This is a genomic window from Paenibacillus sp. M-152 (assembly GCF_003856555.1).
GTDB lineage: Bacteria > Bacillota > Bacilli > Paenibacillales > Paenibacillaceae > Paenibacillus > Paenibacillus polymyxa_C.
The window spans coordinates 345,172-402,842 of the sequence record NZ_CP034141.1; the positions used below are offsets into that span (position 1 = coordinate 345,172).

40 protein-coding genes (1 of these 40 running past the window's edge) are annotated in these 57,671 nt (G+C 45.5%); 16 read left to right on the plus strand and 24 right to left on the minus strand.

Annotation, left to right across the window (positions count from 1 at the left end; translation table 11 throughout):
* The 4 genes from EGM68_RS01575 to EGM68_RS01590 all read left to right on the plus strand — a co-directional run.
* Positions 1 to 613, plus strand: partial view of a TFIIB-type zinc ribbon-containing protein gene (locus tag EGM68_RS01575; RefSeq protein ID WP_025677120.1) — the 3' portion only. The gene continues 422 nt to the left of window position 1, outside the view; 613 of the gene's 1,035 nt are visible here — the last part of the coding sequence; its start codon lies beyond the left edge, outside the window; its stop codon occupies positions 611 to 613.
* The gene (locus tag EGM68_RS01580; protein WP_129548540.1) at positions 610 to 1,404 is read left to right on the plus strand and encodes a TPM domain-containing protein; all 795 of its coding nucleotides are present in this window, start codon (positions 610 to 612) and stop codon (positions 1,402 to 1,404) included. The genes EGM68_RS01575 and EGM68_RS01580 overlap by 4 nt, the downstream gene beginning before the upstream one ends.
* Positions 1,405 to 1,425: 21 nt before the next feature.
* Positions 1,426 to 2,418 (plus strand): SPFH domain-containing protein, encoded by a 993-nt coding sequence (locus EGM68_RS01585; protein WP_025677118.1) that lies wholly within the window; start codon positions 1,426 to 1,428, stop codon positions 2,416 to 2,418.
* Positions 2,419 to 2,678: 260 nt separating this feature from the next.
* Positions 2,679 to 6,419 (plus strand): alpha-L-arabinofuranosidase C-terminal domain-containing protein, encoded by a 3,741-nt coding sequence (locus tag EGM68_RS01590; RefSeq protein WP_129548541.1) that lies wholly within the window; start codon positions 2,679 to 2,681, stop codon positions 6,417 to 6,419.
* Between the two features lie 79 nt (positions 6,420 to 6,498).
* Here the strand turns inward: EGM68_RS01590 and EGM68_RS01595 are convergent, their stop codons facing one another.
* Positions 6,499 to 7,896 carry a phytase gene (locus EGM68_RS01595; protein WP_090737388.1) on the minus strand — a complete coding sequence of 466 codons (1,398 nt, stop codon included), beginning with the start codon at positions 7,894 to 7,896 and terminating at the stop codon, positions 6,499 to 6,501.
* Positions 7,897 to 7,995: 99 nt separating this feature from the next.
* Positions 7,996 to 8,871, minus strand: coding sequence for a helix-turn-helix transcriptional regulator (locus tag EGM68_RS01600; RefSeq protein WP_064962695.1), 876 nt, complete (start codon positions 8,869 to 8,871; stop codon positions 7,996 to 7,998).
* 193 nt (positions 8,872 to 9,064) lie between these two features.
* Between EGM68_RS01600 and EGM68_RS01605 the strand changes: the two genes are divergently transcribed.
* The 3 genes from EGM68_RS01605 (at position 9,065) to EGM68_RS01615 (ending at position 14,074) form a co-directional block, all read left to right on the plus strand.
* Positions 9,065 to 11,008, plus strand: a complete 1,944-nt coding sequence (locus EGM68_RS01605) for a glycoside hydrolase family 127 protein (protein WP_129548542.1) — start codon at positions 9,065 to 9,067, stop codon at positions 11,006 to 11,008.
* A 27-nt stretch (positions 11,009 to 11,035) separates the two neighbouring features.
* Entirely contained in the window at positions 11,036 to 12,406 is a 1,371-nt protein-coding gene (locus EGM68_RS01610) for a glycoside-pentoside-hexuronide (GPH):cation symporter (RefSeq protein ID WP_025675835.1), read from the plus strand.
* A gap of 276 nt (positions 12,407 to 12,682) precedes the next feature.
* Positions 12,683 to 14,074: an MATE family efflux transporter gene (locus EGM68_RS01615; RefSeq protein WP_025675836.1), complete on the plus strand. Its 1,392-nt coding sequence runs from the start codon at positions 12,683 to 12,685 to the stop codon at positions 14,072 to 14,074.
* An 86-nt stretch (positions 14,075 to 14,160) separates the two neighbouring features.
* Here EGM68_RS01615 and EGM68_RS01620 read toward each other — a convergent pair whose 3' ends face one another.
* Positions 14,161 to 15,150, minus strand: a complete 990-nt coding sequence (locus EGM68_RS01620) for a zinc-binding dehydrogenase (protein WP_129548543.1) — start codon at positions 15,148 to 15,150, stop codon at positions 14,161 to 14,163.
* A gap of 134 nt (positions 15,151 to 15,284) precedes the next feature.
* Here EGM68_RS01620 and EGM68_RS01625 point away from each other — a divergent pair, with 134 nt between their 5' ends.
* Together EGM68_RS01625 and EGM68_RS01630 are read left to right on the plus strand one after the other, a co-directional pair.
* Positions 15,285 to 16,157 carry a LysR family transcriptional regulator gene (locus tag EGM68_RS01625; protein WP_129548544.1) on the plus strand — a complete coding sequence of 291 codons (873 nt, stop codon included), beginning with the start codon at positions 15,285 to 15,287 and terminating at the stop codon, positions 16,155 to 16,157.
* Positions 16,135 to 17,283, plus strand: coding sequence for an RDD family protein (locus EGM68_RS01630; protein ID WP_129548545.1), 1,149 nt, complete (start codon positions 16,135 to 16,137; stop codon positions 17,281 to 17,283). The genes EGM68_RS01625 and EGM68_RS01630 overlap by 23 nt, the downstream gene beginning before the upstream one ends.
* Positions 17,284 to 17,400: 117 nt before the next feature.
* Here EGM68_RS01630 and EGM68_RS01635 read toward each other — a convergent pair whose 3' ends face one another.
* Positions 17,401 to 19,656, minus strand: a complete 2,256-nt coding sequence (locus tag EGM68_RS01635) for a glycoside hydrolase family 127 protein (RefSeq protein WP_129548546.1) — start codon at positions 19,654 to 19,656, stop codon at positions 17,401 to 17,403.
* Between the two features lie 130 nt (positions 19,657 to 19,786).
* Here EGM68_RS01635 and EGM68_RS01640 point away from each other — a divergent pair, with 130 nt between their 5' ends.
* From EGM68_RS01640 to EGM68_RS01655, 4 genes are all read left to right on the plus strand, one after another.
* Positions 19,787 to 20,680, plus strand: coding sequence for an AraC family transcriptional regulator (locus EGM68_RS01640; RefSeq protein WP_040102363.1), 894 nt, complete (start codon positions 19,787 to 19,789; stop codon positions 20,678 to 20,680).
* A gap of 115 nt (positions 20,681 to 20,795) precedes the next feature.
* Positions 20,796 to 21,734 (plus strand): YwqG family protein, encoded by a 939-nt coding sequence (locus EGM68_RS01645; RefSeq protein ID WP_129548547.1) that lies wholly within the window; start codon positions 20,796 to 20,798, stop codon positions 21,732 to 21,734.
* 237 nt (positions 21,735 to 21,971) lie between these two features.
* Positions 21,972 to 22,490 (plus strand): RNA polymerase sigma factor, encoded by a 519-nt coding sequence (locus EGM68_RS01650; RefSeq protein WP_013368911.1) that lies wholly within the window; start codon positions 21,972 to 21,974, stop codon positions 22,488 to 22,490.
* Positions 22,474 to 24,090 carry a DUF4179 domain-containing protein gene (locus EGM68_RS01655; protein ID WP_129548548.1) on the plus strand — a complete coding sequence of 539 codons (1,617 nt, stop codon included), beginning with the start codon at positions 22,474 to 22,476 and terminating at the stop codon, positions 24,088 to 24,090. Before EGM68_RS01650 ends, EGM68_RS01655 begins: the two co-directional genes overlap by 17 nt.
* Before the next feature lie 171 nt (positions 24,091 to 24,261).
* Here EGM68_RS01655 and lacZ read toward each other — a convergent pair whose 3' ends face one another.
* The 8 genes from lacZ to EGM68_RS01695 all read right to left on the minus strand — a co-directional run bounded on the left by lacZ (position 24,262) and on the right by EGM68_RS01695 (position 35,644).
* The gene (gene lacZ, locus EGM68_RS01660; RefSeq protein ID WP_129548549.1) at positions 24,262 to 27,306 is read right to left on the minus strand and encodes a beta-galactosidase, LacZ type; all 3,045 of its coding nucleotides are present in this window, start codon (positions 27,304 to 27,306) and stop codon (positions 24,262 to 24,264) included.
* Positions 27,307 to 27,357: 51 nt separating this feature from the next.
* On the minus strand, positions 27,358 to 28,182 hold the full coding sequence (locus EGM68_RS01665; protein ID WP_025675844.1) for a carbohydrate ABC transporter permease: 825 nt from the start codon (positions 28,180 to 28,182) through the stop codon (positions 27,358 to 27,360).
* Positions 28,179 to 29,075, minus strand: coding sequence for a carbohydrate ABC transporter permease (locus tag EGM68_RS01670; RefSeq protein WP_013368915.1), 897 nt, complete (start codon positions 29,073 to 29,075; stop codon positions 28,179 to 28,181). Before EGM68_RS01670 ends, EGM68_RS01665 begins: the two co-directional genes overlap by 4 nt.
* 101 nt (positions 29,076 to 29,176) lie before the next feature.
* Positions 29,177 to 30,466, minus strand: coding sequence for an ABC transporter substrate-binding protein (locus EGM68_RS01675; protein WP_129548550.1), 1,290 nt, complete (start codon positions 30,464 to 30,466; stop codon positions 29,177 to 29,179).
* A 290-nt stretch (positions 30,467 to 30,756) separates the two neighbouring features.
* Positions 30,757 to 32,571 carry a cache domain-containing sensor histidine kinase gene (locus tag EGM68_RS01680; protein WP_129548551.1) on the minus strand — a complete coding sequence of 605 codons (1,815 nt, stop codon included), beginning with the start codon at positions 32,569 to 32,571 and terminating at the stop codon, positions 30,757 to 30,759.
* A 39-nt stretch (positions 32,572 to 32,610) separates the two neighbouring features.
* A complete protein-coding gene (locus EGM68_RS01685) occupies positions 32,611 to 34,176 on the minus strand; it encodes a response regulator transcription factor (RefSeq protein WP_013368918.1) in 1,566 nt (521 codons plus the stop codon).
* Positions 34,177 to 34,411: 235 nt separating this feature from the next.
* Positions 34,412 to 35,047, minus strand: a complete 636-nt coding sequence (udk, locus tag EGM68_RS01690; protein ID WP_013368919.1) for a uridine kinase — start codon at positions 35,045 to 35,047, stop codon at positions 34,412 to 34,414.
* A 75-nt stretch (positions 35,048 to 35,122) separates the two neighbouring features.
* Positions 35,123 to 35,644, minus strand: coding sequence for a ClbS/DfsB family four-helix bundle protein (locus EGM68_RS01695; protein ID WP_025675847.1), 522 nt, complete (start codon positions 35,642 to 35,644; stop codon positions 35,123 to 35,125).
* Positions 35,645 to 35,984: 340 nt separating this feature from the next.
* On the opposite strand from EGM68_RS01695, the gene EGM68_RS01700 reads away from it, so the two are divergent.
* Positions 35,985 to 38,078, plus strand: coding sequence for a pectate lyase family protein (locus EGM68_RS01700; protein WP_129548552.1), 2,094 nt, complete (start codon positions 35,985 to 35,987; stop codon positions 38,076 to 38,078).
* Between the two features lie 81 nt (positions 38,079 to 38,159).
* On the opposite strand, the gene EGM68_RS01705 is transcribed toward EGM68_RS01700, so the two are convergent.
* From EGM68_RS01705 to EGM68_RS01750, 10 genes are all read right to left on the minus strand, one after another.
* Positions 38,160 to 39,304, minus strand: a protein-coding gene (locus EGM68_RS01705; RefSeq protein WP_090735917.1) for an IS3 family transposase whose coding sequence is annotated in 2 segments (ribosomal slippage) — positions 38,160 to 39,031 and positions 39,031 to 39,304 — 1,146 coding nt in all. Because the reading frame shifts where the segments join, the coding sequence is not laid out codon by codon here.
* Positions 39,305 to 39,460: 156 nt separating this feature from the next.
* Positions 39,461 to 39,805, minus strand: a complete 345-nt coding sequence (locus EGM68_RS01710) for a hypothetical protein (protein WP_129548553.1) — start codon at positions 39,803 to 39,805, stop codon at positions 39,461 to 39,463.
* 147 nt (positions 39,806 to 39,952) lie between these two features.
* A complete protein-coding gene (locus EGM68_RS01715; RefSeq protein WP_129548554.1) occupies positions 39,953 to 42,916 on the minus strand; it encodes a DEAD/DEAH box helicase in 2,964 nt (987 codons plus the stop codon).
* Positions 42,913 to 44,568: an SWIM zinc finger family protein gene (locus EGM68_RS01720; protein WP_129548555.1), complete on the minus strand. Its 1,656-nt coding sequence runs from the start codon at positions 44,566 to 44,568 to the stop codon at positions 42,913 to 42,915. The genes EGM68_RS01715 and EGM68_RS01720 overlap by 4 nt, the downstream gene beginning before the upstream one ends.
* Positions 44,569 to 44,761: 193 nt before the next feature.
* The gene (locus tag EGM68_RS01725) at positions 44,762 to 45,880 is read right to left on the minus strand and encodes a GerAB/ArcD/ProY family transporter (protein WP_129548556.1); all 1,119 of its coding nucleotides are present in this window, start codon (positions 45,878 to 45,880) and stop codon (positions 44,762 to 44,764) included.
* Positions 45,881 to 47,035 carry a Ger(x)C family spore germination protein gene (locus EGM68_RS01730; protein WP_129548557.1) on the minus strand — a complete coding sequence of 385 codons (1,155 nt, stop codon included), beginning with the start codon at positions 47,033 to 47,035 and terminating at the stop codon, positions 45,881 to 45,883.
* Positions 47,036 to 47,039: 4 nt separating this feature from the next.
* Entirely contained in the window at positions 47,040 to 48,518 is a 1,479-nt protein-coding gene (locus EGM68_RS01735) for a spore germination protein (RefSeq protein ID WP_013368931.1), read from the minus strand.
* 164 nt (positions 48,519 to 48,682) lie between these two features.
* On the minus strand, positions 48,683 to 49,348 hold the full coding sequence (gene pgmB, locus EGM68_RS01740) for a beta-phosphoglucomutase (RefSeq protein ID WP_014599390.1): 666 nt from the start codon (positions 49,346 to 49,348) through the stop codon (positions 48,683 to 48,685).
* 24 nt (positions 49,349 to 49,372) lie between these two features.
* On the minus strand, positions 49,373 to 51,655 hold the full coding sequence (locus EGM68_RS01745; protein WP_129548558.1) for a glycoside hydrolase family 65 protein: 2,283 nt from the start codon (positions 51,653 to 51,655) through the stop codon (positions 49,373 to 49,375).
* Between the two features lie 154 nt (positions 51,656 to 51,809).
* Positions 51,810 to 52,817 (minus strand): LacI family DNA-binding transcriptional regulator, encoded by a 1,008-nt coding sequence (locus tag EGM68_RS01750; RefSeq protein WP_013368935.1) that lies wholly within the window; start codon positions 52,815 to 52,817, stop codon positions 51,810 to 51,812.
* Positions 52,818 to 53,061: 244 nt separating this feature from the next.
* Here EGM68_RS01750 and EGM68_RS01755 point away from each other — a divergent pair, with 244 nt between their 5' ends.
* Positions 53,062 to 54,726 (plus strand): PTS transporter subunit IIBC, encoded by a 1,665-nt coding sequence (locus tag EGM68_RS01755; RefSeq protein WP_025674323.1) that lies wholly within the window; start codon positions 53,062 to 53,064, stop codon positions 54,724 to 54,726.
* A 5-nt stretch (positions 54,727 to 54,731) separates the two neighbouring features.
* A complete protein-coding gene (locus EGM68_RS01760) occupies positions 54,732 to 55,553 on the plus strand; it encodes an endonuclease/exonuclease/phosphatase family protein (RefSeq protein WP_129548559.1) in 822 nt (273 codons plus the stop codon).
* A gap of 25 nt (positions 55,554 to 55,578) precedes the next feature.
* Here EGM68_RS01760 and EGM68_RS01765 read toward each other — a convergent pair whose 3' ends face one another.
* Positions 55,579 to 56,778 (minus strand): MFS transporter, encoded by a 1,200-nt coding sequence (locus tag EGM68_RS01765; RefSeq protein ID WP_129548560.1) that lies wholly within the window; start codon positions 56,776 to 56,778, stop codon positions 55,579 to 55,581.
* Positions 56,779 to 56,968: 190 nt separating this feature from the next.
* Positions 56,969 to 57,466, minus strand: a complete 498-nt coding sequence (locus EGM68_RS01770) for a DinB family protein (RefSeq protein WP_129548561.1) — start codon at positions 57,464 to 57,466, stop codon at positions 56,969 to 56,971.
* Between the last annotated feature and the right edge of the window lie 205 nt (positions 57,467 to 57,671).

Here is a 57,671-nt window from a genome sequence, read left to right on the forward strand (position 1 = left end):
CTGGTTATATGAATTACATAATCATATTGAGGTTCAAGGTGAGGGTACCCAAGTGAGAACCTATACAAGCGGAGATTACGAATATACAGAAACGAAGCATTTTGATGTATATCGGAAAATCCGTTTAAATTATGTGAAGGTTCCGATTGATGCTGCGGAGAAAATGAATGACGAGCTGATGGATAAATTGGAGCCTTTTCCCTATGATCAACTCAAGCCTTTTAAAACGCCATATCTAGCGGGTTATATTGCGGAAAAGTATAGTTATAACGAAGAAGAGCTTTTCCCGCGAGTAAAAGACAAAGTGAAGGAATATATTGATGCTTATATTCAGTCTACGGTGTCAGAGTATACGTCCGTGAGTTACACGGAAAAGCAAATTGATACTACATTAAAACAAGCGGATTATGTCCTGCTCCCGGTATGGGTCATACACTATGACTACAATCAATTGGAGCATACGTTTGCGATGAACGGTCAGACGGGCAAGGTAGTTGGTAAACCTCCGATTAGCAAGTTCAAAGTGACAGCTTGGTTTGCAGGCATTTTCGGCATAACTCTCTTTTCATTAAGGTTAATCACTTGGCTAATCATGGGAGGAGAATTCTATTGAAAAAATATAGAGCCATTGTGGCTGTTTTGTTGTTCTTTGCCGCTTTTCTAGCGGTTCCTATGGAAATGAAGGGCGAAGCAGCAACGACAAAAATGAAGCCATTGATTTTTGATGAGGCGGGGCTGCTTAATCAGGAAGAGTATGATGTGTTGAACACTATGGCTAACCAATACGGAGCCGAAAGAGAAACAGACATTATTGTTTATACGACCAACAACCCCGACAATATGGATGTTATGAAAATGACGCAGGATTTTTATGATGACCATGGCCCGGGGTATGACAGATCCCATGGGAATGCAGTCATTTTAACGATGGATATGAGGAATAGAGAGGTTTATTTAGCTGGCTTTTACAAAGCAGAACGATATCTGGATGACGACAGGCTTACTAAAATCCGGCATGAGATTACCCCGGATCTGACGAACGGTAACTATGGGCTTGCATTTCAGAAGTATATTCTGGGCGCGCACAAATATTTGGCCATCCGCCCAGGCGTGAATCCGGACAGCATATTTTTCAAAGGCTGGCTTCATTTGGCGGTTGCGCTGGGATTGGCGTCGATTATTGTAGGTAAGATGGTTTCGAGTTCCGGCGGTCGGGTTACGGTAAATCGGCAGACCTACGAGGATGCAAGCACGTCAGGGGTTCTGGCACATCAAGATCTGTACACTCACACAACGACAACGAAGCGGAAGATTGAAAAGAGCAGTAGCAGCAGCTCATCAGGCGGAGGAGGCGGAACCACCAGCGGCGGTCATTCGCATAGCGGCAGCAGAGGATCATTTTAATGGAAGGGATGGATACAGCACATGGGGTTCTTCAGGAATCAATTTGCAAATGTTGTTGAATGGGAAGAATTTAGGGATGATATGATTTTTTGGAAGTGGAGCAATCGTGAAATTAAAAAAGGCAGTAAATTAATCATTCGCTCCGGCCAGGACGCCATTTTTGTAAATAACGGCAAGATCGAGGGCATTTTTGAGAATGAAGGGTCATATAACATGGACTCGGATATTATTCCATTTCTATCGACATTAAAAGGATTTAAATTCGGCTTTAACAGTGGCATGCGGGTGGAGGTCTTATTCGTTAATACGAAGGAGTTTACGGTCAAATGGGGAACACAAAACCCGGTTTTGATCCCTACTCCCCAACTGCCAGGCGGGATGCCGATTCGTGCCAACGGCACATTTAATTTTAAAGTAAACGATTATGTTACGCTTATTGATAAGATTGCCGGGGTAAAGGACAGTTATCTTGTTGAGGATGTGAAAATAAGGATTACTTCGGTGTTGGATCAGTTATTGATGAAGTGGATCAGCCGAGAAGGCAAGGATATGTTTAATCTACAGGCAAATGCTTCTGATATTTCGAAGGGCATTCAGGAAGATCTGGATATGCAAGTGATGGACAACGGTATGACGATTACAGGGTTTCATGTGATGAGCTTCAATTATCCTCAAGAAATCCAGGATATGATTACAAAGACAGCTTCTCATGAAATGATCGGTAATCTACAAAAGTACCAACAAGTGACGATGACCGACGGTATGGCATCGGGGAATGTAAAAGGCGGCGGTGCTGCTTCAGATATGGCGAGTATGATGATGGGCATGAATATAGCGAATGAAATGATGAAAAACTTGAACCCAAGCCAGAAGCCCCCGGCTGAGACTCAGCCTGCATCCGATGCTCCCACTCCTTCGGGTGACGGTAAAAGACCTAATTTTTGTCCGAATTGTGGCACAAAAAACGAGGGAGCTAACTTTTGTCCGAATTGTGGACAGAAATTGAACGGGTAGCCATAGCTAACCGCTGAACTGTTTCCTTTCAGGAAATTGCCGACTGGCTAAGTAATTCTATAAACCAAACAGCAGTTGTTGCAGAGTATTCTCTGTGATAACTGCTTTTTTAATATAGATTGTTCAAGCATTTTCTTTATAAATCCGATTTGTTGGATTGAAAAAGGTACAGAGGATAAGGTACTATAGCTATATAGTACGTATTTATATTAACTAATTAGGTGTTACATTAATAAACTATAGGTATAGGAGCCATAAAGATGACCAAATTCCAAGATCAAATCATTGCGCGGTACAAGTTTGATGATGCAGAGAATGTCGGCAAGGATAGCTCTGGACAAGGTAATGACGGGATTGCTTCAGGCACAGCAGCACCTACGATCTCCCATACTACCGGAAGAGCGGCTTTGGCACTTGAAGGAGGACCCAACGGAACATCTTATATTCAGCTACCTTCTGATCTGTTTAAAGATGTAAGCGATAACACTGGTGTTACAGTGACGGCTTGGGTAAACTTCGGCAGATTCACGGATATGTGGGAACGTGTTTTTGACTTTGGTAAATCCCACACGGGTCCTTATATGTTTATGACACGGAATCTGCGTGGAACTCTTTTCACTGAGGCTGACTTATCCGTAGACCCAGGAAGAGGTTTTGTCAGAGATGAATGGATGCACATAGCCCTGTCTGTAATCGGCACGGAAGGGGGCACATTAAGTAGTGCGGGACCGGTGGTATATGTCAATGGTGAAGTGGCAGCAGACGGTTCCATCAGCCAAACCTCCAGCGGCAACTATGCCAAGCTGCGCAAATGGTTCGAAACGTTTGCAGATTCGACCAACTATAGCAACAATTTTATCGGTCGTTCCCAACATGCAGCGGATGTAGACTTTGCTGGCTTGGTTTCGGATTTCCGAATTTATAAAGCAGGCTTGACGGCGGATGAAGTCATTGAGGTCATGTGCGATTCATTGACAGATGAGGAGATTGTGAAGCTTGCCCGCGATAAGTATTTATCATTTCCGACGACAATTATAACCAAAGACATATCTCTACCAACGGTTCTGATGGGTGGAAGAGTAGAAGTGACCTGGAAATCCAGCCAACCTAGCATACTCTCTGACAATGGACAGGTTCAGGCGATTACTTCCGCAGAGGGGGTCACCGTTACGGCTCTCTTGACCAGAGGTTCAAGCCGGATTGAAGAAAGCTTTGAAGTATCCGTTCTCCCAGAACAATTGCCTCCATACACGCTGACCATTCATGGGAATAAAGAAGTTGTGGATGTCAGCGAAGTGATGTACGGCTTATTCTATGAGGATATCAATAACGCCGCAGATGGCGGGATATATGCAGAACTTGTACAAAATCGCTCATTCGAATCCTTCGAGTTTGATACGTATTCCCATGCTTCGGGTGAATGTGGATGCTCTACAGGACGGAATCGCAATCCGCTGTTCGCCTGGTCTGGTGATACGGACAAGATGACTCCACAACATAGCGGTGGATTGAATGAGTTTTTGGGCGCAAAGGATAAGGATGTGAACTCTTATTATGTGACGGTAGCGTATGGGGCAACGATCCGGAACAAAGGCTTCTCCGATTCTAACCAGAATTGTGCCATGTCCATCCAAGAGGGTGCCAAGTATGAGTTCACCATCTGGGCAAAGGCTGATTCGACGGGTACCATCACACTGCAACTTCAAGACTCGAAGGAAAAGGACATCAGTGATTCGGTAACCGTACAGGTGGAAGGTGGCAGCACGTGGAAAAAATACGGGGTCGACTCCAAGCTGGTGCTGACAGGTACAGCTACGGTGCTGGGACAGCTGGCACTTACATTTGAAGGGGACATTTCCATTGATATGGTTTCCTTATTCCCACAAGATGTATGGGGAGCAGGAGAGGAAGAGCAATCCCCGTCGGCACACGCCAACTATCAGGGTAATCCGAACTACCGATTGAGAAAAGATCTGGTGAACGCACTGGTTGGCATGCATCCGAAGTTTTTGCGTTTTCCAGGTGGTTGTATTTCCGAAGGATCGTTTATATGGGAAAATGTATACGACTGGAAGGAATCCATTGGGGATATCGAGCTGCGCAAGGAAAACTTTAATGTATGGGGCTATATGATGACCATGGGTCTTGGTTATATGGAATACTTCCAGTTGGCAGAAGACCTCAATGCAGCTCCGCTCCCGGTTATGGCCTGTGGTGTGCTTTGCCAAGCCCGCTCGGATTATGCTCATCCGGCTGGAGGTGCACTAAGAGAATACTATATCAAGAATTTTACGGATCTGATCGACTTTGCGATCAGCGTTGATTTTGAACATAATGAATGGGCCGCCATGCGTAAAAAAATGGGCCACGAAGCACCGTTCGATTTGCGTTATCTGGGCGTGGGCAACGAAAACTGGGGTACAGAGTTCTTCGCCAACTTTGAGGTGTTCAAGACATCAATTGATGAGTACATGGAGAAAAATTATCCGGGATATGAACTGCATATCATCTCCACGGTTGGCGCTCAAGCAGACGACGATGCTTATCAGCAGGGCTGGAAGTTCCTGAGCGGTAATATGAAGGGCTCAGCCAAGGTTGCTTTTGCAGACGGTAACCAGGTGACGGAAGAGACTGTAACCTGGTATGAAAAGCAAAAAGACTATATGGACACCATTGCCGATGAACACTATTACCGTTCTAATGAGTATCTGTTGAATAATGTGGACCGCTATAATTACTACTATAGAGCTTATAACGCGGATGGCAGTGTCAACTGGAAAGAAACGTCGAAGGTTTTTGTTGGGGAATATGCCTCGACAGATAAAAATACATTGGCAGGCGCAGTAGCAGAAGCAGCAGTGATGACGGGCTTCGAAAATAATGCCGATGTCGTCCGGTTGGCTGCCTATGCGCCGCTGTTTAACAAAGTCCTGACGGACGGAACTTACAGATGGACACCGGATTGTATCTGGTTCGATGACGAAACCGTGTGGTTTACACCAAACTATTATGTGCAGCAAATGTATGCCCAATATTTGGGCGATAAAGTATTGGCCACTTCGTTCTCTACTTACAAAAATGGCAAGCCGATCGACCTCATTCCTCAGGGTGGAATCGAAATCGCGACAGGCAACGCCGAGGTTGTAGTTAAGCATGTGACCGTTACCTCCAATAAGGATGGCAGTGTACTGCTGGATCAAGATTTTACTAAGGAATTGAATTCATTATGGAAAGTTATTCCTGGTTCTGTAGGATCTACGTTGGAGGAAGGCAAGGGACTTGTCCTCAAAGCTCAGGATAGCGGTCTGAATGGCTTGTACATCTTGAACGACAGTTGGAACAACTACAAGGTAGAGGTGGTTGCTTCCCGCCTTTCCGGCACGGACGGTTTTTATGTGGGTGCAGGCCTCACGGATATTACCACTGAGAAAAAGAACGTCATCGAATACGCGATTGGCTATGGCGGCAATGCTACCGGCGTGAAGGTTTACAAGCAAGGTATAGAAGGCTATACCATGGGTGACTACTCTTCCAGTACAGCGGCGGGCAATCTGAGAGCGGCGAGCTATGAAGAGTTGGCCGACAACACCGACTACACCATCACGATGAACTATGGGGGAGAAACGGGCAACAACCTGATTTGCTCCTACACCGACGGCAAAACTACCAGTAAAGTGCTGGACTACAAGTTGGAGGCTTACAACAGAGACGTGTTTAATTCGGTGACCCAAGATGCTGAACATGTATATGTGAAGCTTGTGAATGCCGATAACGTAGATAAGGCAACACAGCTGAATCTGGAAGATTTGAATGTTGAATCCAGTGCCAAGCTGATTACACTAACCGGCGATTCCTCGCTTGTTCATGTACCTAACGTGAATAAGAAAAATGATGAAAAGGTAGTGCCTACCGAACAGCAGGTCACACTTCATACGGATTCTGTCCTCTTACAATTACCGGCTAACTCGGTAAATGTATTGGTACTGGATCTTAAAGCGTAAACAATTAAAACCCGCTCATTGAGCGGGTTTTTCTATGGATCAAGTCAGAATGTTGTTGATTTTATTTCCCTGACGGGCATTACTTCGTGCTTCTGTTCACCAGTTCACGCGGATTGGTGCCATCGTCTATCGTTAGCGGGGTAACCGCACCTGTAGCAATTCGCTCCCAAGGTACCATTTTAAAGTTCTGATTTAACTTCTTGCCGTTTTGGAGATTTTCGTCATCTTGTGCAACGAAGATACCATGGGGGAAATTCTCGCCTAATCCGTAACCCAGAACATCAATACCGTCTGTGACAGACGTACCATCTACGGTAGGGCTGTCGCCGATTGTGAAGTTGCTTATATACGCATTGTCGCCTTGTCGTTCATAGATCGCATAGCTGCTGTTGCCTTGGCTGGAGGCCATGAGATACCCCTTGCCATCTTTGCCGTAATACAATGTGAGTCCCTCTATGTCATCGTGAAGTCTACGTCCATCTGCAATATCAACACGTCGCAGCGGCTTGGATGAACCGTCTGGCTCGGCACTATATTTCCAAATGGCGTAATCCTCTTCAGCAATGTAGAGCGTACCATATTCATCATCAGCGACCATGCCCTCGGATTGCGTAGCCAGCTTAAATTGGCGGACAAGCTTGCCGGCAATTTTACCGTTTCCATTGTCAGTCAGCTCATATTGCTCAAATTCACCCTCTTTGCCCAAAACGAGCGCATAAAACTTATCTGTCTTGAGGCTATGGTACAAACTGAATCCATATACTTCTTTCATGGTTGCTTTAATAGGTTTGTCAACCACATTGGTCAACGTTCCTGATACACCATCAATGGTAAAGATATCGATTGTGTTGTTGGTTCGATTGGTTGCACCTGCAATATCGACTTTTTTACCGCCCAATGTGAAACCGTAACGAAGATCCACGTTGTTCATTTTTCCGACTTTCATGTTTTGCAGTTGCTTGCCATCCAGGTCATAGACTAAAATTCCGCCGCCCTTATTGGTAGCTAAAATTCTGCTTTTATCCGGATCAACCGGACTAAGCCAGATTGCAGGGTCGTCAGCTGCATCTTCTCCATCCTCCACGGCTTCTGTTTCGACAGAGGGGAGCACTTTATAGGTGGGGACTGCGTCCTTGGGATCTGTATATTTGCTGTTCTCTGCTTCAAGCGTAGTAATCACTTTTGTAGGAAGATATACATTTCCATTGATCATCTTAATTTCTCGGTCTGCTTTTCCGCTTTGGCCAGCTAGACGATATTGCTTCTCACCGACTGTAAAGGTTCCGACAATGCCATTTTTCAGCTTGATCAATACTGAATGGTCATCACTATCCCATGTAATGGTTGCCCCCATTTTATCTGCTTGTGTTCGTAGTGATGCGTACCCGGATGGCTGAGTGTCTGCCGCATGGGTCAGTTCTGGTGATACCAGAATCCCTGTTAACATGGTTAATAATGCTAGTTTATTTACCTTCATATGTATGCCCCTTTTCTGAAGCGAAAATGATATAACCGACTCAGTATAAAGTGACAATATCAAAAGAATACAATCAAAATGTAAAAGAGACGTAAACATTCAATTGGCTGGTTTCCAGTATTGTTGTCTGTAATTTTTCGGTGACATTCCAAATCTCTCTTTGAAACACTTTGAAAAATAGCTGGCTTGAGAAAATCCTGTTTCCTCCGTAATTTGCTGGATGGACCAGTCGGTTTGCAGCAAAAGACTGCGTCCCTGATCCAGACGATAGTCCATCAAATATTCAAGTGGTGTGCGCTGGAAGGTGGCCTTCATGCATCTGGCAAGATAGTTTTGATGTACGTGAAAATGTGCCTCCAGGTCTTTATTCGTGATGGCATTTCTGTAGTTTTGTTTTAAGAATATTTCGATTTGTTCAGCTAACTTGGAGGAACTGCTTTTGTAATTCTCATCATATTCCAAACTCTGAAAAATATTCACAAATGTTTGTTGAGTCTCCCATAGAGCCAGCTTTCGAGTTTTTAAAGTAGAGGCTAGTAAATAGTCCAATTTGGAGAACAGCTCATGGGGATTAATTAGTTTTTGATATTTGGGTAGATGGATGGTGGTATGTTCTGAGTGAAAATGCAGCTCAGGAATGGGGGTGCTAGGGATAATAAGATTCGGCGAGGATTGGGCGCACCACATACTATTAGTTTGAAAATGAAACCAGTAAAAGGAGGTTTGTTCTGTACATGCCTCTATGGGGAAATGGTGCTTATCCGGCTCAAGAATAAGTGCATGATTTTCAGTTATCTTCCACGACTCATCCTCCTCACCGATGTGCAGTAGTCCTTCTTTAATAATAATTACGTCAAAATATCCCAAGTTATAGCGATTCGGATGCCAGTCCCCTTTTTGGTATGTAGTAAAATTCCCCTCAATGAAATAAGGCAATGGAGGGACAAGGAAAGATAGAAAGTCTGTTTTGCTCATGGAAGTCAGCTCCTTTGTGTGTGAAATCGTATAAGTTTTAGTTAAAGATCGCGATTTTTTTTATAAATTCAGGTTGATAAAATAAGGACTGTAGCAAGGGGAGTTCAGGTTAGCTTGTTCGATATTATCATTACTTTATCCTTATTTTTTCAAAAATGAAAGCGTTCTATTTTCAGGAAGGGATGTTTATCCAATGAAAACGGCAAAACCAGTGAAGCATGTCATCGTCGATGATTCATTTTGGAAAAAGTATAAGCAGGTTGTGGCGGAAGAGGTTATTCCTTATCAGTGGAAAGCATTAAATGATGAATTACCAGATACAGAACCCAGCCATGCGATTGAGAACTTTAGAATTGCGGCCGGGGAATCTAGTGGAGAGTATTATGGAACCGTTTTCCAAGATAGTGATCTTGCCAAATGGTTGGAGACGGTTGCTTTTAGTTTAAGGGATCATCCAAATTCTGCGCTTGAAGAGCGGGCTGATGAAGTCATTGATCTATTGGGAAGAGCACAAGCTGAGGATGGATATCTGAATACGTACTATTTGCTGAAGGAACCTGACAATCGTTGGACAAACTTAAGGGACAATCATGAGCTGTATTGTGCGGGACACTTTATAGAAGCGGCTGTTGCTTATTACGAAACGACGGGTAAGACGAAATTCCTCAACATTATGGAGAAATACGTAGACCTGATTCAGCAGATATTTGGTACAGAAGAAGGGAAGCGGAAAGGCTATCCGGGGCATGAAGAAATTGAGTTGGCCTTGATCAAATTATACGACGTAACGGCTAAGGATCAATACCTCAAATTAGCGCAATATTTTATCGAACAGCGGGGACAGTATCCTATTTATTTTGTGGAGGAGCAAGAAAAGAGAAAGCATATTCAAACAGAGCCCACCTGGAATGATGATAACAATATTAATTTTGGCCTAGGCTTCGAATATCAGCAGGCACACCAACCTGTGCGAGAACAAAAAGAGGCCGTTGGTCATGCGGTAAGAGCAGTGTATCTGTATATTGCGATGGCGGACCTAGCTGCAAAAACGGGAGATGCTTCTCTGCTACAAACCTGTGAAACGCTGTGGGATGATGTCACGAACCACAAAATGTACATTACTGCCGGAATCGGATCTACGGTGAACGCGGAAGCATTCACTTGCCATCATGATCTTCCCAATGACAGCATGTACTGCGAAACTTGCGCCTCTGTAGGGCTGGCTTTCTGGGCCAATCGTATGCTGCGCTTAGCGCCGGACCGGAAATATGCCGATGTTCTGGAGCGTGCGCTCTACAATGGAACGATTAGTGGAATGGATCTGGATGGGAAACGGTTTTTCTACGTGAATCCGCTGGAAGTCAATCCTTTTCAAAAATCGAGAAAAGATCAGGAACATGTAAAAACAGAGCGGCAAAAATGGTTCTTCTGCGCCTGCTGTCCACCCAATTTGGCGCGAATGATTGCATCGGTGGAGGACAATATGTACACCCAGACCGAGGATACGTTGTATACGCATCTGTATATTGCCAGCAAGGTGAACATGACTTTATCTGGACAAGAGGTTGAAATTACACAAACCCATCATTATCCGTGGGATGCAGATCTTGCTCTTTCGATCCATGTAACAGAGCCAACTGCATTTAAATGGGCACTGCGAATTCCAGGGTGGTGCAAGCAGGCAGAGGTCAAGGTGAATGGGGAAGTCATATCACTAGACCATCTTGAAAAAGGCTATGTCGAGATTCAGCGCACTTGGAAGGATGGGGATATGGTAACTTTGCACTTGGCTATGCCGGTGGAGCGTATTCGGAGCAACCCGCTTGTCTCCATGAACCAGCAGCAAGTTGCTCTTCAACGTGGTCCAGTTGTGTACTGTCTGGAAGAAGCGGATAATGGGGCGAATCTGGCAGGATTAAGATTACCAAAGGATAACCCCGTTACAGAAGAATTTAGCGAAAATCTGCTGGGTGGCATTGTAAAGCTGACCATAGAGGGATATCGGGTAAAAGGTTCAAATGCATTATACAGCTCGGAGCCCCCTGAACTTGTTCCTCAACAAATTACCGCCATTCCTTACTACGCCTGGTGCAACAGGGCCAAAGGGGAAATGCGTGTATGGGTTTATGAATTATAATTCATTCGCATGGGGAGAGGAAAGATCATGAGTACGAGAATTGTGAGTACGGAACCACCCGAAAAAGCAGCCAGTACCGTTCCTTTTCATCGTAAAATCAGCTATTCGTTAACGGATACGGCAGGCAATCTACTATACTGTGTCATTTCCAGCTATCTACTATATTTTTATACGGATGTATTCGGTCTTTCTATTGGGATTGCCGGAACATTACTATTTATCACCCGTTTTATTGATGCCATTGATGCCCCGATCTGGGGCATCCTGATTGACCGAACCAAATCAAAATACGGCCAGAGCAGACCTTATTTTCTATGGCTAGCTGTTCCGTTTGCCGTGTTCATGGTCCTTACGTTTACGACGCCCAATTGGAGTGAATCGGGGAAAATTGCATATGCGGCCATCACTTATATCATAGCGGGTATTTTGTATACGGGAATCAGTACACCGATTACGTCTATTCTGCCTAACCTGAGCACCAACTCCAATGAACGTGTGGTTTTGAACTCTTTCCGTATGGTGGGAGGAAATGTTGGCTTCTTCATCGCCACCACGTTCACTTTACCTCTGGTCGCCTTCTTTGGACAGGGGAATGACCAAAAAGGATTTTCTCTAACGCTCGTTTTATTTGGAATTATGGCGATTATTATGTTTTTCATAGCGTTCGCCGATTTGCGTGAAAATGCGGCAGTGAAAACGAAATCTGTTCCCATTGCTAAAAGCTTTACAGCCATCAAGCGAAACTGGCCCTGGATGCTCGTTGTAGCTGCTAACCTGTGTTACTGGATCGGTTTGAATATTCGTTCTGCCACGCTTATCTTTTATCTGCAATACAATCTGGACAGTAAGGACTTGGTGCCTTTAATCAACGGACTGACCTCTTTGCAATTAATCTCTATGGTTCTGATTCCGTTGTTTGCCAGAAAATTAACTAAAAATACGATCATGATTATCGGATTGATATTAGCTGCACTAGGTCAAGTTGTGATTTTAATGGGAAGTACAAACTTAACCCTTATTATTGCTGGCTGGATCATTGGTGCATTAGGATCAGGCTTTGCGTGTTCTATGCCATTTGCCATGTTGTCCGATACGGTTGATTATGGGGAATGGAAAAATGGAATTCGGGCAAGTGGATTCCTGACTTCTATTGGAAGCGCATTCTGTATTAAAGCAGGTAGCGGAATTGGCGGATTATTGCCAGCATGGGTTATGGGTAGCACGGGCTATATTGCTGGAAAGGTTCAGACCCCGACTGCTTTGTCTGGCATTCAGTTCAGCTTCATCTGGCTGCCGTTTATCGTCTTCTTGATCGGAATTATCCCTATGTTTTTCTATAAGAAATTCGAAAAGAATGAAGCTTCTATTCAGCAAGACTTAATTGCGAGAAGATCATAGATATTCTCTTAACAAGGTGTTATAAATACCGAGGGATGGTGTAATCCTGTTTCAAGACCTGTTCACCGAGCTGAGCAGGTTTTTCACCTTTTTTCTATTCTAATGTGAGCAAACGCATTGACAGAATTTTCTTTTGGAGTGATACTTCTATGTAGAGAAAAGTGTACAGAATCAAGAGCCAGAGACATCTAGCCTTGCAACTTTATACATTTTTTCGCCATGAAAGACTCTTCTGTTGAAGGGTTTTTTTCAATTTGATAAAAAGAATGTGATGATATGAGTCAACTGAGTGTAAGGATGAGAACGCATGGCTTTCTGAATAGACATTTTTCAGGAGAGTCTATTGATTATCGGCAGATGATTGCCTTGTTTATCCCGCTTCTAATTGATCAGGCTTTTATCGTGGGTCTTAATTTGGTGAACACAGCAATGATTAGCTCGTCAGGGATGGCGGCGGTCAGTGCCGTAAATATGATTGATTCATTAAATATTTTCCTAATTAATGTGTTTGTGGCAGTGTCTACCGGGGGTACGGTTGTTGTAGCGCAGTATAAGGGGAGCGGCAACGATCTTATGGTCTCTAAAGCAACATCCGGTACTATATCCTCCGTTTCCTTGCTGGCCTTATGTATCAGTCTGTTTATGATCCTGTTGTACAATCCCATTTTAAGCGTCCTGTTTGGCTCTGCCTCGGCTGATGTATTGGCTAACGGCAAGGTGTACCTGCTGGGAAGCTGTATGTCTTTCGTGGGGATTGCGATCGTTGAGGCCGTATGTGGAGCGCTGAGAGGGATCGGCAAGACGAGGGCGTCGCTGGCTCTTTCGCTCATCATGAACCTTTCGTATGTGCTGCTGAATGTCGTATTTATTAACTTGTTAGATATGGGTGTACTGGGCATGACGATTGCAGTCAATGTGTCCAGATATGCAGGGGCTGCCTGCGCGTTGATTTATTTGGTTAGGGTAGATGACGACTTGCGTGTTCAGCTTAGAGATATGCTTTATTTTAATCTAGCCATGCTTAAAAAGATCCTGTTTATTGGTCTTCCTTTTGCAGCGGAACAGATGTTTTTTAATGGAGGTAAAATTTTAACGCAAATCTTTATTGTGAACCTGGGGACCAATGCATTGGCGACGAATGCCATTTGCTCATCCCTGGCTAACGTGTTCCAAATTCCTGCGAATGCTTTGGCTCTTACGATTGTGACCGTGGTGGGTCAATGCATGGGACGGCGAAATGTACACGATGCCCGCAAGTTTACCAAATCGTTTATTTGGCTGTCGTCCGGTTCGTTTATTGTAATGGGGCTAATCCTAATGCCTTTGTTTAAGCCGATGGTGGGGTTGTTTCATCCACCTGCTGAAATTGTAGATGACATTTTTATGGTCATGCTGATTAATACGCTGGCCCAGATTCCACTCTGGTCCATCGCCTTTATTACACCCTCTGCGCTTAGGGCAGCAGGTGATTCCAAATTTACGTCCCTCACCTCGATGCTGTCCATGTGGTTGTGTCGGGTAGTGCTCGGGTATGTTTTGGGCATTGTGTTCAACTTGGGGATTGTTGGTGTCTGGCTGGCCATGGATATTGAATGGGGTGTGCGGGGGATCGTTTTCCTCTGGCGCTTCCGTGGCAACAAATGGGTCCAGCATCGTTTGATCGACTGAATAGGTCCACTACTATAAAATTGACCTCGGGATGAGGCACTTTATAGTAGTGGATTTTTTTATAGACGTTTAAAGTTACGTACGCCTTATTCTATTCTGATCCCTATATTGCCTAACTGCACTCCCTGCTGCATACGGTAAAAGGCTTGCGCTGTATCTTGTAGAGGGAAGACGCTATCTATAATGGGATGAAGGGAATGGCGCTCCATGAATTGGAGCATATCTGCGAATTCCTCACCGCTCCCCATAGAGGTACCGATGATGCTAATCTGTGGGAAAAATATAGAACGCAGCGGAATCTCTATGTGATCTCCTGAGCTTGCGCCAAATGTAATGATCCGGCCATCCGGTTTGATGACATCCAGATATTTGTCGAACGTAGCGGGTCCGATGCTGTCAAGGATCAGATCCACGGTGTCTCCGTTCATGCTTTCTTTCCAATCGCTATCACTGTCGAATGCATGATGAGCGCCATGGGCGAGGGCAGCTTGTTTTTTTGCTTCGCTACGTGATGTGACGCTGACCCGTGCGCCCGCCGCTAAAGCCATTAGCATGGCATACGTGGCTACACCGCCGCCAATACCGGGAATGAGGACATGGTCACCCTGCTGTAATTGGCCTCTAGTGAAGAGAGCGCGGTAAGCGGTCAAGGCAGACAAAGGCAGTACCCCTGCTTCTTCCCAGGATAGGTAAGCTGGCTTGCTGACGGCATTTTGAACGGGAATGATAACCGATTCGGCCAATGTCCCGTCTGAAGGAACGCCCAGAATGGCAGGAATCAAGGGAACGTGGTGCGTCTTCTCCCATCCGATACATGGATTGATGATTACGTCAGTGCCTACCAGTGAGGTTGGGACGCCAGCGCCCACAGCCTCGATCACGCCTGCTCCATCCGATCCGAGAATGAGTGGAGCATCGTTGGCGGTTCGATCCGCCATGAGGAACAGATCCCGATGGTTCAAGCCTGCAGCTTTGAGTCTGACCTTCACTTCGCTGTGCCCCGGCTGTCTGTCCGTAACGTCCTTATACATCAGGCCCTCAAGGCCGTGTTTGACGGTATGTATTACAGCTTTCATTTTAAAGCCTCCTGTGGTCGAATTTAGATGCATTTGCATGTAACTTGAATTGTACAGAGCGGCAAGCATCCGGTAAAATGAACAAAATCGAACGTCAGTATCATAAATGATCATACCAAGCAGGTGATGTATATATGGAAAGCAGTGATTTGAAAATTTTTCGGGCGGTTGCTCGCGAGGGCAGTGTCACAAGGGCTGCGCAAGTGTTGAACTATGTACAGTCCAATGTGACCTCGCGGATTCAGCAGCTTGAGGCACAATTGAACGTACCGCTATTTCGCAGATCTAATCGCGGAATGACACTAACGTCGGCAGGAGAGAATCTGCTGGAGTATGCGGAATCCATATTGACTTTGCTCGACGAGGCAGAGAAGTCTACTCAATATTCGGACCAGCCTGCGGGACCGTTGCGATTGGGTTCGATTGAGACGACTGCGGTTACGCATCTAACGACTTTATTGACGGGATATTACGCTGAATACCCTAATGTGCAGCTATCGCTGATGACCGGGGGGACGCATGCCCTTGTACAAAAGGTATTAAATTACGAATTAGATGGGGCATTCGTCTATGGCCCTGTCGATGATCCGAATATAGAGCATGTTGCTGCGTTTGAAGAGGAGTTGGTGCTTATTTCGGAACCGGGAGAAAGTGATATGAGCAAGTTGCTTGCCAAGCCTATGCTGTTCTTCGATGTAGGCTGCACACATCGGGCAAGAGCGGAAAGTTTTCTGAGCGATGCAGGTGTGGATGCGTATCAGATTATGGAATTCGGAACATTGGAAGTCATTTTAGGCGGTGTAGCCTCTGGTCTGGGGGTGTCCATGCTGCCACACTCGTCAATTGTAAAGGCGAAGAAGGAGGGAAGTATTGCTTCGCATCGTTTACCCGAAACATATCGTAAATTAGAGGTGTGGTTTGTTCATCGGCGGGACTCGGTTTACTCCAGTGCGCTGTCAGGATTGCTCCACTGGATGAAAAAGGATGTTATACTTAACTGGGATTAAATTGACATCAGGGGTGTATCATTTGGAAGAACATAATTTATCGAAAAATCCATCTACAGTAGCTCCGGGAGAATTTGTGAGGAATGGCGGTTATCAACGACGAGAACCAGATAGGATGGCGGTATTATCAGAAACATACGGAGCCTCTATCTTTTTCAGGAGATGGGCCGCCTGGATGATTGACTTCATTCTTATCGTCTTTGGGTATGGTGGGCTTGTCTATTTTATAGCGAAAAAAGTAGCTGAAGCGGAAATCCTAAATATGGGTATGATAGTGATACTCTTCTTGATTGGCTCTTTCTGCTATTATCTGTTGCTGGAAGGACTTACAGGCTATACGCTGGGCAAGTTTGTACTTCGCATTCAGGTCGTGAATGGAGAAGGAATGCCGCCAGGCATGATTAAATCGTTGATCCGTACGCTCATACATCTGGTGGATACGAACCCGCTGCTTTTCTGGGGGCTGCCCGCCGGTATATGTGTGCTGGTGACACCTCGGAAACAACGAATTGGAGATATGGCCGCCAATACATATGTAGTTAGGACACGGGATTTGGGGAAGGTGAGCAAAAAGAAAACCGGGATTATTGCAGGAGCAATCATCCTGATGACGATCACTTCGATTGTCTTTGCTGTATCCTTAATTTCTACGCTCATTACTCAAATCGTGAAGCCTGAGGTATTTACCAGTAAGGATAATCAGTTTGCAGTTACGGCTCCGTGGAATTGGTCACGAGATAATAGGATTAATGAGGAAGCGGATATTTCCATTAAAAATGAATTTACCGATAGATATTTGATTGTATTGTCTGAACCGAAAAGCGACTTTGACAGCAGTATGACCCTTCAAGAATATAAAGGAATCATTGAGGATCATTTGGTGTCAGGAATTACGGACCCTGAATTGGGGACCGCTTCAGATATGGTGGTGAACGGATATCCTGCCATTGAGTTTACCCTAAAAGGAGAAATAGACGGGAATCTGGCCATGTATAACGTGACCACAATTGAAACACCTTCGCATTATCATCAGGTGCTTGCCTGGACCTACGCCTCGCGATACAGCAGGGCACAGCAAGAGCTGCGCAAGATTAGAGACAGTTTCCGTGAAATGAACATGATGTAAAGTGAACATGGAGCAATAACGATGATTCAAATTATAAGACGGTAAGCAGAACAAGCAGACAGCTTATAGAAGCGTCTGCTTGTTGTTATATAGGCGGGATAGTGCTACGGAATGGTGCTATAGATGACTCTTGATCACTCGCAATCCAGCCACCCTCGCCACCTTGCCTTGTGGCTGGGCTGTGAATCGAATCGTAACTTCATTCTTTTCATTCGTCACAGACAGAGGCAGCTCATAGATAAACGTCTCGAATTTATTCATTTCCTCGGATTCCATCTTGCCTTCTCCTAAGTTCTGACCATCTGCAGTGATGTCAAAGTCACGATGAGAGCGGTCGGAGTCCTTCAGATAGGTCACTGCTAATTGGACAGGCTCATCAGGGAGCACCTTCATGACAAAAGAGAACCAGCCCCCAGACCATGTGTCGCGATATTTGCGATTATAAATGGACCCCAGGCCAACGTGTTCTCCAGTGAAGGCATGATCCCGTTCAGGCTGCATTTCGGCAGGCTGCACAACATCCACTGTAAGTCGTTCCAGCTCTAGCTGGTACGCTAACGCGGTACGGTATTCTGCCTCTGTTGATACCCATTCCTCCTTGGAAAAGAGATCCCAGTAGACGGTATAAGAACGATCATATATCTGATAAAACGGACGAAGCTGCAAGTCTCCGATATAGCCCAGGTCGTTTAGATGGAATGTATTCGGCTCCTTCTCATCAGCAATCAGCTTGGCTGTCAGGGAATCGGCCGATCCAATCAGAACAGATGCCAGCAGACGTTCCTCGTTGGACTCCTGTACAACAGGACCCAGATCTCCAGCCAGCACAAGTGGGCCATACATGAATGCAATCCGACGCGGATTATCCGGCATTTCCTCAACTCTTACTGTCATAGGAATATCGTATTCGACCGTATCCCCATCGTTCCATTCCCGTTCAATTACAATATAGCTGGTAGGACAAGCCTCAGCGGCATACTCTTCTCCGTTGATTTTAATCTTCATTCCCTGCTCCGCCCAGTGCGGGCATCTTAGTTTAATCGTGAAGAACTTGGGCTCCTTGCTTATGACATGAAGCGTTCCCCGCCCATTTTGCGGAAAGAGGGTTTCTTGTTTGAGCTGTATGTCCATCTCATCCCACGTCACGGTAGAAGGGACATATTGGTTGACATAGATTGTATTTGCCGTGTGAAAATAAATCGCCGTGCCGTACATGGAGTGACTCTCCATACCGGACCCGACACAACATGTAAAATCCTCATATTGAGAATTGAAGGACTTGTGTCCTCCCATTTCCAGCGATACAAAATAGCATACACGTCCATCTACAGGCTGCTGTGAAGCCAGAATATGATTGAACATTGCTCGTTCATAGTAGTCGGCATAGGCTGCGTACGCGTCCCATTCGAACATATGTCTTGTTAATTTCAGCATATTGTAGGTGTTGCAGGTTTCACAGGTGCCTTCGCCCAAACGATCATTCAGCTTGCCGGGTTCACCAAAATGTTCATTATAGCTATTGCCGCCGATTACGTAGGAATGCTTGTGAACTACCCGATCCCAGAAAAAGCGGGAAAGGTCCGCATATAGAGGTTTGCCTGTCACTTCGAACTGCCGTGCTGCACCAATGATCTTAGGAATTTGCGTATTAGCATGTCGTCCTGCCAGCGTATCGCGACTGTCTGCCAGATCATTGAGCACCTCTCCATGATAAAAGCGTTCCGCCAGGTTCAAAAAGCGCTTTTCTCCGGAATGTTCCGCCAGATCGGTCAGCACCTCGTTCATGCCGCCAAACTCGCAATGGAGTACCTGTTGCACCTGTTCATCGCTCAGTCCTTGGAATACATCCTCCAGCCAGTCGCCGAGTTGGATTTCCATCGCTAAAGCCTTGGGATGATGAGCGAGCAGGTGGGCATCACGCAAGCCTGCGAAGAGCTTGTGCATCGTATATAGCGGAACCCAGCCTCCGTTAAGATCAAAGCCCTGGGAACGAATATCTCCGGCTTTGACTTCTTCAAAAATCTCTTTCCCACGCGGGATGCCGGAAATGTATCCGTTTCCATGACTATTTTGGCATATTTCCAACTCGTCGATCACATAGTTTACTCGTTCCAGTAGTCTTTTGTCGCCTGTGGAGGCAAACATTAGTGCACAACCAGACAGGTAGTGACCAAGTGTATGTCCACTGATGCCGCGTGCCTCCCAGCCCTCATAATGAGCCGCTTTGGGCTCCAATCCCGCATATTCACGAAAACGTGACAATAAACGGTCAGGTTCCAAACTCAGCAGATAGGTCGTATTCAGCTCCATAGCGTGGTAAAGTGGGCCGGAATCAATGCTTACTTTATGCAAGTCAAAAGCTTGTGCTTTCAAAATCATCGCTCCTTAGCTAAGATGAAAGTGTATATTTCTCCACTACATTAGCATTGCAACCGCGGTATGTCAGTAGCTTAACCATACAATAGGTGGACAAATCCGAACATGAATCTAAAGAGGCGATAACATGACCTATCTGAAAGTGAATGTAGACGCTCCGATCCAACTGATCTCGGCAGGCGAGTTCGTTTCCGAGGTGCCATGGAAACATATGAGCCGTTCCATTGAGAACTTTGAGCTGATCCTTGGTGTCCAAGAGACGGTATATATACGGGAGGAAGAGGAGGATTTTGAAGTAGGGGAAGGAGATATTCTATTGCTGTACCCCGGTTGTACGCATCGAGGATACCGGGAATCGTTGCCTGGGGTTAAATTTTATTGGTTTCATTTCGATGTACCTGCGACCCCGAATGTATTATCTAGTGAGGAAATGAAGCAGGAAACAAGTGCAATGGACGGGCTTGTACAGCGTCATGGCGTGATACGCGATATCTATTTGCCGCAAAGTGTACAGGCAGATAACGGAGATCGAATTCATATTATCGTCAATCAAATCTTGCATGTCGCCAACTCGCATTATCTTACGTATCACAGTGCTAACTATTTGTTCACCTCACTGCTGATCGAGATATCCGAACTGGCCCTCAGTCGCTTGATCTCCAATCCTGTCCATTCACAGGGGAATGTGAGCATGAACAAGATTATTGAGTGGACTCGAATTCATGCTGGAGAACCGCTGACCGTGACCGATTTGGCTCAGAAGTTCAATTACAACAAGGATTATATATCCCGTTTGTTCATGCAGAATACGGGCATGCGTCCATTGGAGTTCATTCACAGTATTCGAATCAACAAAGCTAAGGAATTGATTTCCCGTACAGATATGAGCATTAAGCAGGTAGCGGAAGAAGCAGGATACACGGATGAGAAGTATTTTATGCGGTTGTTTAAAAAGAGAGTACATATGACTCCTTCACAGTATCGGAATGCCTATCACAAAACATTTATGAACAATGTCTAGTCTATTTCCGCTTCACAGCAGCATAGCTTATCAGACCATAATTTGATAATCTGATTTAAGAGAGATTGAATGAGAGCAATCAATACATAATACTTTGTCAAAAGGGGCGAGTGAGATGCTGCAATCACCATTAAAGGAAGAACTGACTCGAATACTCGAAGAGCATTCACTTGATGATGAGTTAAAAGAAGAGATCTATCAGGCAGCCGAAGCTACTATACAATTTCAGCTAGAGCATGAGGAAAACTATGAAAACGTTGGGAATAGTCGGATCGCCGGCTATCCAGATCTGCCGCCCACAATAGAGTGGCCGTGTAATTCAGACGGAGAATATTATACGTTTATTGCTCAGATCAATTTAAGCGAGTTGCCTTTTTCACCATTTGAGGGATTGCCTCATCAGGGCATACTATACTTTTTTCTTGGGCTGGATGAGCCAGCTTACGATATTGAGCATAAAATCTTTTACTATAACGGCGACAGCAGTGCTTTGCAGAAAACATTACCGCCCGCTGGGCGCGTAGAGGTGTCGGTGGAGCAACGGGATTTCACTGCGTATGCAATTTCTTTTCATCCGATCCTGACGCTACCATCGGAGGGTGAGCTAGGAGATATTCTATTAGATCAGTACGAAGAGCTTTATGAGCTTTTATATGAACATAGCGACACGGTGTGGGGACAGCATCAGTCTTTTGCCGGGAACACTCGTCGGGATGCTTATCTGTGCCGTAACGGGCTAAAGGGTCTTCTGTTTAATTGGCATAAGAGTGAGGGTCAGATCCATCAGGAAGCCGAGCAAGCTATGCATAGGGGAAGTACGGAGTATGCGGAGCATTTACGATCCGAAGTGCTGCCTCAGCTGCAAGAATACCAGGCGAATCGGGAAAAGCACGATCAAGCTTCGGAAAATTGGCATGTTTTGCTCTCTGTATCATCCTTGAATGAGGTTGGTATGTGCTGGTGGGACGCAGGGTATTTGGAGTTTTTTATAGATCAAAGGGACTTGAAGAACCTTGATTTCTCGCGAACATATGTTAATCTGGCTACAAGCTAGCCGGGTCGCCAGGACTCATGTTTATTTTGGAGGCTAATGACAGGGGTTAGAGCAGGGTGGTTTTTTTGATTGATAAAAGAAGTGAATTGAGCATGTGGCACAGTATCCGAGCGTTGGGAATTGAACGATCAATAATAGGTGGTCCTATATAGGACTGCCTTTTTTCGATGTAAATGAACGATTGTACTCCGTTAATAGTCTTAATAGATGAGACCACAACAAGGGAGGTGCACGTATATGACTGATCGAGAGCTGTTTGAACTATATAAGGAACAGATATATTATTTTTGTTATTATCTGATGCAAAATCAAGCAGATGCAGAAGATGTTTGCCAGGAGGTATTTGTCAAAGCAATCTTGGCCGACAGGTCCAAAGTACAAGATCTCAAATCATGGATTTTACGAATTGCTTCCAATGAGTGCAGCAATGTGCTTAGAAGGCGAAAAACTGGGCTGATGAAGGAAATACGAACTTTTTTATTGTCACGTCCTCATTCATTTAATCCGGTGGAAGAGAGCTTATATCATCGAGAAACTAAGACAGAGCTACACCAGCTATATAACAAGCTTCCAGATAAAATTCGAATGGTCGTGGTCCTTCGTTATGTAAACGAATTGACTGTGCCGGAGATCTCTAGAGTTATAAATATACCCGAAGGAACAGCTAAATCCAGATTAAATCGAGGGCTTAAACTGCTAAAAAAAATGGTGGTATCCCAAGTAAAGGAGATGAATAGCAGTGAGTCGGTATTTTGAGAAAGAACAGCACATTCCTCAACCCGAATATGATGCAATGTGGGTAAATATAGAACAGGAAGCAACCAAACGAAAAGCAACTCTGCAACAGTCACAGGAAGCACCTATGCATAGAACAAAAATTGTTCCTGCGAGTATTGTATTCTCATGTTTTCTGCTCATTGCCATCCCTGTATTCGCTAGTGTGACTATCAATTGGGATAGAATAGGCGGACGTAGTGTAACCAACGCGATAAATAATGGTATTGGTCAGCGGTATGATCTAAAAGTAACCGATGCAGGCATTACGATGAATTTGAATGGTGTTGTAACAGATGGCGAAAAAATGAAAATGCTCATCTCTCTGGATCCGGGAACCGACCCAAGCAGTTATATTGGGTTTGCTATAGAGAAAACTATGGTAACTAGCAATTCTAATAACAAGGAACGAGCACACGGATATTTGAATTACGATCCTAAAAGCCAGAAACTCCTAGGCATTTATGAAACTGTTGATACATTAAAGGATCGTAAAAAAAATTATACACTTGAGGCACAGAATCTAATTTTTTATCGTAATCAGGATATTCCTTTAAAGACGAATCATCAAGCTGGGGATACCCTCGTTACGGGGACCAAGCAGTATCCTAACATATATATAGAATCCGTTCGACAAACCAATAACAAGACTGTTGTCCGCTTTAGAGTTGCTGCAGCTCCATCCGATTTAGGACGTGGGAACCCGCATTTGGTAATGAAAGTGGGAGACAAAGAAATAGACGCCATCCCAACCATTCTACCTAGTGACAGCCCAGAGTTGCATATTGAGCAGGTATTCAACATGACTGCACAAGATTGGAGAAAGGCAAACCTTCATTTCTGTTACATTGAGGAAGCAAAACGAATTGAAGGTACTTGGAAGTTCGAATTTGAAGCGGATGGAAAAAAAGCAAGTGAAGCGATTTATTCTAAGAAGCTGCATAGCAGCGCTGAATTCCGGGAAAATACAGGCGCTACCTTAGACCAACTGATTATTACCCCCTTGGATATTGAAATTCTAGTAACAGAGCGTGATTCACTTAAAAAAGGAAATGTCCATTATAAAACGGCTCAGTTGGTTGTAGGTGATAAAAAAATTAACGGAGGATGGAATCTTAAAGGGGCTGGTCCTGAAAATTATCAACACTTATATCAATTTGAATCCTCAGAGTGGTATAAGGACTGGTCTGATGTTCCAATGAAACTTATATTGAAAGATGCTGTCATCCAGAAACGTGATACTTCCAAGAATTGGATTTCTCTTCATAAACCCAAAGAAGAAAAACAGTTCGCTGAGCTTAATGTAGACGGTTATCAAATTGATTTCACATACTATACAGAGGGAAAAGATTTGATTGTCGAATCGAAATCCGGTTCCCCTGGCTTCAAAGGTGTCAACCAAACAACGATGCGAATTAACGGCAAAGAAGTAGTACCTGAGATCATTGCGAAGGGTATGGTATCCACAGGAGTTAATGTTGACCGTTATAAAGATATTGAATTAGACGGAAAATTGGAACTAAATCCTGGCCTCTACAAGTACAGCGATCCTGGACGTAATATTGAAGTTGTTTTGAAATGATAGGGCGTTCACCGCCTATTCTACAGGTAAGGTCAATTTAGGAAGAGTAGTCCATACGATTAGGATAAGTACAACTATTTGGTACGTAAATACTAAAGCCCTTCCGGCTTTCCATCAGGGAAGCAGCGGAAGGGCTTTTATTACATATACTTGTCTATACGGAGAGTTTATTTATATCCGCTGCACGGTAAACTCGAATTCCAGCTTTTGATCAGCCGGAATTTGATATTCCTCATGTACCGGAGCACCCCAGCTGTCGTCGCCGCCTACGCCCATTTGCTTGCCAGCTACGGTGACAACGGTGTAATACACATTGGGCAGTTCATACAGATGGCCTGCACTTTCCAGCTCAAACGCTGTATACGGCGAAATATTGCATTCCACTGGTGCGGTGGCAGGTGCTGTAATGCGAATGCCTCGCTGGGAATCGTCGGTAATATCGACCCGGCGCACGCCTGTACGGTTGCCGGATTCCTGTGGCACGACATACCCGGACACATTATCCGCAGCTTCGTTGCGGAATACGCCGAGTCTAGCACCAAAGGCTCGGTCAATGTAATTCTCCTCCGGTCCCATCGCATACCAGTCCAGATGGCGATAGTCCGCTGGAACCTTGAACGAAAGGGCAAAGATTGGCAGGTTAGGCAGCCCTGATACACCTTCATAGGTGGATTTTACGTTCAGACTGCCATCCGCCAAGACGGTGTAGGCTACCGTTACCTGTACATCTGCATGAATGCTTAGGGTGTAGCGGAACGTAATGGTCACACGGTCTGTCTGCTCTTCCGTAACCTCGATATCCACACATTTACGCGTCAGGCTTGCGGCGAACCAACCACCAGCTTCAAAACCCAGTGTCGTTCCCCGATCATTGTCTGTGGTCGCTCGCCAGAACAGCGGGGCAGGAGGCGTAGCGATCATCTCACGTCCAGCGTAGCGAAGTGAAGTCAGGCTGCCTGCTCCTTTGGAGAACATGATGGTGAAATCCGTACCGTGAACGCCAATATTTACATCACCATGCACCACTCGTAGGGCTTCACCTATTGGAGCTTTCAGCGGATTTGGATCTTCCACAATGAAAATATGTTGTCCAAAGGCCACTTCATGCCCAGCCTTAGCCCAGAGCGTCGCTTCCTTCAATACAAGCGCCGTGTGAATGACATATTCCCCAGGCTTCTCGTCTGTGCTTGGGAACGTCAATGGAATATAGGCTTCGGTCTGAGCCGCCACATCCACATGACTCACATTTCGCGCGATCTCTTGACCTTCATGCAGCAGGCTGTATACCAGCTCGTATTCCCCTGTACCCTCGAACAGGTTTTCGTTGCGAATGGTCACACCTTTGGTATCCGGGATGAGCTTCAGATTTTGGTACAGGAATTTGACCTCCTGCATCTTCGGTGAAACCTTCCGGTCTGCATAGACAATTCCGTCTGTACAGAAACCATAGTCTGTTGGACGGTCGTCAAAGTCGCCGCCGATCGCGAGGTACTCGCGTCCGTAGCGATCTTTTTTCATAACCGCCTGATCGATATAATCCCAAATGAAACCGCCCTGATACAGCTCATATTTGTTCTCCAGCTCGGTATACTTGTGCATGCCGCCTACGGAATTGCCCATTGCATGCATGTATTCGCAACTGATATACGGCTTTTGTGGATTGTCGTTTAAGTATTGCTCAATATCTGCGGGCTTGGCGTACATCCGGCTCTCCATATCGCTGGTATCATCGTACGTACGATTGTGAAACACGCCTTCGTAGTGTACCAGACGGCTCGGATCGGTGGACCGGAAATAGTTAGCGACATTGCGCAGCACTTCACCTGCATACGACTCATTTCCGCAAGACCAGATCAGAATGGATGCATGGTTTTTGTCCCGTTCCAGCATGGAAATGGCGCGATCCATAACGATATCCTGCCACTCCGGCAGATTGGCCGGAATATTCCACGAAGGCTCGACTGCGCCGAGTTTTTGCCAGGAACCGTGTGTTTCCAAGTTCATTTCGTCAATCACGTATATCCCGTATTCATCGCAGAGCTCATACCACAGTGTCTGATTCGGGTAATGAGAGGTACGGACAGCGTTCATATTGTTCTGCTTGAGTGTCCGAATATCCCACAGCATATCTTCACGGGAAATCGCACGTCCGGTACGAGCGTTGAATTCATGACGGTTCACACCTTTAAAGACGATGCGTTTGCCGTTCAGATGCATAACCTTGTTGACCATCTCGAATTTGCGGAAGCCGACCTTTTGTGGGATCACCTCGACAAGTGATCCATCAGCATCATAAATTTGAATGAACAACGTGTACAAATAAGGTTTCTCCGCGCTCCAGCGCTCTACTTGCTCCAAGGTTGCCGACAGCGAGGCGATGCCATCTGTAAAGTCAGCTTTTAAACAAGCTACGATATGACCGGCGGCATCCTTCACATCGACAGTTGTATGGGCCGTTGCCGGTTGTTCCAAAGTCAGTTTCAATTCTAGCAGGCCCTGCGTGTAGGTAGCATCCAGATCCGCCTTGGCATGCAGGTCGCGTACGTGAACAGTAGGGATCGTGTACAGATATACGTCTCTGAAAATGCCGGAAAAACGCCAAAAATCCTGATCCTCCAGCCAAGCTCCTGTACTTCTTTGATATACCTCGACCGCCAGCTTGTTTTCACCAGCTTGCAGGTAGGGTGTTAGCTCAAAGTCAGACGGTGTAAAACTGTCCTCGCTGTAACCGACAAATTGTCCGTTCAGCCATACATAGAAGGCCGACTCGACACCTTGAAAAGAGATGAACACAGGTTGCGCGTCAGAAGCCATATTTTCGGGCAAAACAAATCTTTTGATATAGCTACCGACCGGATTGTGGTCTTCTGGAATATGGGGTGGACGAACGTCCGAATGTCCGTCCCACGGGTACATCGTATTGGCGTACTGCATTTGGCCGAAGCCTTGTGTCTGAATATGACCTGGTACCTGAATATCGCTCCAGCCGCCATACTCAAAGTCAGGGGCATAGAATTCTACTGGGCGAGTGGCCGGATTCGTCGCATAGTTGAACTTCCAGCTCCCATTCAGGCTGTGACGCCAGGCCATATCGGCCTGGTGCTCTGCTTCCTGAAGCGTGGCGTAATACTTATGGTCGGAATAGGCAGGCAAGCGATTTACCGCGAACTTGGTCACATCGGTGAGCCAGTCCAGACTAGGGGTATGAATGGTCAAGGCGAACACTCCTTATTTTTAAATTGAATGAAGACCGTACACACAAATCTATTATTTTACCGAGCCGACCATACCTGCGACAAAGTGCTTCTGCATTAGGAAGAATACCAGTGCAGTCGGCAGTGTGGACAGGACAATGGCGATCATAATAACGCCGTAGTCCGGTGCATAGCTGGAGCCGAGGTTCGAGATCAACAGCGGGATGGTTTGATTTTCTGGCGTTTGCAGTACAATCAGAGGCCAGAGGTAGTTGTTCCAGCTGGACATGAACGTGATGATTGCGGCAGCGGCATAGGTTGTTTTCATCGTAGGCATATACACCCGGAAGAACAGACCCAGCTCGGATAATCCATCCATCCGGCCAGCTTCCAGCAGATCCTTGGGAAACATCTTGGTGCTTTGACGGAAAAAGAAGATCAGGAACGCCGTAGTTACAGTCGGAATAACGACAGAAGAGAGCGTATCAATGCCGATCCATGGTATGACATTAGAAATGCTGCCGAACATCCGGTAAAGCGGGATCATGATTGCCGCAAACGGAATCATCATCGACATCAGCAGGATATTGAAGACAACGTCTTTCGCTTTGCTTCTGTAAATTTCAAAGCCATAGCCAGCCAGTGATGCAATGAGCATAGCTAGCAACGTCGTTGAGATGGAAACCTTTGCAGAATTACTGAGTGCAGTAACGATGTCTACTTGTTCCAGCAGATTGTGCATGTTATCCATCAGATGGGAGCCAGGCAGAAGCTTGCCTTTGGTCACATCGACTGACAGGTTCGTGGAGCTGGATAGCATCCACAGGAACGGGAAAATCGAAATGAATGATACAAGAATCAGAAAGGTGTACGTAAATGCTCTTTTTGTTTTCATCATTTTTTCTCACCTGCCACTTTAAACTGGATAATCGACAAGATAATGATCATAATGACGATGGAATAAGATACGGTCGCCGCATAACCAAAGTCGGATGAATACTTGAAGGACAGATTATAGATATATTGCGAAATAGAAGATGTCGCGTTACCGGGCCCACCCTTCGTAATATTCATAATTTCATCGAAGAGCTGGAGTGTACCAATCGTCGATGTAATCGAGGTGAACAGGATAATCGGCTTAAGCAGTGGAACGGTAATGCTGAAAAACTGCCGAATCGGGGAAGCTCCGTCAATGCGGGCCGCTTCGTAGATAGAGCTGTCAATGTTCTGAAGACCCGACAGATAAAAGATCATGTTGTACCCAGTCCAGCGCCATGTGATCGCGATAATAATTGTTACTTTGGCCCAGAAAGGATCTGTAATCCATTGGATTGGCGTACCAATCACATGCAGATTCAGCAACAAGGAGTTTACCAAACCGTCAGATGAGAACAGATACTTGAAAACAACCGAATAGGCTACAAGAGATGTGATACACGGCAAGAAGATGGCAGTGCGGAAAAAGCCCTTGAATTTCAGGTTTTTATCGTTCAACAATACGGAAATGAACAGAGCCAGAATGACCATTAAAGGTACCTGGAAAATTAAGTAGATAAACGTATTCTTTACGGCGGTGATGAACATTTTGTCGGTGAACAGGCGCTTATAGTTATCAATGCCGTTAAAACTCAGATTAGACCCTGTACCCGTTTTAAAGGATAAGATCAGCGCCTGAATCATCGGATAAAAATAAAAGGCGGCAATCATGATCACTGCGATGGATATGAACAACCATCCTGTCATACCTGCTTTGAGACGTGTTGTAGTCATTTTGGGCGCGGCTGTCTTCATACCATGTCAACTCCCTATGCAGCAATAAAACCTTGAACTCGCAAGCCCAAGGTTTTAAGTGCTTATCGTTTTATTGTTTAGCCTTGGCTAGATGGACTGTCTTATTTAAGCTGTGCTTCCGCTTGTCCTTGAGCGTCCTTCAGAACTGTGTCTACATCTTTCCCGTTCAGGTAGTTTTGAATTTCAACGGTCATGATGTCCTCAATGGCATAAGTGTGCAGGCCATAATTGACTTTTGGAACTTGCTTAGTCCAATCAGCAAACTTCTTATACACTTTGTCGCCACCGAAGTAAGCATCTTCCACGTCATAAGCTTTACCGCTGGAAGCAGCGTTCAGTGAACCGACAATTCCGATTTTGCTCAGCATATCTTGATACAGCTCTGGATCTGAACCGAATGTTTCTTTCAGAAAATCAGCAGCGGTATCTTGACCGTCCGAGTTGAGGACATACCAGGAGCTGCCGCCGAGGCTGGAAGCATTCACGGATTCAGGTATATTTTTCAGCTTAGGGAAAGGAACTACAGCCCATTTACCGGATTGCGAAGCTTCAGCTTTAATCGAAGGCGTAATCCAGTTACCTGTAGGTACGGAAGCAACTGCACCGCTGTTGAACGCGGCCAAGAATTGACTCCAGTCGGCATTCATTTTAACAATATTAGCGTCGAACAAGGATTTGTACGTCAAGAGTGCTTCTTTTAGAGCTGGATTACCAGCCAGGTTTGGTGTTTTACCGTCTTCTTTCAGGTACCAAGAACCTGCAGTTTGGATCATGCCACGGATTAGACCCAGGTCATTCGGATCTTGAGTCAGCATATCTTTGCCTGTTTTCTGTTTTACAGCTTTACCGATTTCAATAAATTTGTCCCAATCAATATTGGTCAAGTCCGCTACTTTGTAGCCGGCTTGTTCCAGATAATCCGTTCTTACATACAATCCCATAACGCCGGAGTCGAAAGGAACTCCATACTGCTTGCCGTTGTAGCTGGTCGGCCCGATTTTATAATCCGCGAAGTCGGATGCTTTGATCGAATTAGTCATATTATGGAAAGAATCGGGATAGGCTTGCAGGAAGTTCTGTGCCCGGTAATCCTCAATTAGAACCACGTTCGGCAATCCTTTAGTAGAACCGGAGTTGAGGCCGGCATTCATTTTTTGTACGATATCATTTTGAGCATATTCAACAATGTTTACGGTTACATCTGGATGTTTGGCAACATAGCGATCTTTTGCCAGCTTCAGGGCTGCGATATTAAAGTTCGGGTCCCAAGCCCAGACTGTGATTTCTTTCTTGCCTGAATCTGTGGTCGTAGCTGCTTTCTCGGAATTGCTGGAGCACGCGGATAGCAAGATCAAGCTTGCGATCAGCAGAAGGAAAGACATTTTTTTCATTTTGTTCAACCCCTACTCTTTTTTTATATGTTGCTAATCATGTAAAACTTTTTTTGAAAGCGGTTACCTTGTTTATGAATTTAGTTTATCATCCTTGCTTTGCTGGCAGTTAGGAATATCTTTATACAGATTGGTCTTATTATTATGATTTATCTAAAAAGGTACCGCTTACATTTGTACTTTCTTTAGTTTTAGGTACTTTTTATAGACTGAACTAAAGTTCTTCACGAAGCATCATTCCGCCCACTCCGTTCTTGTTTCACCTTCTTTGTTTAGTTCAGCCTATATTTTTATGGGGTAGGAGGGACGGGCTTTAGAATCAGTGGCAGGGTGATTCTTACTTTGGTGCCCTCGCCCTTCTTGCTAGAGATGGTTACGCCATATTCTTCTCCATACAGAAGGGTAATGCGATTGTGTACATTCTGGATGCCGATGCCCGTAAATAGTTGGCGTTTGCTCTTGGGATTCGGCAGTCCGTCTTGCACTGTATGCCCATCCAAATCCATACCGTCCCCATCGTCGACCACTTCACAGATTAATGTATCCTCTGTTTTAGACACCAATATATAGATGTGCCCTGCATTCTTCTCATTAAACGCATGGAAAAAGGAGTTTTCGATGAAAGGCTGAATGATGAGTTTGGGCACATGGTACTCCAGACAATCGGGGGATACAAAATAATTCACTTGTACCCGTTGCCCGTAACGTACATGATTAATAAATACATAATTTTGCATGTTGGCCATTTCCTGCTCGATGGTGATCGTTTCGTTCACATTGCTGATTGTATTTTGCAGCTGGGAAATGAGCGCATTAATCGTCTCGGCGGCGGTTTCCTTGTTTCCTTTGAGCACTAGCATTTTGATGGAAGCCAATGTATTGTACAGAAAATGTGGATTGATCTGCCGTTGTAGTGCAGCAAGCTCTGCATTTCGTTGGCCTTTTTGCGTTTCTAAAAGCTTATGAATATAATCATTTAGTTCATCGAGCATGTAGTTGTAAGCATGACTTAATTGTCTGACCTCGTAGCTGCCTGTGACCGGGATATAATTATCAAAATTTTTCTCGCGTATCGTCGACATTTGCTTGACCAGCCGAGTCAGTGAACGGATCAGGCGACGGGAAATGAGGAAAACAATCACCAAAGCAATCAGTACAATGGCGATGCAGATCCATACTACAGATTTAACGTCAATAATTTGCCCAACCGCCGTTTGTCTATCGATCATGTTCACCAGATAAAAATCAAATGAAGGAATGTAGTTGGAAAGAACGATACTCTCCTTATTCATCACATCTGCATTAATATAGTTCAGTCCCTGTTCATTGATTTTGGTGGCATAGCCCAGCAGCTCACTGGAGCGTTGTCCGATTAGGTCCTGACGGTTGCTTGATACAATCAGTCCCGTTTTGTCCAAGATCAGCACATCATTACCGTTACTCGTGAAATTGTTATAAAAACGCCGAAATTCCGGCTCTCGGATAGCGATGTAGATCATACCGTACATGGTGCCGCTCGTTCGTTCCATAAATACTTTGGAGGCAATAATATAGGGAGTTGGCTTCTGTGCAGTGCTATTCATTTGTTGATGAAACAACTCCGTATCCATTTGATACATAAGCTGTGCTGGTCGTGCCACGCTTCGGGCTGTAATGGCACTGCTCTTAAGCTGTTCCGCAGTTACAGGCCAATAGGACGAGTCGGAGTAAAAGCTCCGACCGTTCATCCCTGTTACAGTGACACCGACATCATAAGCATCGACGTTCGATTTAATTTGCTTCATTTGCTGTGCCATACCAAAGTAAATCCTTGCCGAGTTAATCGAGTCAGATTGGCCGCCAGTCAAATAGTTTTTGACGGTTCCATTTTCCGAAGCGTGGGTTACAGCATTCACGATAGAGTCATTGAAGGATTCAAAGCTGGATTGAATCTGGCTAAGTACCTTGGCATTCGTAATACTGAATGTCTCAGCGAATAGTCGTTCAGACATTCGAATCGTCACCAAAGAGGTCAGCAAGGACACCGCAGTGATGCTGACCACCATAACAATAAAGATTTTGAAGAACAGACCTTGATATTTGATCTTGTGGATATATCTTTTCATATTTAATCTCTTTTCTGCTGGCAGATATGCGCTTGCTCTCTAATGGAGATGCTCCCGGCGGTACTGGCTGGGTGAGTAGCCCTTCACTTTTTTGAACACTTTAGTAAAATAGCTGGGGTCCGAATAACCTACTGTACTACTAATATCTGAAATGGGCAGCGTCCCCGATCGCAGTAATTCAGCAGCCTTCTCAACCCGGATTTTGTTCAGATACTCGCTAAATCCCTCTGTATGGTGTGCCGTAAAATAACTGGACAAATAAGAGGGGTTAAAATGAAAATATTGCCCAAGGGTCGTCAAATTGAGTGTTTCAGCATGATGTTCCTCAATATACTCCAGCAGTTTTTTCATGCTTGCACTACTTCCTTGCTGTGTTTTGGCCAGGATCTGTCGGTTCGCTTCCTCCAAAAAAGTCTCCAGCAACCGCACGGCTTCATGTACATGAGGAGCATCATTAATTGTTTTGAAATACGAATATTTCGCCGCATCCAGCTCCTTCATATCATACCCCTGATTCCCGAGCAAAATTGTAATGTTGAACACGATATTTCCGAGCAGCGATTTGAATTCAAAAGCGGTAGAGGTATAGTTGCCGGACATGGCGGCTACATAGGACCTCAAATCCTGAAAAGCCGTATCAAAATGCTCACGCTTCATCTCTTCCGTAAACTGTTTTAGGTTAAACGAACTATTCACCTGAACAGGCTGAGGGAGTTCATCTTCCATCAGTAGCGCTGTCTCTGGGAAATAAAAGCGGTAACTCAGTAATTTGGGAAGCTCATCCTGATAGACATTGCTAATCTGGTTAAAATCATCAAATAGATGGCTGACCGCCCAGCCTGTCTGTGGCTCGACCTGCTTCGTCTCTTGAGCAACTTCCCTAACCGCAGCCATCCAGGCGTCTAATTCCCGTGGCTCCAAATTGGCTAAAAAAACAGCTGTATAGACATCAGATGGCAGTTGTCGCAGAACCATGTGTTCACAGGCAGAGGCTAACCGATCTGTAAGCTTGGAAAATAGGTCCGAAGCAGAGGTAGTAGTAGAGCGCCCCTTATCTTGCTGTACCGACTGTTCTATACCTATGAGCGCAAAACGGGGATAAGGAAATGCTTGCTTCAGCAGTTCAGCGTCATAATCTATGCTATAGCCGGAAGTCAATTTTTCGATCACATGATCTATCGTAATTCGATTATTCCCGGCATCTTCCTGATACTGAATGGATGGGATTTTGCGGGCCGTTCGCTGAAGCACTTGAAGCAGCTCATCTGTGTCCAACTTGGGCTTCAAAATATAGTCAGCCACACCTTGCTGAAAGGTGGAGCGTACGTAATTAAACTCGCCGTAGCTGCTGAGCACAATGACCTCGATATCTGGATAGTTCTGTCTGACTATGCGTGTCAGCTCCTCGCCGTCCATGATCGGCATCACGATATCCGTTATGATAATATGAGGACGTAAGGCTTCAATCAGCTCCAGCGCCTCTTTCCCGTTGGAGGCCTCACCTACAATTCGAAATCCGTATTGTTCCCACGACAAATGATGCTTGATCCCTTGCCGTACCAATATCTCATCATCTACAATCAAAATGTTGCATAGCTCATTCATGACAGCACTCTCCATAATTATATCTATTCAAAAAAGACGCCATTAAGGCGAGGGCCTAATCACCTGCCGGACACAGTTGATAACGCTTCCAACTTTAACTAAAAACGAATGCATTTAATCTTTACATGCTAACATAAACGACAGGGTGATTCCAAAGATAATTTAGTTCCAATGGCATATAAAAGACAAAAAGGCCGCCGAGAAAATCTCGACAGCCTGAACAACCGGGATTACTTTATACAGTACCCCATGTCCGATCTCCTGCCAAATATTTTTCAGTCAAAATAGACAGCAGTTGAATACCGACCTCGTTGTGTCCTCCCTCAGGAAGGATCAGGTCGGCGTATTTCTTGGAAGGCTCAATAAATGCCTCGTGCATTGGCTTAACCGTCGTCAAATAGTGATCATGGATCGAATGGATGGTGCGACCGCGTTCCTCAATATCGCGAAGAACCCGACGAAGAATGCGCACATCAGGATCCGTATCCACAAATACCTTAATATCAAGCAGACTGCGGAGCTTTTCGTCTGACAGTACGTGCAGACCTTCCAACATAACGATATGATTTGGTAAAAGCTCTACCGTCTCGTCCGTGGAGCGGGCATGAACCGTAAAGTCATACACGGGCGCTTGAGTTGCTTGTCCTTTTTTTAGACATTGGAGATGCTCAATCAGCAAGTCGTTGTCAAAGGCAAACGGATGATCATAGTTGACCAAAGCACGTTCGTCATAACTCAGATGTGAATGGTCTTTATAGTAGTTATCCTGAGATATGAAAGTCACTTTATTAGATCCCAGACGCTCAACGACGGCGCGTGCGACCGTCGATTTACCGGAACCTGTACCGCCGGCAATACCAATAATAAGCATGGCGTTTCACTTACCCTTCCCTAAATGTATCCCGATACAACTAAAGTATTGTAGCACAATGCACACTTTTTTTCATCACTGTTGCGCGTTGTATTTCTTCCATTTCCGTATCTTGGCTCTGAATGTTTTAAACGGTGCTACAGAGTTGATGTGAATCCATCTCGCCATAGGCCAGTTCGGATTAGTGCCTGTCCACTTGTGAACGCCCTGGGTAAAGAGTTCTTCATGACTGAGTGTGTCCACCCAATCCAGCCACGTTTGCTCAGCCAGCTTGAGCATATTTCGTAATTCATATAGAGAGTGGTCGGAATAGGTCTTGTAGAATGATTGGTATAGTTCGCCTAGTCTATTCCACTTATAATTCGGGGCGGGCATGATGACGGTTTTTCCCTCCCGTTCGTCTCTGTCCCAACTCATGACAAGATGAAGCCATCCGAGCTGGTAGGCAATCATCTCTGCGGGTGTTTTATCGACTTCGTCGATTCGAGTATCCTTGTGGCTTTCGTCGATCTCTTGGAACTCACTGTCAAACCGTAAGTAGGAGGTATGAATGGCTTCTTTTAACTCCAATTTGGAAGCGTAGTCGTAGCTAGACATCTAATCGCTCCTTTACATGATATGGGTGATACTAACTCCTTTATATGTACCATTCTCAATATGACAACCGTATGTCTTATTCAAAAATAAAAAAATCTCATTTTTTGTGATTTTATGAAACATCATTTGGTGTGTTCGCGAAAAAGAACGAAAAATTAATAGAAAAATTAAGACAAAAGATAAGTAATTAGACATATTTTAATATTTATTTAAGTGCCTATAATTATTGGAGTATAGCGATTAGGGCCCTCATTGGTGTGTGGATATGATTCCATCCATCAGTACGTTATATACCGTTTGCTTTAGTATTCATGAATCTAATTGAGAAGGGAATTGTGATATGAAATCGAGTTTGTTAAAAAAATGTGCAAGTGTAATGTTAAGCAGTACGTTGGCACTGTCTTTATCACTACCGCTTTTAGGCCATGCACAGGCTGATGAGAATGTACAGGTAAGTGATGATTTTGAACAAGGAGAAGCTCAAGGATGGTCTGCAGGTTCAGGGAACTGGTCTGTGGTCAAGGACGGGAATGGTTCTACATACCAACAATCTAGTCGAAGCGAAAGCCATTCCGTTAAAGGCAATACCTCATGGACGAATTATAGTGTGCAAGCAGATGTATATGTAAATGATTTTAATGGCTCTAATCGAGTATATGTGGCAGGTAGATACACAGATTCAAACAATTTCTATGCAGCATCGTTGTACAATAAGAAAGGCGGAGCCCTTGAGATTCGTAAAAAGGTTAAAGGCTCTATGAAGACATTGGCTACCAATAAAAAATACAAACTAGACACCAATACATGGTACAGAGTGAAGCTGGAGCTATCCGGTTCGGAAATCAAAATGTATGTTAATGATCAGCTGGAGTTGTCCGCCACAGACACTAGTCTCACTGCTGGAGCTATGGGTCTGGTAACGTCTAAAGCAGTTGCCCAGTTCGACAATGTGATTGTATCGGGTGCTTCTTCAGAAGGGAATGCAAGTACACCACCTGTGAAGCCGACACCGGGTACAGAACAACCAACTCCAGGGATGGACCCCGGTGTAACCTCCAAAAATAATTATAATTTGACTGGCTTTTCGTATGGTAATACAGGTGGTGGGAACATTACCGATACCGATGCTAATTACAAAAAGGTGTACAATGCTGTAGATCTCAACGAAGCACTGAAAAAAGGCAGCAAAGTTAAAGTGATTGAAATTATGAACGATCTGGACCTTGGCTGGAATGAAATCCCTAGCGCTGCGAAGGCAATGCCATTTAGCGCCAACAATCCTGTACAAACACATCCTGTTCTGAAAAAGACAGGGGTGAGCAAAGTCTATATCGAGAATATGAATGGAGTTACGATTTTCTCGGCCAATGGTGCGAAAATCAAGCATGCCGGTTTTGTCATCAAACGAAGCTCTAATTTGGTTTTCCGCAACCTTGAATTTGATGAACTGTGGGAATGGGATGAAGCAACCAAAGGAAACTATGACAAGAATGACTGGGATTATATTACCATCGAAGGTGCAAGCTCTAAGGTATGGATCGACCATTGTACATTTAACAAAGCCTATGATGGCCTGGTAGATGTGAAAAAGGGCAGTAACGGAGTTACGATTTCCTGGTCCTTGTTCAAAGGAGATGACCGCAGTTCCAACAGCTGGGTAACCCAACAAGTCAATGCCATGGAAGCAGATAAGTCCTCCTATCCTATGTACGCTTATTTGAGAAGCAGTGCAGTGGGCATGAGTAAAGAAGATATCATTGATATTGCAGCAGGACAAAAGAAAGCGCATCTGGTGGGTGCCACGGAAATGGCAGGCGACAATGCGGATTTGGAAGTGACGCTGCATCATAATTACTATCTGGATATTCAAGACCGTATGCCACGTTTGCGCGGTGGTAATGCTCATGCATATAACATCGTTATGGATGATGCTGGATTGGCCAGAGCTAAAAAAAGAATTACGTCCGACATGGCCAAAGCGATCGCTGCCAAAGGGTACCATTTTGACGTCGTGGGTAATGGTGCGATTTCAACAGAAAACGGGGCGGTGTTGCTAGAAAAATCGTATTTAATAGATGTGTTTTCTCCAGTGCGTAATAATCAAAAAGACCCTAACAAAGCGGATTATACAGGTAAAATCAAAGCCGAGGATGTTATCTTTTCGGACAACGGTGCCGTGTTTAGAGGAGGCAGTGACGCTGCGAATAGCCCGGTAGCTCCTTATCCAGCGAAGGCTAAGAGCTTCTCTTGGAATGGGTTCACAACGTTGCCATACAGCTATACAGCCGAAGACCCTGCCAACCTGGTTGCTCAATTGCAGGCCAAGGATGGAGCGGGCGCAGGCAAGCTGAACTGGTCGAGTGAGAACTGGCTCAAAACGGTGTACAATACAGCCGCTACGAAAGACGTACAAGTAGAAGAAGATTCTGAGTAGGTAGGTAGTTTGAAAAAAGCAGTCAGGACAGATAGGGACTGACCCCCGTTTGTGAGACAGGGATCAAAACACCTTCCAAGTTTAAGCAGCCAGTTGTCGGAAATGAACCGGCGACTGGTTGTTTAGTTTTGTTTGAATGCGAATTGAGTTATAGTAAAGGATGTACTCTCGAACGGTCTGCTCGACGATTGCCGTCGTCGTACAGGTTAAACCTTCGAGGTAGAACGTTTCAGACTTTAGTGTGGAATGAAACGATTCGATGGGGGCATTATCAGCAGGCGTTCCCTTACGGGACATGCTCATGGTAATGCCTTTTCCTTTTACAGCTTCCTGGTAGGCCAAGGATGTGTAGACGCTGCCTTGATCGCTATGAAGTATTGCACCTGGTAGAGATGGCAACTGACGAAGGGTATCGAGCACAAATGCGGTATCCTGCTTGTCAGCTATACTGTATGCCACAATCTCTCCGTTAAACAAGTCTAAAATACTCGACAGATACAACATTCTTCCTCCAAATGGCAAATACGTAATGTCCGTTACAAGTTTTTGCATAGGCGTATCTGCTTCAAACTGTCGCTTTAGCAGATGCTCCGCGATATGAATGGGTTGCCCAGTAGGTTTCCGTTTCTTCGCTTTGACACGACATTGCAGCCCTTCACGCTGCATAATCCGTTGCACGCGTTTGTGGTTTACCATATACTCCCTCCGAAGCAAGGCGGTGATTTTCCGGTATCCATAACGATATTTATGCTGGATACAGAGTTCGCGGATTTTCTCTACCAAGTGATCCTCAAGTTTGCTCGCATACTCCGCCTTCCAGCGATAGTACGTGGCGCGAGGGATTCCTATCCATGCACAAGCTTGCTTCACACTCACTTCCCCTCGGATCGACTCTATCCACTCCATTACGATCTTTGACGATACCTCCTCTCCAGTACGCTGTACTTTTTTAGCAACTCTAGTTGTTGTCTCAAAAACCTGTTCTCAGCCTGGACCTTCTCTAATTCCGAAGTGTATTCGGGCCCTTTACCGTAGCTGTATTGTTTACCTACAGGCTGCTCTAAACGGTTCTGCTCGCCATTACGGTACCATCTCATCCAAGTTTCCACTTGTGTCTTGTTTCGTATGTTTAATTGCTCCATGATTTCTTTGACCGGTATACCAGCAATTCTCATTTCAATCGCCTTCATTTTAACTTCTAATGGATAACTGACTCTTGTTGCCAACGAAAAAACACCTCCAAGGTTGTCTCCATATCTTACGACATGGTTGCATTCTCTTGAAGGTGTTTTGATTTGTCTCACGTTAAGGGGTCAGTCCCATACGCTCTGTTCCTGACTGCTTTTTTTGTTAACTACGTCTAGGCTGCGTTCGGTACGAACTTAACCAATAACGACAAATGAGGATACGCCAGCAGGTACGGATCTAACGCGGAATAATACTCCATCATCTCTAAAAGTACGCAGAATATAAGGCTGGTTCGTAGGTGTGCGGACTCTGTTGAATCGGGCAGTACCAAAGCGGTCGAAGCCTGAAGCTTGAACAAAGGTTCCATCTAAACGCCGGAGTGTTGCAAAAAATCCAGACGTGTTAAAAGGTACACCATCATTGTTAGCCCAGATAACTGTAAATCTACGAAGGGTTTGTGTTGGACTCACATTGCGATATCTCGTAACAGGAACCTTTCTGCCCGTAGATTTCAGCGTTTGTGGAGGACGAATGGCCACTTCAAATCAACTCCTTTGTTGTGATGAGATATTAAATGCACACAAAGGAGCTTTGGACCGTGCTATAAACTATGGCTTCCTAAAAATAGGCATGTAGTGAACTCAAACTGGTACTTCATATACATTATAGTTCGATTTGGGACATCATTATGCCCACTCACGCCGTAGTGTAAAGAGGTCTTTTAACGCGTCTGTAGACAGCTCAGTAATCCAGCCCTCGGTGCTGGTGATAATTTGGTCGCTGAGCTGCTGCTTGCTCTCCAGCATCTCGTCAATGCGTTCCTCTAGCGTACCCAACGAGATAAATTTGTGAACCTGTACATCTTTGGTTTGTCCCATTCGGTAGGCTCGGTCCGTAGCCTGATTTTCAACAGCCGGATTCCACCAGCGATCAAAGTGAAAGACATGGTTGGCAGCTGTCAGGTTGAGACCCACCCCCCCGGCTTTGAGCGATAAAATAAACACAGACGGCTGCTCGTCAGGAGAGAGCGTATGCGATTGGAATTGATCAATCATTCGGTCACGCGCAGTTTTGGATGTACTGCCGTTTAGATAGAGCACAGGTTCTTGGAGCTCCTGAGCGAGTACCTGCTGGAGCATCTGACCCATACCAATATACTGCGTAAAAATAAGGCAGCGCTCGCCCTCTTCCCGTAGCTCCTTGACCATAGCCAGAATGCGCTCCAGTTTGGATGAACGGCTAATGATCGCCTCAAGATCGGGCTGACTATAACCAGAAGCTACTGCATCCAGAAGCGCCTCCTTGGTTAAAAGAGCAGGGTGGTCACAAAGCTGCTTCAACTGGGTCAGAGCTGACAAAATAGCTCCTTTGCGCTCGATCCCCTCCAGCTTCTGCATCCGTTCCATCAGTTCTTTAACAATCTGATCATAGAGCGCACCCTGCTCGGAGGTAAGGTGAATGTATGTTTTCATCTCGTTCTTGTCAGGCAAATCAAGTTGAATCGCAGGGTCCTTCTTTTTGCGCCGCAGCATGAAGGGCTGAACCAGCTTCTGCAAATCCATCGTGCGTTGCTCATTATGTTCTTTTTCAATAGCATTCATAAAGCGATTGCTAAAGGCGCGTGAGCTGCCCAGATAACCTGGATTGATAAAATCATAAATGGACCATAGTTCGGACAACCGATTTTCAATAGGTGTTCCTGTCAACGCGATACGATGACGTGCAGGGAAACTGCGCACAGCTGTGGATTGCTTGGTTTGCGCATTTTTAATGTTTTGCGCTTCATCCAGACAGATCGAATCCCAAGTCATGCTTTGCAGCAGCTCTTGATCCAGAGTTGCTGTAGCGAAGGAGGTCAGGATGACATCGGCCTGCTCGACTTTTTCGCGGAACAAGTCTCCTTGTTCCCGCTTGCTTCCATAGTGCAGCATGACTCTTAATGAAGGAGCGAAGCGGCTGAGCTCTTTCTGCCAGTTGCCCAGCACCGACGTCGGGCAAATCAGCAGCGAACTGGAGCGGACACCCGTCTCAGCGGCAATTTCCTGTAGGTGCAGTAAATAAGTAATAAATTGTACCGTTTTGCCGAGCCCCATATCATCGGCCAGACAGGCGCCCAATCCGAAGCGCCGTAAAAAGGCAAGCCATGCGTATCCGTCCCGCTGATATGTCCGCAGCTCGGCTTGCAGTCCATCCGGCACGTCCAGAGCGGGCCATTCCGATTGCCGTCCGAGCTGGCTGATCAGCTTCAGTAGATAAGCGTTCAGCTCTACTTCCAGTCGGAAGCGTGCCGGGTCCTCCGGCTGCTCGCCTGAGGCATCGCCTTCAGGCTCGTCGGTGTTGCCAAGCAGATGCAGCTGCAGAATGTCCTGAAAGGACAATCCCTGAGCGCTGTCGATTCCGTCCATGGCGCGGCGGATTTGCGCCAGCAGCGCAGGGTCGAGCGCGATCCATTGCCCGCGGAAGCGCACCAAGCGCTCGTTGCGAGCCACGAGCTCGGCGAATTCCGACTCGCTCAGATCGGCATCGCCGATGGCCACACGCCAATCGAACTGGACAATCGAGTCCAGTCCGAACAGCGAGCTGCCCTTCGAGCGCTCTCCCGCTCCCTCGCCGGGGCGAACCTTGGCCCGCAGCTTTGGCTTCTTGCGAGTGGCTGCCTCCCACCAAGCCGGCAGCAGCACCTGCCAACCACTTTCCAGCAGGCGTTGGCTGTCGGTCGTCAGGAATTGCCACGCCGCTTCGTCGGAGAGCGGGCGATTCAGCACGTCATCGCGGCTTCCGGCACGCTGCCCTGCGGGCAAAATAGCGGTCAAGCGTTCCAGCCATCCGCCTGAGCGCTCACGCACATGCACCGTCCACGCATCGGGCCATGAGCCGGATGCATATCCATCATCGGCGAGCTGTACAGGCACCAGCAAGGCCGGGTCCTGCTTGTCCTGCAACACAAGCTTGAGCTTCCAAGATGGCTCGTCGTCCTCCAGCTCTGGCTCCAGCAGTTGCAGAAGCGGACGAAATGGCGCGGTATCTGCCTTCCATCCAATGGCGATAAGCCATGCTTGGGCATCCAGGCCTGCCGCGACCTGGCGTTGGGGAGCGAAGAGAATCGGATATTCTCTTCGCAAATCAGCGGCTTCCGCTTCAGTGCCGTACCAGCGCTGAAATACAGCGGCCGAGAACGCCGCTACCAGCCCATCGCGCTCGTTCTCATCCAGGCTGTCCAGCAAAGCAAGCTCTGCTGGTTGGATGTTTTCCAATGCTTCTGCATCCCACTTCCATTGCAGCTTCCCTGCCTGGAACGACGTGAAGTTGGGCACATAGGCTTTCGTTTCAATACAGTGAGCCAATAGAGGGATCAGCCGAAGCCACGGGGCATTGGCCTCGTCCCAGATCCATTCGATATGCTGTAGAAGCTCCGGCTCTGCCAGAAAAGGAATTACTTGCTCCGAGGGCAATACGATAATATCTGTGTCTTGAACATGCTGAATCTCCAGCTCGGTGCCATAAAATGAAGCCTCATGCCAAGCAAACAGACGTTGCTTCAACATTTGACCGGAAATGCTATAGTTCATGGAGGAATCGCCATAGATCAGCGCGTCCCCATAGGTAGTTAATTGAATATGCACCGTAATCGTTTCGGTATATTGGCTCATGATAACAATTTCCCTTTCCGCAATTCCTCCTGCAGCGCCCGCAGGCGGCTGTGACGGCTGGTAAAGGTCGTGAAGAACAGCTCCCAGCGTGTTTCTTGCTTCATTTTTTTGTACAGCTTGAACAATCGCTTTAACAGCTTAACTGCTGCTTTATAGCTAGATCTGTTTTTTTCCAGCACATAACGTTCTACCGCTTGATGGTAAAAGGGCAGCAACAACTCAGGCGCGTTCTTTTCAATCGGTTGCAGCACGCTCACCCGAAAACTTAAAGGTTCACTGCGTATGCTTAGCTGATAGTCGATCCATTGCCGCCATTTTTCATGAGCAAGTAGAGCCTCTTCATACATTCCACCCGCAAATGGAAGCATACCCTTCAGCGTGTCCCACATGTCCTCCTCTGCTTCTGGAAGGTGCTGCAAAACCAGCTCCCAATCATGCATATAATCCTGTAAATGATCATCCCGATGACTGTGAAGGAGGGGGCCGATATGTCGCAGTCCGTCTTTGAGACGTACCCAATCTTCGGCCTGTCGCAACGCATGTAAGAACAACAGCAATTGGCTGGAGGAGATTTTTAGTGGAAAAGCCCGTTCAGCCTCCTGTAGCAGTTCCCAGGCTTTATGATCCTGCGCTTGGTAAACATACATCCAGCTCTGAGCGATTATCCACGGAAGCCGTGCCAACGTTGCACTATGCTCCTCCTCAGCTGCATGTAAATGCTGCAATTCCTCCGTATATATGTTGGAGTCCTGCCTTGCAGGATGCACCCAGTGTAGCCAAAACTGATAATACGCGTCTGAAAAATAAGTACCGTTCCGCGACTCTGTCAGCATTTTTCGGCGCAAATAAGCTAAAGTTTCTGCCATACGGGCCTCATGCATCGGTTCATCAGTCAGCTCCAGTGGACTTTCAAAATCACGCTCAATCGCTTCTTTAAGCTCATCTGCGGCAATTTGTGTGTAGTAACCCATATAGGTATGAGTAGGGTAACCTGTCATGGGGGCCTGAGGCACCAGCTTTTCCAACACACGCAGATGAGCATGCAGTCCATATAGCTGCTGCATGCCAGGTGAAAGCGGCGGCTTCACAGCATAGATCGAAGCTAAAGCACTTTGGACATATTGAGAATTTTGGGTGTGCACATGATTAAGGGCGATACACTGATCAAACAGATCATGCCATTCGGAAACGGGCATGTCCGGTATGTTGCTTGCTGTTTTACTGAGAGCATCTCGTGTTGTTTCCTTGTGCTCCAGCGAAAGGTTCGACCGGAAAGTAGGTGGGGTACGGGTGTCTGCTTTTGCAGCCAGCCGAGTGAATCCCGCCGAATGAGCGTTCACTAATGCATGAACGGAACGTTCCTGTTCATTCGCGTAATACAGCAATACGGCGATCATATGCTTGCAGTTGGTGCGAACAGGGCATGTACATCTGCTAGCAGCAAAAGCACTCAAGTGGAGATCCACTTCGTAGAGCTCATTCCCATCCACGACAGCCGCAATATGGTCAGCATCAGGCATTGCGAATTCTTTTACCTTTCCCTGCTTAAAGTACTGAAAACCTCGTTTGATTGTCACATCATTAAAATGGTCAGCCACGTTTTGAATGAGCTGCTGCCACTGTATATCATCCATAAGATAGGTTGGTTTCATATGCAATAGTCTCCTAAGAGAGAATAGTTGATCTGATAATAGCTTAACTCTTCCATTATATCAGTTCACAGATGTAAATTGAGTGGAGGGAGCAGTTGGAAAATTCCGAAGAATAACCGCAGGGAGAAAAGTGAAAATCCCCTTACGCTATAGCATAAGGGGAGGAGTCATCGGGAAGAGCGAGGAGATTCCTTTACTGTTTTCCATCCGTTTTTTCTGTTCGATGGAAGACCATAGAGATGACAAGAAGCACCGAAGGTACTGCTGCACATACAACAATTCCAACATAACCTATTATTTTATCGAAGTTGCCTATTTCAATAAAATTTTGGGGATACATGCTCAGGCAAAATAATATAATTAACGGGAGATAACAGATATACCTGTTCCACTTTTGGGTGAGCTGGCTGATTCCAGTAACAATATAGAAATAATAATTTGAGGCGGTCATGAAGATTTTGATCGTCCACAAAATGATAAATAATATTTCAAATCGTTCCAGGAACGCGCCGGGGAATTCAATTTGCTGTGCAAAAGAAACGACGGGCCACTGCAATCGGGAGACTTCTTCTACTGACATACAGCCAATGACCATCGTTACCATTAAAATATACAAACCCATTGCAATCGAGTAGCCGATCCATCCAGCTTTCCATGCTTTTTGTGGGTGGGTCATCACATTAGTTAATATAAGAATGGACTCAAAACCCATAGTAGAGAAAGGTATAACTTTAAGTGATTCAAAGATCGGACGCCAACCTTTATGGAAAACAGGGCGCAAATTATCAAGATTAAAATGGTTGATATTAAGAATGATCAACAATAAAAAAACAATAAAGGTTAAAGGAAAAAAAAGCTCGATCAATCGAACCATTGCATGGAGACCGCCCCAGGTCAAATACCCAATAAGTAGAAGAAACGGCAAGAGAATCATGCTTATCGGGGTTCTCTCCAGTGCAAGACCTTTGAGGAATTCCGCCATCATTCTACATACAAGAGAGCAGATCATCGTGCAAAATACAATAAATGCGATATTGATCAGAAAGCCGATGAATTTACCTGCAATTACAGGATTGAACTCATAGAACGTCTTCCCTGGAAATCTGTGGCACAATTTAACGTGGATAAAAATGACGCCGATCCCAAGCAGAGTTGCCAGCAAAAGTCCCTGCCACACGTCGGGTGTTTGCGTCTTCTCCGCAATGGTTCTTGGTAAACTGACAATACCCACAGCATACACAGTCGAAGTGACGGTAAATAAGGCTTGCATGGTGGATATCTTTTCCTGTTTCATGGAAGGTATGTTAGACATTTACTCACCCTCTTCTTTTGAATAGGCACCAGTTCGCTCTATCTGTACTTTAGCCTTAACATCGATCGGTATTTCACTGAATGTATCTTGCCAATTTTCCTTTACCCGATCCCAGTAAGCGGGATATTTCACTTTTACTTTTGTACCAAAACCGACCACATCTGCTCTCATTTCTTTCTGGAGTGTGTTTAGCGATTGGGATACGGTCTGTTTGATTTCATCCTGTGCCTCTTGTTTGGCGGTTTGGATGAATGATTCCTTCAGAAAGTCTTCAGAATTAACCGTGCTTTCGTTTAGTTTGATATCTGTTTTAATACGAACTGTGAATGAGAGGTCCTGCCCGTTGAGGTGGGGAATAAGTTTTGTATGGACATCCTCAACTTCAAAGACCATAGATTGATTTGACTTTGAGCTCTCAGTTCTAATAATTGAGCCCTTCGTTTTTCCCAGCATCCAGTTGATTCCGATGACATCCTCTTCGTCCAGCCAATAAGCAAATTTCTTCGTTTTGCCGCTGACCAGAGCTGCGCCTGAGAAGTGGTTGCCTCCATTGGTTTCTAGACATTGAATAAGGAAGTCAGCTCCTTGTGAGATATGCGTAGAAATTTCTCCTAAGGTTATTCTATAAGGTATTTTTGAGTTTAAATTGCTGTTTTTAGCCATTGCTTCAAGGTCAATAGAAGGTATCTCTTGATGTTTACCGATCTTATTGAGCGCTTCTTTTGCATTGCCTTTTATGATCATAACAAGTGATTTTCGACTTGGTTTATAGGAGCGAGTAAACGTATCTAACAACTGGTCGATTCTTCTTTTTTGTATAGCTTGATCACTAATCAAAATCAGACGAATAAAACTATATAAAGGAGCACGGGATATCTGCTTGGCCTGTTCCCTGGAAGCAGATTGGATGGAATCTTTGTTAAAGGTTGTTACGTTGCTGTACATATTTTTTCTGGATTTCTGCGCGATTAAGTGCTGGTAGGTAAGTTCCAGCATATCCTGCTGATCCATATCAATGGCGACACCTTGAATAATACTCAAGTTATCGATCTCTCTGCTATCCCAACAACCGGTGAGGAGAGTACACACGATCCATGCGGCAAAGCATTTTTGCACCCAGAGGGTGCGACGAAACAGAAGGCCGTAAGAAATCATAGTTTTACTTCCTTTTCCTGTTAGAGTGTGTTTCGTCCTGTGTTTTTAGCATCATAGGACGTTTTCTGAGATATTTATAAGGAACCCGAACCAAGGTGTCTTGTTGATCTCTTAGCCGAACAGGGGCTAGGGGTGACATGTAAGGAACACCAAAGCTCTTGATCTGGACCATGTGTACACCTAAACAAATAAAGGCTAAAATTACTCCATAAAGCCCAAAAACCCCTGCGATCATCATAATGGGAAAACGAAGAAGCCGAATTCCGATACTGCCGCTGTACTGCGGGCTTGCAAAAGACGCAATGGCAGTAAGACCAACAACAATAATCAGAAAAGCACTTACAACCGCCGCCTCGACAGCTGCTTGTCCAATAACAAGACCGCCTACAATACCGATGACCTGTCCTATCCCTTTGGGTAGCCGCAGACTGGCCTCGCGCAATATTTCCAATGCCAATTCCATAATTAAAGCCTCCACAAAAACGGGAAAAGGGATTCCCTCCCTTGAGGCAACGATAGATATGACCAGCTCAGGCGGGATTAATCCAGGATGGAAAGAAATCAGTGCAACGTACAACGAAGGCAGGAATGTTGCAATGAACAAAGCCATTAAACGAAGCATGCGGAAAAATGTCCCTAAGGGGAAACGCTCATAATAATCTTCTGGCGATTGAGCCAGCATCCAGAAGGTCATGGGAGCAATTAGGACAAAAGGGGTGCCATCTAGCATAATGACAACTCTCCCTGACATTAAGGCCGTTATAGCTTTATCTGAGCGTTCAGAGGCTTGAATCTGGGGAAACGGAGACCATGGATGTTCCTCGATCCATTGCTCAATAACCCCGGTATCGGAAGCATCATCCACATCAATCGTTTCGACTCTTCGCTTAACTTCTTGAACTAGCTCCGGATTTGCGATATCCGATATGTACAAGATTGCTAATTTACGGGAAGATCTCCTTCCTATGGTTATTTTGTCTATTCTGAAACTAATATCTTTGATGTGCCTTCTAACCATTGCCAGGTTGCTTTCCAAATCCTCAATAAAACCTTCCCTTGGTCCTCTAACCAAAGTTTCGGTGCTGGGTTCCTCAACACTTCGCGAAGGAAATTTGCCTGTAGAAGCAAAAAAAACATCATCAGTCCCTTCGATCAGCAGACAAGTATATCCCGATAATACTTTGCTTACACACGTCTCAAGGTCTGTCCCTTCTGTCATATCGATCGTAAATGCTGTCTGCTGTATCAACTCCTCCTTTATTTTGTCAGGATTAACTGGGGAGTGGTTTTCACGGATTCCAGTTAAAATGAGCGGCTTGACGATTTGTTCGTTAATCATACTTGTATCCGCAATACCGGAGAGATAGATCATAATGACATGAATTCCCGTTTGGCCTACATTCATTTTTTTGAAGACGACATCAGGAAGATGACCCAGAGTCTTTTCAAGATAATCTAATTTTGCCTCGAGTGGTCTTGCCAATGACGTTTCCCCCTTCAAAAAACTTAAGCATGATATGCATGTAATATGTGTAAAATAGTGATAAATATTCATGAATCCTTCTTTCCGCCACAAGCAAAAACGAACACCTAATGGTGTTCGTCTCTAGTCATACATAACGCTATATGAACTTAATCAGAATGGGATCATTTTTTGAACTCGTAAAAATGTTCCTCCAGCATGCTCAAGGAAAGCTCGGCTGTAGTGGCTACCACGATATCTGCACCTTGCATTTGCGAAGGTGTTCCTACACCGACCGCGAACATCCCGGCACCCTTGATCGCCTGTATGCCTGCCTGTGCGTCTTCTATGCCGATACAGTCGGCAGGCTGAACGCCTAGATTCGCAGCTCCGGCGAGGAAAATTTCCGGGTCAGGTTTTCCATGCCGAATGGCAGTAACATCTACCACACTGTCAAAATAGTGCGCTAGCTCCAGCCGATCCAGTATAAACGCTGCATTTTTGCTCGCAGAGGCCAGCGCGATGCCAACTCGGGCTTCACGCAGCTCCTTCAAAAGCGCTTGAATGCCCGGAAGAACGTCTGAGGGAGTCAAGGCTGAGATGAGCCGCTGATACTCGGTGTTTTTTTGTATAGCCAGTTCTTGCTTGCCTTCTTCTGATAACGTATTGGACAGGTTACCGCGTGCCAGTATTTTGTCGAGCGATTCCGTACGGCTGATTCCTTTTAACTGTTCATTAAATTCCCGGTCAAAAGGGATGCTGAGCGCTGCCGCCAAGCTACCCCATGCCTGAAAATGATATTCGGCGGTATCTGTAATGACTCCGTCCAAGTCGAAAATGACTGCCTTCATTTGCTTACCCCCTGGTTGGTTCATTTATGAAGCACTGCTCGCCATTAACGGCTGCCCGCTGGTAATGTGCGTCGGCTGTCCATACAGCTCCAGCGTGAGCGGTTCTCCGTCCAGCAGGGTAATGACTACTTCACCCTCCTGTACGAGAATACTTAGCAAGCGGCCGCGATAGTTGATTTTAAACGTATATTTGTTCCAGTCCTTCGGCAGAAAAGGGGAAAAGCTGAGTGTTTCATTATAGGTTCTCATCCCGGCAAATCCCTGTACAATCGCCAGCCAGCTTCCTGTCATGGAAGTGATATGAAGTCCGTCTTCGGTGTCATTATTATAGTTATCCAGATCCAGACGAGCCGTCCGTTTATACATTTCGACTGCCTTATCCTCCATTTTGAGTTCAGCGGCCAGCACGGCATGAATCGAAGGAGACAGACTGGATTCGTGAACGGTCATCGGCTCGTAAAAGGCAAAATTGCGCGCTTTTTCCTCCAGCGTGAACTGGTCTCCAAAGAAATAGAGCCCTTGCAGTACATCCGCTTGCTTAATGAAGCAGGAACGCAGGATTTTATCCCAAGACCATTTCTGATTAAGTGGCAGATTGCTAGGATGCAAAGTGGATACAGGCTGTAAATCCTTATCCATAAAGGTATCGTGCTGAACGAAGACGCCCCGCTCTTCATCATAAGGATAATACATGTTGTTGATGATATCTTGCCAATGTGCACGCTCATCAGCTGTAACGGCCAGGCGCTGCGATTTCTCAGTCGAAATTTGAGGCAAGACTGATAATGTATATTTCAGAACCCACGCAGCCAGCGTATTGGTATACCAGTTGTTATTAACGTTATTTTCGTATTCGTTTGGCCCGGTAACCCCGTGGATCATATACTGCTGACGGCTCTTGGAGAAATGAACTCGATCGGCCCAGAAACGGCTAATTTCGACCAGTACGTCGATCCCGTAGTCATGCAGATAGGTCAAGTCCCCCGTATAATTGGTGTAATTGTAAATGGCATAGGCAATTGCACCGTTACGATGGATTTCTTCGAAGGTAATTTCCCATTCGTTATGGCATTCCACGCCTGTAAAAGTGACCATAGGATACAGTGCCCCGCGAAGCCCTTGCTGGGCTGCGTTATGCTTGGCACCCTCCAGTTGTTGGTGACGGTACAGCAGCAGATTTCGCGTTACCTCCGGGTCGGCAAGCGCGAGGTACATAGGTACGGCATATGCTTCTGTATCCCAATAGGTGGCACCGCCATATTTTTCACCCGTAAAGCCCTTCGGTCCGATATTTAGACGGGCATCTTCACCGTAGTACGTAGAGAATAGCTGGAAAATGTTAAAGCGTATTCCCTGTTGGGCCTCCGTATCCCCCTCAATTTCAACATCTGCCTTGTCCCAGCGTCTGGCCCAAGCGTCGATATGCTCTTGCTTAAGAGAGGTGTAGCCTTTGTTGACAGCTTCCACGGCGATGCGTTCAGCTTGCGGAATCAATGCATCCTTTTCCATATCGCGTGAAGTGGTGACGGCTACAATTTTTTGCAGTTGGATACGGTCACCTGGCGAGACGTTGTATTGATAGTGGCGTGCAGCATACAAAAAGCTCTCTTCCGTCGTCTGCTCATCTTGTCCCTCGGTTACAATACCCATGGTAGCGTTTACGGTAAAGCGCGGAATACCGAAGGGATTATCTATCGTCGTTGTAGACAGGCTGATGAATTGCTCTTGAACCTCACGGGCTTCTTCCAGCCAAAATACCTCGTCATAATTTGTGTCCTCATTTTTCGTATTGCCATCCAAATAAGGAACAAGCTCAATGCTTAAAGGCTGATCGCTTATATTTTCGACCTGATAATCAATCAGGCATAATTCACGTGTAGTAATGCTCAGAAAACGCTCTGTAGTGATACGAACCTGGTCGTTCACAGTACAAGCGCGCCGCAGGATTCCCTGCTTCATGTCCAGTTCCTGCACAAAATCGCTGATCTGTGCCGTAAATAAGTCCACTTCCTCTTGGTTTACAATCAGACGGATGCCGATGAAATTCATGGCATTGATGACCTTACCAAAATATTCAGGATAGCCGTTCTTCCACCAGCCTACCTTTGTTTTGTCAGGGAACCATATACCGGAGATATACGTTCCTTGATGATGATCACCTGAATAAGTTTCTTCAAAATTGCCGCGCATGCCCATATAACCGTTGCCTATGGACGTTAAGCTTTCCTGTAATCGCATGTGTGTGCTATGTAGAGTGTGTGTTGTCAGCTTCCAACTATCTACGTCAAATAATCGGTTGTAAACCATGATTGCGTACCCCTCTCGGAAAATGAGATCGTTGTTTTAACGGAACCAATATATGAGCGAGTTCAGTATATAGTGCAACCGTTTGCCCTGTCAACGCAAAAAAACTGATTTTATGAATATCCATAAAATCAGTTCTTGTTCATTTCTTAGAGATTCATAGTGTCTGGCTTGATTTGCGCTCTACAATTCGGTGGGGAACAATGATGTGCTTGGTCAATTCTTTCGGGTCTTCAATTTTTTCGATCAGACTTTTGGCAGCCTGATAACCAAGGCTGAAGATATCAATATCCACGGAAGTAAGTGGGGGATTCATCAGCTCAGCCAGCATCAAGTTATTGAAGCTCACCATGGACAGCTGCTCTGGCATGGATACGCCTAACTGAGCAAGCATTTTCTGTACGGCCATGGCTACAAGGTCGTCGCTAACGATCATCGCAGTAGGCGGCGGGGTAGCCTGCAATAACGTGCGCATGTCCTCTAGATTAAAGGGCTCCCTGACCACGTATTCCTTCGGTAGAGGCAAGCCGGCTTCTCGTAGTGCGTCTTGGTAGCCTCGGAGTCTTTCAAGATTTACGATGTGTTCCTGATCACCGCCAACATAAGCAATGCGCTCATGATTCAGCCCCGTCAAATAAGTGACCACATCTTTGGCTGCCTGGTAGTTATCGTTGTCTACATGGGTAGTTTCACTGACAAACTGCTGAGGCTTGCCGATAACGGTATAGGGAATTTTCTCTTTATGAAGATACTCCACGATGCTATCCTTTTGCTTGGAGTACAGGACAATGTAGCCGTCAACGCGTCCGGTCCGGGTCATTAGCTTTACGCGGGATAGCAATTCATCACTCGTTTTGCCTGTGACAATCGACAGTGTATAGTTGTGCTCGTTTACCCATTCGCTGATCCCGCGTAGGCTTTCCGGAAAGAAAGGATTCTGAAAGATCGCCACGTCCGATTCAGGCATAATAATGCCTATTGACTGTGTGACACGGTTAGCCAGGCTTTGAGCGGAATAGTTGGGTTCATAGCCAAGCGCCTTCATTTCTTTACGAACGCGTGCCTTGGTGGCTTCGCTGATTTTGGGGCTGTCTTGAATGACACGGGATACGGTGGAAGTAGCAACTTTAGCACGTTTTGCGACATCTTTGATGGTTACTGCCATCGTCTTCGTCTCCTTTTGCTATCTCAAGCAGAAAATATTATGTTCTATCATACGATATTGCTCCAATTTCAACAAATTAGCGGCTTTTTCGAGTATTTCTATCAGCATTAACCAAGATATTTATAACTAGGGTATTGCCAATAGAAAGCGATATCATTATAATAATCGTGCAACCGATTGCATAATTTTCTTATTGAGCACTACCCATGCTATACATACTATAAGGGATGGAGACTGAACGAGCATGAAAAAACTTCTATCATTTGATTTTTGGCAAAAGCTTGGGAAGGCACTTCTTGTGGTTGTTGCTGTCATGCCAGCAGCCGGGATTATGATTTCACTTGGTAAAGTAGTGGCGATGTTGGCTGGCGATATTCATTTCTGGGTGACTGTCGGCGGGGTCATGGAGAATCTGGGTTGGGGTATTATCAACAACTTACACATCCTGTTTGCCGTGGCGATTGGTGGTTCCTGGGCTAAGGAACGGGCGGGCGGAGCTTTTGCGGCCTTAATTGCTTTTGTTCTCATCAATATATCAACAGGAACGATTTTGGGCGTATCCTCGAAGATGCTAACCCAGGAAGGAGCAACCACTCATACTCTTTTCGGTGCATCGATTCCGGTCAGTGGTTATTTCACCTCTATTTTGGGGGCTCCTGCACTCAATATGGGTGTGTTTGTCGGTATCATCTCCGGCTTTGTCGGGGCCGTGGTGTTTAATAAATACTATAATTATCGAAAGCTCCCCGATGCTCTAGCTTTTTTTAACGGTAAGCGCTTTGTTCCGTTTGTCGTGATTCTCTGGTCTGTGATCGTGAGTTTGATCATGTCTGCTGTCTGGCCATTTGTCCAAGGCGGGATTAACCAATTTGGCGTTTGGTTGGCGACTTCAGGAGAGTCGGCTCCTTTTATAGCGCCATTTGTCTATGGTACACTGGAGAGACTGTTGATTCCTTTTGGTCTTCATCATATGCTGACCGTTCCTATTAACTATACTCAACTTGGTGGCGTTTACACGGTACTCACGGGTTCTGGAGCAGGAAGTGTTGTTGCTGGGCAAGACCCGCTGTGGCTGGCTTGGGCTAGTGATCTCAGTGCGCTTCGTGGTACCGATCCGGCAGCCTACAACAGCTTGCTGGGAGGCGTGACGCCTGCCCGTTTCAAGGTAGGACAAATGATCGGCGGAGCGGGCATCCTTATGGGGCTGGCAGTAGCAATGTATCGCCGTGTAGACAAAGATAAACGCGGCAAGTACAAGTCGATGATTTTCTCTGCAGCAGCAGCCGTTTTTTTAACAGGGGTGACGGAGCCGCTGGAATTCATGTTTATGTTCGTGGCGCCTGTATTGTATGTGGTTTATGCTATTCTTACCGGCATTGCTTTCGGAATGGCTGATATTATACATTTGCGTTTACATTCGTTTGGTATGATTGAGCTGCTGACTCGCTTGCCATTGTCTATAAATGCAGGGTTAGTGCAGGATATCATTAACTTTGTGCTGACTTGTGTAGTGTTTGCGGTAGCAACCTACTTTATCGCTTATTTTATGATCGGCAAATTCAAAATGGCTACGCCAGGAAGACTCGGGAATTATACAGATGAAGAGCCTCAAGCGACTTCCGAGGCAGAGAGTACAAAAGCCGATGGTTTGGCAGCGGTTTCAACTAAAAATCAATTGGCTGCGGATATCATCAAGACACTTGGGGGTGAGCAGAACATTGTCGAGGTGGATGCTTGCATGACCCGACTGCGTGTAACGGTGAAGGATACAGAAGCCGTCGGGGATGAAAAGACGTGGAAAGCGTTAGGCGCCTTGGGCTTAATTAAAGTAGATAATGGGGTACAGGCGGTTTACGGACCAAAGGCCGATGTGCTTAAATCAGATATACAAGACATACTCAATAGGTGATTAGCTTGAAATTATTAACCTTAAATGCACATGCTTGGATGGAAGAAAACCAACACGATAAGCTGAAGCAATTGGCTGCTTTTATTGATGAACAGCAGTTTGATGTCATTGCTTTGCAGGAAGTCAACCAGTCCATAGAAGAGACTCCGTTGACACCGGACGATTTGGGCGCGTACTATAGTGCAGATCCTGAGGTTGTCATTAAACGCGATAACTATGCTTATGTGCTGAACGGTCTATTGTCCGATGCTTATCACTGGACGTGGGCTCCCGCGCATATTGGTTTTGCCAAATATGACGAGGGTTTGGCGATTCTGTCCAAAACACCGATTACAGCGACGGTGAACGAATATATTTCCTCAATGCAGGATTATGACAACTACCGCTCGCGTAAAATTGTAGGCATTCAGACTGTGGTGGACGGAGTACAGGCCTGGTTTGTCAGTGGGCATTATAACTGGTGGAATGATGAGGAATCCTTCCGCGGACTATGGGATCGTACAACCGAAGTGCTCGATCCTTTAGCTCCGGCTCCTGTATTTGTGATGGGGGATTTCAACAACGCGGCTGAAGTGCGCGGAGAGGGATACGACTATGTAATGCAATCCGGTTGGTCAGACACCTATTCGAACGCTGCAGTACGTGATGCAGGACACACAGTTATCAAAGCTATTGCTGGCTGGGAAAGTAATGCGGAGCCGCTTCGTATTGACTATATTTTCTCCAGTAAGGCAGCGCAGGTTCAATCCTCAGCAGTTGTACTGAATGGGAAAACAGGACCGGTTGTATCCGATCATTTCGGCGTTGCAGTCGAGTTGGAACTGTGATGAACACACAAAGGAGGCCATTTGCTTATGCAATTGGCCTTTTTCTTACGGATTTCGATTTTAATCGAATGGTATATTGAATAACAATCGCAATCAATACCAAAATCATATTGTAATAAAAGGGAGTATTGAGGCTAAAACAGTCCATGAGCGCGCCTGCAATGATTGGAGACACAATGGCCCCCAATTCGGACAAAGATATGACGTTGCCGATAAATGAGCTTCTATTTTCTTCAGGAATAACATCCCCTAGCTGCGAGTAAAAGGAATCCAGATAGCTGGCTCCTCCTATACCTCCGATGAACATCCCCAAGTATACAATCCACGGTTCTGTGAACCATAAAAATAAGATAATTTCCACCATGATTAATAATAGACCGATGATACATAGCAGCAAGCGATCCTTGAGCATATCAGATATTTTACCAATAAAGGGTGCTGATACAAAGGTAGATATGCCGATGATTGTAAAAGCTAAGCTGATTTCTGCTGGACTCCAATGGAGTTTGTAGGTTGCATACACAGAGAAGTATGTTAAAAATATAGCAAATGCACTCATTTCAAGGAAATGAACGGTGGAATAAAGCAGCAACTGTTTTGTTAATATGATTCTTCTTTGCGGTTTTTGAAGGGGGGGATGCTGTTGCTGTGGCTTTAAGGGAGAATTAGCGAAAGTCATTCTTGAAACGGCAATGAAGGATATACATGCAAAAATAGCAACGAAGTAAAACGGTACGGATAAAGAAAAATAGGAAACAATGACTCCACTTATAAGAGGGCCTAAAATCATACCGGCACCTTCACTGCTGCTAATATATCCATTTAGCGTGCCTCGATTCTCTGCGGTGCTCATGTGATTGACCGTGACTCTTACAAAGACGGTTAGCCCTATAGCCACCAAGCCTTGAAGAAGTCTCAGTATGGATAGAATGATGAAGCTTGTTGCAATCGGAAACAGGAGCATACAAGCGATTTCAGCGATGAGTAAGCCTAACCCCAAGCGTTTTGCGCCTATCTTTTCATAGATTCGTCCTGCCATGCCTCCACCAAGAAATCTTCCCACATAAAACAAAGAAAATAAAATGCTCATGCCAAGTGTAGATATTCCGAATTGCTCTACATAAATAGCAAAGAGTGGAAGAATCATACTTCCACTCATGTTAGCAATAAGGCTGATCACGATCATACAGGCAATATTACGATTTAAATATAAGTTTCTTACCATATCCTCGAAACCTCTCTTTGAGCTTGCATCATGGGGACCGTTTTTTTCGATGACTCTTTATTATGAATGAACGGCTTCCATTCGAGCTAGTGGGTTCCTTCATAGGATACGCAGGTGTACTCCACGCTGTGCCTAAATCCCAGTGCAATTTTGGAGGTGTGACACGTATGGCAGGGGAGTGGCGTAGCCTTTAAGCAGGGAAGCCGCCTCCTGGGGGTGGCCAAGCTCCATAAATCCGGCGCAACAGTACGATTTCACCCAAATGATAGGAATTGTGGGAAGCGATATTCCGCAGCAATCCCGCTTGTGTTTCCCCTGGGAAATGAGCCAGTAATTCATCCAGTTGCGCGGTTTCAGCAATTTGCACAGCCCGATCCACGCCCTGTAAAAATTCATTAATGACAGCCTGCCATGCCTCTTCACTTTGCGGTCCAGTTTCTTCGGGCCAGCTTTCCATGACATTGCCTGGAAGCTGGGGCTTCCGTCCTTCTAAATGCTCCAGCATAAATTGCTGCCAGTAAATCATATGCTTCAGCAGTTGATAAATGCTGTAGGGCACTTCCGCGTTTTTCTTCCCTGCCAGCTCGACGTCAATGTCTGGCAAAGCCCGAGCCACTCGAATATGTCCACGTTCCCCGACCAGTGATTTAACCAGTGCTTGAGCGAATAATTGGTTGGCATCCGACATGTATAATCATCCCTTCTATGGAGAGCTTGTTTCTTGCTTAGTCTTATTTAGCAATTATACAATTATATTTTTCGAAATGGAAATAAATGCGTGGTCTAAAGTAAAGGACAGAAATCATTTTAATAAAGTAGTTGATAATTGTTATCAATTAAATTACAATAATATTGTTTCAAGAGAAACAATAAAAGACATTTGTATATGTTGT

Bases quoted from the DNA above. Each gene is read 5' to 3' on its own strand.
- EGM68_RS01585 (WP_025677118.1), top strand. From the start codon at position 1,426: ATGGGGTTCTTCAGGAATCAATTTGCAAATGTTGTTGAATGGGAAGAA.
- EGM68_RS01590 (WP_129548541.1), top strand. From the start codon at position 2,679: ATGACCAAATTCCAAGATCAAATCATTGCGCGGTACAAGTTTGATGAT.
- EGM68_RS01595 (WP_090737388.1), bottom strand. From the start codon at position 7,896: ATGAAGGTAAATAAACTAGCATTATTAACCATGTTAACAGGGATTCTG.
- EGM68_RS01600 (WP_064962695.1), bottom strand. From the start codon at position 8,871: ATGAGCAAAACAGACTTTCTATCTTTCCTTGTCCCTCCATTGCCTTAT.
- EGM68_RS01605 (WP_129548542.1), top strand. From the start codon at position 9,065: ATGAAAACGGCAAAACCAGTGAAGCATGTCATCGTCGATGATTCATTT.
- EGM68_RS01610 (WP_025675835.1), top strand. From the start codon at position 11,036: ATGAGTACGAGAATTGTGAGTACGGAACCACCCGAAAAAGCAGCCAGT.
- EGM68_RS01615 (WP_025675836.1), top strand. From the start codon at position 12,683: ATGAGTCAACTGAGTGTAAGGATGAGAACGCATGGCTTTCTGAATAGA.
- EGM68_RS01620 (WP_129548543.1), bottom strand. From the start codon at position 15,150: ATGAAAGCTGTAATACATACCGTCAAACACGGCCTTGAGGGCCTGATG.
- EGM68_RS01625 (WP_129548544.1), top strand. From the start codon at position 15,285: ATGGAAAGCAGTGATTTGAAAATTTTTCGGGCGGTTGCTCGCGAGGGC.
- EGM68_RS01630 (WP_129548545.1), top strand. From the start codon at position 16,135: ATGTTATACTTAACTGGGATTAAATTGACATCAGGGGTGTATCATTTG.
- EGM68_RS01640 (WP_040102363.1), top strand. From the start codon at position 19,787: ATGACCTATCTGAAAGTGAATGTAGACGCTCCGATCCAACTGATCTCG.
- EGM68_RS01645 (WP_129548547.1), top strand. From the start codon at position 20,796: ATGCTGCAATCACCATTAAAGGAAGAACTGACTCGAATACTCGAAGAG.
- EGM68_RS01650 (WP_013368911.1), top strand. From the start codon at position 21,972: ATGACTGATCGAGAGCTGTTTGAACTATATAAGGAACAGATATATTAT.
- EGM68_RS01665 (WP_025675844.1), bottom strand. From the start codon at position 28,182: ATGATGAAAACAAAAAGAGCATTTACGTACACCTTTCTGATTCTTGTA.
- EGM68_RS01670 (WP_013368915.1), bottom strand. From the start codon at position 29,075: ATGAAGACAGCCGCGCCCAAAATGACTACAACACGTCTCAAAGCAGGT.
- EGM68_RS01675 (WP_129548550.1), bottom strand. From the start codon at position 30,466: ATGAAAAAAATGTCTTTCCTTCTGCTGATCGCAAGCTTGATCTTGCTA.
- EGM68_RS01680 (WP_129548551.1), bottom strand. From the start codon at position 32,571: ATGAAAAGATATATCCACAAGATCAAATATCAAGGTCTGTTCTTCAAA.
- EGM68_RS01685 (WP_013368918.1), bottom strand. From the start codon at position 34,176: ATGAATGAGCTATGCAACATTTTGATTGTAGATGATGAGATATTGGTA.
- udk (WP_013368919.1), bottom strand. From the start codon at position 35,047: ATGCTTATTATTGGTATTGCCGGCGGTACAGGTTCCGGTAAATCGACG.
- EGM68_RS01695 (WP_025675847.1), bottom strand. From the start codon at position 35,644: ATGTCTAGCTACGACTACGCTTCCAAATTGGAGTTAAAAGAAGCCATT.
- EGM68_RS01700 (WP_129548552.1), top strand. From the start codon at position 35,985: ATGAAATCGAGTTTGTTAAAAAAATGTGCAAGTGTAATGTTAAGCAGT.
- EGM68_RS01715 (WP_129548554.1), bottom strand. From the start codon at position 42,916: ATGAGCCAATATACCGAAACGATTACGGTGCATATTCAATTAACTACC.
- EGM68_RS01720 (WP_129548555.1), bottom strand. From the start codon at position 44,568: ATGAAACCAACCTATCTTATGGATGATATACAGTGGCAGCAGCTCATT.
- EGM68_RS01725 (WP_129548556.1), bottom strand. From the start codon at position 45,880: ATGTCTAACATACCTTCCATGAAACAGGAAAAGATATCCACCATGCAA.
- EGM68_RS01730 (WP_129548557.1), bottom strand. From the start codon at position 47,035: ATGATTTCTTACGGCCTTCTGTTTCGTCGCACCCTCTGGGTGCAAAAA.
- pgmB (WP_014599390.1), bottom strand. From the start codon at position 49,348: ATGAAGGCAGTCATTTTCGACTTGGACGGAGTCATTACAGATACCGCC.
- EGM68_RS01745 (WP_129548558.1), bottom strand. From the start codon at position 51,655: ATGGTTTACAACCGATTATTTGACGTAGATAGTTGGAAGCTGACAACA.
- EGM68_RS01750 (WP_013368935.1), bottom strand. From the start codon at position 52,817: ATGGCAGTAACCATCAAAGATGTCGCAAAACGTGCTAAAGTTGCTACT.
- EGM68_RS01755 (WP_025674323.1), top strand. From the start codon at position 53,062: ATGAAAAAACTTCTATCATTTGATTTTTGGCAAAAGCTTGGGAAGGCA.
- EGM68_RS01765 (WP_129548560.1), bottom strand. From the start codon at position 56,778: ATGGTAAGAAACTTATATTTAAATCGTAATATTGCCTGTATGATCGTG.
- EGM68_RS01770 (WP_129548561.1), bottom strand. From the start codon at position 57,466: ATGTCGGATGCCAACCAATTATTCGCTCAAGCACTGGTTAAATCACTG.